Consider the following 55,344-nt stretch of genomic DNA (forward strand, 5'->3'; position numbering starts at 1 on the left):
CCTCCCCCTCCGTCAGCTGCGCCGACACCTCCCCCGCAAGCGGGGGAGGATCAGTTATTCATAGCCGTGGGCGGCCTCGTTGATGACCTGTGAGGGCATGTTCGAGAAGTCGACCGCGACCGGACCGGCCAGCTTGGCCTGAAGGGTGCGGATCACGTGGGTCATGCGGCGGCGGACTTCGCGCTCCGACTCGGAGCCCGAGTCCAGGCTGAGCGGGGCGAGGCAGAAGTCGATGATGCCGTCGGTCGATTTGATCGGTTCCATGGGTGGGTTCCTTGCTTATTCAGCGGCGACGAACTGGGCGGTTTCGGTCGAGTCCTTGAGCGCCGTGGTCGAGGACTGGCCGTTCGAGATGACGGTGGCGACCTGGTCGAAATAGCCGGTGCCGACCTCGCGCTGGTGACGGGTGGCGGTGTAGCCGGTGGCCTCGTTGGCGAACTCGCGCTGCTGCAGCTCGGAATAGGCCGCCATGCCGCGGTCGCGATAGCCCGAGGCCAGCTCGAACATGCCGTTGTTGAGGCTGTGGAAGCCAGCCAGGGTGACGAACTGGAACTTGTAGCCCATGGCGCCCAGCTCGCGCTGGAACTTCGCGATGGTGGCCTTGTCCAGCTTGGCCTCCCAGTTGAAGGAGGGCGAGCAGTTATAGGCCATCAGCTTGCCGGGGTGCTTCTTCTGGATGGCCTCGGCGAACTTCTTCGCATCGTCGAGATCGGGGTGGGAGGTCTCCCACCACAGCAGGTCGGCGATGTTGGCATAGGCGAGGCCGCGGGCGATGCAGTGGTCAAGGCCGGTGCCGGGCTTGAGGCGGAAGAAGCCCTCGGGCGTGCGGTCCTCGCGGTTGATGAAGGGATGGTCGCGCTCGTCGACATCCGAGGTGATCAGCTGGGCCGATTCGGCGTCGGTGCGGGCGACGGTGATGGTCGAGGTGCCCATGACGTCGGCGGCCAGACGGGCGGCGACCAGATTGCGCTCGTGCGCCTGGGTCGGGATCAGCACCTTGCCGCCGAGGTGGCCGCACTTCTTCTCGGAGGCCAGCTGGTCCTCGAAGTGGACGCCGGCGGCGCCCGCCTCGATGAAGGCCTTCATGATCTCGAAGCTGTTCAGCGGCCCGCCGAAGCCGGCCTCGGCGTCCGCGACGATCGGGGCGAACCAGTCGCGCTTGGCGCCGCCCTCGGCGTGCTCGATCTGGTCGGCGCGCTGCAGGGTGCGGTTGATGCGGCGGCACAGTTCCGGCGCGGCATTGGCGGGATAGAGGGACTGGTCCGGGTACATGGCGCCGGCGGTGTTGGCGTCGGCGGCGACCTGCCAGCCCGAGAGGTAGATGGCCTTGAGGCCCGCGCGGACCATCTGCATGGCCTGGTTGCCGGTCACGGCGCCCAGGGCATTGATGTAGGGCTCGCTGTGCAGCAGCTCCCACAGGCGGTCGGCGCCGCGCTGGGCCAGGGTCTGGGCCGGGGTCACCGAGCCGCGCAGGCGCAGGACGTCTTCCGGCGTATAGGGGCGTTCAATCCCGTCAAAGCGGCCCTTGGGCGACGGCACCAGATCGGCGAAAGTGGTCATGGGTAGTCCCTCGTCTTGGATGCAGGCGGCGCGCGGCCACCGGTTGCGAGGAAGGAAACACGCGACAGTCACGATTGATACACGCCGAGCGGTCGCATTCCTGACATTTCGTCACATCATGACACTTGCATCTCAGTCATAATATGACAAGCTGCAGCCATGGATCAGGCGCCGGATCGCAAGCTGTTTCTCGGGGGGCGCCTCAAGCGATTGCGGCGCGAGCTGGACCTGACGCAGACGGCCATGGCCGCCGACCTGGGCGTTTCCCCCAGCTATCTCAATCACATAGAGCGGAACCAGAGGCCGGTGACGGCGCAGCTGCTGCTGCGACTGGCCGAGACCTATGACGTCGACCTGCGCGCCCTGAATCAGGGAGGCGTCGGCGAGGCCGAGCTGGCCGAGGTGTTCGCCGACCCCCTGTTTGCCGGGATCAGCGTGCCCCGCCATGAGATGCTGCAGCTGGGCGAGGACCTGCCGGGGGCGGCCGAGGCCCTGATCCGGCTCTACCGGTCGCTGGCCGAACAGCGCAGCCGCAGCCGGATCGAGGCCGAGCACGGCGGGGTCGAAACGGGCACGCCGTCCGACTGGGTGCGGGACCACATCCAGTCGCGCAACAACCATTTCGCCGAGCTGGATACGCTGGGCGAGGCGCTTCATGCCGCCCTGTTCGACCCGGCGGGGGGGGTGCACGACAGCTTTGAGGCGGCGGCGCGCGCGCGGCTGGCCACGCGACACCATCTGACCGTCAAGGTGATGCCGGCCGAGGTGATGGTCGAATGGACGCGGCGGTTCGATCCGCACCGGCGGCGGTTGCTGCTGTCGGAGACGCTGGGGCCGTCGTCGCGGGCCTTTGCCGTCGCCTATCAGCTGGCCCTGAGCGAGCAGGGGGCCGAGCTGGAGGCCATGACCGGAGCCGCGCGACCGCCGGATGATGCGACCCGGCGGCTGTTGAAGGTGTCGCTGACCAACACCCTGGCGGCCGCGACCCTGATGCCTTACGGCCCGTTTCAGGCGACGGCCGAGGACACCGCCTATGACCTCGGGCGGCTGACGGCCCGGTTCGGCGTGTCGTTTGAACAGGCGGCGCACCGGCTGACCACCCTGTCGCGGCCCACGGCGCGGGGGGTGCCCTTCTTCCTGATGCGGGTCGATCAGGCGGGCAATATCTCCAAACGCTATGCCTCGGGGGCGTTTCCGTTCTCGCGCTTTGGCGGGGCGTGCCCGCGTTGGCGGCTGCATGCGGCCTTCCGCACGCCCGGGCGGATCGTCACCCAGATCATCGAGACGCCGGAGGGCGGGCGCTGGTTCACCCTGGCGCGCACGGTCGGGCGGCAGGGGGACGGAGCCGACGACGGCGGGCAGGATCTGGCCATCGGACTGGGGTGCGAGCTGAAGCATGCGCCGCGGCTGGTCTATAGCCGGGGCCTCGATCTGGCCGCGCCCGAGGTGACGCCGATCGGCCCGGCCTGCCGGCTGTGCCTGCGCCACCCCTGCGCCGAACGCGCCGCCCCGCCGCTGGACCGGCCGCTGGCGGTCGACGACTGGACCAAGTCGGTCAGCCCCTATCCGTTTGAGGCGGTGTGACTCTACATCCGCTTCCCCGACGGAGGTCGGGGTCCAGGAGGGTGGGCGAACCGTCTGCCTGTGGCTCTGGGCCCCGGCCTGCGCCGGGGAAGCGGAAGGGGTGTGGGGTATGGCTGACGGTCCAAGGTTCTTCACAGCGAGCACAGCGAAGAGAAGCCACGGAGGACACAGGGGGGGGCGTGCGGGGGGCGGCGGCCGCCCTTTTCATCTCCTCCCCATTGCATGGGGAGGTGGCGCGACGCGCAAGCGTCGTGACGGAGGGGGCGGCGGTGCGGGTGAAGGTTTCGGATTGTCATCCCGGAAATCGCGTCAGCGATTATCCGGGACGGTGCTCCTGTGGTTATGGGCATCCCGGAAGACGGAACGGCTGTCCGGGAGACGGGCGGATGGGGCGGGCCGTCTCCCGGACAATCGCACAAGCGATTTCCGGGAGGGATGGAGTGCAGGGACCGCCGTCCCGGATCGCCCCTGCGGGGCGTCCGGGATGACAAAGGGTGCGGGATCGCTACTCCGGTGCAGCCTCAAGCTTGTGCCGCAAGGCTTTGAGGCGGCCCTGCATCACCCAGACGCCGATGACCCAGTAGACCATCAGCAAGAAGGTGCCTGCGACCTTGTGGAAGGGCGCCGGCTTCACAATGGCGGCTGTCAGCCCAACGCCGCTTTCGCCGCCTCCAGCGCCTCGGCCATGGCGGTCTTGAGGCGGTCGGGGGCGAGGATGCGGACCTGATGGCCCCAGGTGAACAGGTGCCAAGCCAGTTCGCGCATGCCCGAGGCGGTAAAGCGCACCCGCACCGAGCCGTCGGGCAGGTCCTCGAGCGTCTGGGTGGGGTGCCAGCGCCAGGCGCGGGCCTCGTCCGCGCCCTCGGGGAGGACCAGAAGCTCCACCTGCTCGACCTCGTCCTGATAGATGCCGAACGAGCGGGAGGCGAAGGCCTGGAGGTCGAAGCCCTCGGGCGGGCGGGCGGTGCCCTCCTCGACCGTGATGGCGCTCATCCGGTCGAGGCGGAAGGTCTGGATGCGGCCGCTGTCGCGGTCGGCGGCAACCAGATAGTTGGCCCGGCCGAACATCAGGCCGCAGGGGGTGACGATGCGGCGGCGCGAGGGGGCGCCGGGGCGGCTGTAGACAAAGCCCAGCGGCCGCTCGGCCAGCACAGCGTGGCGGATGGGGGTCAGCTCGGCCTCGTCCGCCGTGGGGCGCGGGCCGGCCTGGACGGCGATGGTCTCGGCCCGGACGAGGGCCTCGAGATCCGGCGCCAGACGATTGAGGGTGGTCGAGCGCATGGCCGATTTGATCTTGCGCTCCAGCCCTTCCAGCGCGGCGGCCCGGCCCGGTTCGCCCGACAGCCTGAGGCCCGACGAGGCCTTGGCCAGTTCGACCAGTTCGCCGGCGGTGGGGGCCTGTTCAAAGGCGGACAGGCCGCCGCGAATGCGCCAGCGCTTGTGCGGGGGGTCGGAGACCTCCTCAACCGCCGGGAACATCATCAGGACCGCGTCGCGCATGCGTTCGGCCGTGCGGCGGCTGACGCCGAGGTCACGCGCCATGTCGTCGAGCGACAGACCTTCGGAACTGGCCGCCAGACGGCGGGCCAGGTCGAGGATCAGCGCTGCCTTGTCATGCCGCATGGAGGCTCCGGATGCCTACGACCGTTTCTGACGTATGTGTGCGCCATTCTAGCCTTGTCATCAAGCGCCGGAGCGATCCGGCCCCGCCAAACAAGGATCAGACCCATGTTCCAAGCTTCCCCCACCCCCCGCCCGACCCGCCTGGCCGGCCGCTATCTGACCGTGCCGTGCGACGCCGATGGCTGCAGCGATCTGGCCGTCATCTGGGACCGGCTGGAGGAGCAGGTGGTCGATGTGATCCACCTGTCGGCGACCGCGGGCTATACGGTTGAGGACCAGCTGTGGGACGAGGCCCGCTGGACCCCCGGCATCAGCGATCAGGACCGCTGGATCCCGGCCATGGCCGCCTGATCCCAAAAGATTACGGGAAGGCCCCAGTTCTATTTCTGTTCCAGATACTATATATGACCATAGGAAGGAGGAGCTTTATGGCAGCTTGGTCACCAGCAATCGCTAACGAGTTCATCCGACTGGCCACCGACGACGGTAAGGGCCTGACGCAGATGCAGCTTCAGAAACTCGTCTACATTGCCAACGGCTGGAGCTTGGCAATCCGAGGCGAACCGCTCACCGCTGATAGTCCTCAAGCTTGGACATATGGACCCGTATATCCCGAACTCCATAGGGCGTTGCGATCCTATGGACGGGACGAAGTTTCGCGGGAAATCAGGAACTCGGAGTTCATTCCCGGAATGTTCGAGGATGAACAGAACGTCCCGGCGAGAGCCGCTCTAAGTGGCGACGAAAGAGCAATTGTAACGCGCGTATACCGGGACTACGGGAAGTTTCATGCCTTTCAGCTATCTGCGCTTACCCATCGTGACGGAACGCCTTGGACTCAAGTTTACAACGGCGGGCTGGGCAAGTTTGACGACATTCCCTCAAATATGATCCGAGACCATTTTGTCGAACTCGCGAGAACCGGAAGAGCATCAGCTAACGCTTGAGGATATTGACGTAGGGGTAGCTGCTGTCGAGGACATTGATAGCCCGGACCCCCACGACCTCATGGAAAGAATGGCCGTCGAGAAGGCAGGCCTAGAGTTGAAACTCGCCCGCTCACGTATCAAAAACGTGGCGGCGGATCGACGAATGAGAAAGACATACGCTGGGCGGATCCTCCGATATCTGGAGGTGTATTCCATCGTTGTGGCCGTTCTGGTTGTCACTTCAGGCTTTGGGCTTTTTGGATTTGATCTTCCGATCGAAGTTCTGGCGTCTCTGGTTGGGAGTACCGCATTGGCGGCCATTGGCCTTGTAGGGTTCATTGCCCGCGGGTTGTTCAAGCCGCCTCCTGAAAGCTCGAACTAGGGATTGTCTGATCCCTTGCGATCCGGGGCCGGGGCCGCTAGCCCTCATCGGCTTACGGAGGACAGACCTGTATGACGACGGCCCACCAGGACGGCGCCCGCCTGATCAATGAGGCGGTCGAGGCTTTCAAGGCCCGCGACCGCGACACCACGGCTGACAAGCTGGCGCGGGCGATCAAGGCCGATCCGCCGATCGGGACGAAATGGGCCTCGGTCTCGCGCCTCGCGGCGACCATGGGCGAGGTGTCGATCGCGCTGGCCGCCGCACGCCGCAATATCGCCGCGGCGCCGACGCCGGAGTCGCGTCAGGCCTATGCCAATCTGCTGAGCCAGAACGGGCGGTCGGAAGAGGCCCTGCGCGAGGCCCAGGCGCTGGTGCGCGAGCGGCCCAATGATCCGGCGGCGCTGCACTTTCTGGCGACCTGTCAGGTGCAGTTCGGGGACAATGAGGCGGCGATTGCCAATCTGCGCCGCATTCTGGACCTGCCGACCGTGGCGCTGGGGGCGGAGAACGCCTGGGCGGTGCTGGCCGGCATCAAGAAGTTCACGGCCGACGATCCGGACATTCCGGCCATGGAGGCGCTGGCCGCCCGCATCGGTCACGCGCCGGAGCGGCGGCTGAACCGGGTGGTGCTGCTGTATGCGCTGGGCAAGGCCTATGACGACACCGGCCAGACGGACAAGGCGTTCGCCGCCTTTCACGAGGCCGGGCAGCTGCAGATGCCGGACAGCACCTTTAACGCCGACCAGTCAGACCTGTTCGTCGATCAGGTGGTGAGGGGCTATGACCGCGCCTTCATCGACAGCCTGCCGAAGAGCGACATCGACAGCGACCGGCCGATCTTTATCCTGGGCCTGCCGCGCTCGGGGACGACCCTGGTCGAGCAGATCCTGGTCAGCCACTCGGCGGTCCATGACGGGGCCGAGGTCAATCTGTTCCGCCACGCCGCCATGTCGGTGCAGGGCTATACGCCTGACGCCGTGCGCGCCGCCTTTGCCCAGCCGGGCGGAGAGACTTTGGCCACCCGGATCGGCCGGGCCTATCTGCACCTGATGGATGAACGCTTCGGCACCGAAGGGCGTGTGATCGACAAGACGCTGAACCAGACGCGGTTTCTGGGCCTGATCCATCAGTGCCTGCCGAATGCGAAATTCATCTGGCTGCGGCGTCATCCGGCGGGGATCGCCTGGTCGTGCTTCCGCACCCGGTTCGTCAAGGGCGCCGACTGGACCCGGTCGCTGACCGACATCGCCCGGCATTTCCGGGGCGAGGACCGGCTGCATGAACACTGGACCCGCGTCCTGCCGCCCGAGACCCTGCTGACCGTGCCCTATGAGCAGCTGGTCGATGATCCCGACACCTGGATGAGGCGAATTCTGGATCACGCGGGGCTGGACTGGGAGGATCAGGTCAAGGACTTCCACGCCACCGACCGGGCCGTGACCACCGCCAGCTTCGCCCAGGTGCGCCAGCCGCTCTATGCCTCCTCCAAGGCGGCGTGGAAGCGGTATGAGGCGCCGATGAAGCCCTTCTTCGACACCTATTACGGGCCGGGTATCAACTACGACACGCCGTAGCGTTCGCGCATGGTGGCGATCGACCAGTCGATCAGGGCGGTCAGCCTGTCGCGGTCCACATCGGCCAGCCGGTTGAGATAGAGGCACGACACGCTGGTCTTGTACTTGCCCAGTCCGTCCATCAGATCGGGCCGCTCGGCAAAACCCGGCATGATGTAGAGCGTCAGGTTCGCCTTGCGCGGCGAGAAGCCGATGATCGGCCAGTTGGCGGGCTTTTTGGTCGTGTTGACATAGGTATAGCGGTCATAGCCGACGATCGACGGGCCCCACATGACGGGGTCGCAGCCGGTGCGCGCGCGCAGCAGGGCGTCCAGCTCGATGCCGTCCGCCCGCCGGCCCGCATGGGGCACGGCATTGAGGAAATCCTCGACCGAGGCGTCGGTCGGCAGTGTTTTCAGCCCGGACATGGGTCAGCCTCAAGGGAAATGTTGCGAGCGGCAGGCCACCTATCGCCCCCAGTGGATCGTCTCACGCTCAGGGATACGGCTCAAGGATGCCCGCACCGCATCCCCTGAAAACAAGGACCGGACATAGGGTTGATCCTGCGGCTCGAACCGCAAAACAATCAGATCCACACAACGAGGGTCAGCTGAGTCTACCTGTCTCGGCAGATAACCAAGCTGCCTAATGAGGACCGGAAGTCGATGGCGTGACAATGCGGAGTGTCGGTAACCTGTCATCCCATCCTCAAGCACGACCAGGCTTCCATCGTTCAGGCGAATGCTCACTACGGAGTGATCAACGAGTTTATTGGGATCAAAGCTTCTATAGGGGCGGACCATCTCGCAGCTGACTTTCAGGCTGGTGATTTCCGATAGCGAAGTGGTTCGGAGTTCGGAGAAGATGCCCTGACGCCAGACCAGCCGGTCCGCGTAAAGCGCCACGCCATTTCGCGAAGCGGCTAAGCTGGTGCTGAGACTGATCAGCGCCACAACTGCCAGCCCTCCCCAGCTCCAGACCCAGCGGGGTCTGAAGTCTTCGGTAGCCAGAATGACCACCACAAGGCTCCAACCTAACAAGGCATAACCGACAACCTCCACCCACTGCGATGAATGCTGCCAACCAATAATTGGCGCCCCCACAAGCTCCGACTGGAACCGGGACCATGGCCCCCAGTTTTGGGCTGTACCTTGCACCATGCCCACAAATGCAACGACGCCCACGGCAGCCGCCCAGCGACGACCGCGCCAGACCGACCTGTTTGCAGGGTCAGCCCTCTTGGTCGTCAGCTCGGACATGGGTCAGGCCCTCCCCTGAGGCGCATCATCGTCGGCCATTTCGAATCCGGCAAACTCGAATCCGGGCGCCACGGTGCAGCCGACGAGGGACCAGTCGCCGAGACTTTCGGCGGCCTGCCATTTACCGGTCGGGACGATGATCTGGGGCTGCTGGCCCGCCTCAATATCCGGGCCCAGGATCAGGCGACCGATACCGTCGATGTCCAGCGCCAGCGGGGCCCCGACATAGTGGTGCCAGATCTCGGTCGCGTCGACGCGGTGCCATTTCGACCGCTCGCCCGCACACAGCAGGAAATAGATGGCCGTGCCCACCGAGCGCCCGTCGACCGTGCGCGGATCGCGAAAGGTCTCGCGGTAGTGGCCGCCCTCGGGGTGCGGCGCGAGGTCCAGCAGGGCGATGATGTCGGCGGGGGTCATGGGCGTGAGACTATCCCCCCGCTCATCCCGGCGGAAGCCGGGACCCAGAAAGAACAGCGGCCACACGGCTGGCCGTTCCTGCCTCGGCCAAAGAACTGGGTCCCGGCTTCCGCCGGGATGAGCGGAGATTTGGAGGTGTTACGCCGCTCGCGATGCCGCGACCCTCAGCAGACCTGCCACGCTGATGTCTTCGTCGAGGTCGGGCCAGTGGATGCCGAGGCCGGCGGCCGCCGGTTCCCAATGGGCGCGTTCGGCCAGTGAGGCTGCTTTCAGGCGCGGGAACCAGTCGAGGGGGGCGGCCAGTCGACGTCCGTCGTGGAGGCGCACGATCAGTTCGGCGTCGGTGACCTCGACGTCGGCAACCCGCTCATCAATTTTGACGGCCGAAATAGCCATTCCAAGCCTCCAGAAAGCCGTCACGCTCCTCCGCAACCTTGCGGGCAAGCTCGGCCATCTCCTTCGCAGAATAGCAGATATTGCGGGCTGCCGCGACTGGCGACAGCCAGAACTTGGCCGAGCAGCCTGCCTTGTCGATGTGGATGTGTGGCGGCTCGAACCCTTCATTCGAGAAGAAATAGAAGCGGTAGCCGTTCCAGCGGAGCACCGTCGGCATGGCTAAAGCCCCTTCACGATCCCTTCGACCATCTTCTTGGCGTCGGCGAAAAGCATCATGGTGTTGTCGCGGAAGAACAGCTCGTTCTCGACGCCGGCGTAGCCGCTGCCCATGCCGCGCTTGATGAACAGGACTGTGCCGGCCTTTTCGACGTCGAGGATGGGCATGCCGTAGATCGGCGACTGGGGGTCGGTCTTGGCAGCCGGGTTGGTGACATCGTTGGCGCCGATGACGAAGGCGACGTCGCAGGAGGCGAACTCGGCGTTGATGTCCTCCAGCTCGAACACCTCGTCGTAGGGGACGTTGGCCTCGGCCAGCAGCACGTTCATGTGGCCGGGCATCCGGCCGGCGACGGGGTGGATGGCGTATTTGACCTCGACCCCCTCCTCCTTGAGCTTGTCCGCCATTTCACGAAGGGCGTGCTGGGCCTGGGCCACGGCCATGCCATAGCCGGGGACGATGATGACCTTCGACGCGTTCTTCATGATGAAGGCGGCGTCCTCGGCCGAGCCCTGTTTGACGGGGCGGGTCTCGACCGCGCCGGCGCCCGCCGGGCCGCTGTCACCGCCAAAGCCGCCCAGGATCACCGAGATGAAGCTGCGGTTCATCCCCTTGCACATGATGTAGCTGAGGATGGCGCCGGAGCTGCCGACCAGGGCACCGGTGATGATCAGGGCGATGTTTTCGAGCGTGAAGCCCAGCGCCGCTGCGGCCCAGCCGGAATAGCTGTTGAGCATGGACACCACCACCGGCATGTCAGCCCCGCCGATGGGGATGATCAGGGTGGCGCCGAGGATCAGGGCGATCAGGAACACGCCCCAGAAGGCCCAGGTGGCCGTGCCGCCGGTGCCGATCAGAATGCCGATCAGGAACACCAGCCCCAGCGCCAGAGCGATGTTGATCAGGTGACGGGCGGGCAGCAGGATCGGCGCGCCCGACATATTGCCGTTCAGCTTGGCAAAGGCGATCACCGAACCGGTGAAGGTGATGGCGCCGATGGCGAGGCCGAGGCCCAGCTCGATGATCGACAGCATCTTGATGCCGCCCTCGGGCGTGGCGATGCCGAACGAGACCGGCGCATAGACGGCGCCGACCGCGACCAGACAGGCGGCCATGCCGACCAGGCTGTGGAAGGCGGCGACCAGTTGGGGCATCTGGGTCATCTGCACCCGCGCGGCGATCAGGGCCCCTGCCCCGCCACCGACGATCACCCCGCCCGCGATCAGGCCGAGCGTCAGAGGATCCAGCGCATCGGTGAGGCCCAGCGTCGCCAGGGTCACGGCGATGGCCAGCGCCATGCCGACCATGCCGAAGGTATTGCCCCGTCGGCTGGTCTCGGGACTGGAGAGGCCGCGCAAGGACAGGATGAACAGGACACCGGAGACCAGATAGGCCAGGGCGGCAAGCGATGCGGTCATTCGATTTCTTCCCCCAGGACGGTACGGGCACCCGCGATCAGCGGCGGTAGCGATCGGCGAACGATCTCGACCACGCGCTCCATGCGGACTTTTGCGTAGCCATGAACAAGCACATTCCTGAAGCCAGCCGCGTCCCGCAGTTCCAGGTCTGCGATCCCTTCCGGTTGGGTCTTCAGGATCTGGGCGGCGGCCTCACCGACGATCTGGACCGTCCGCAAGACTGCATGCTCGCGAAGGCGGTCCGCGAGAATGGTCCCGGCGTCACGGTCGCCGACAATATCGACGGCCTCGCTGCCGTAGGCGACGATATCCTCCAGCAGGAAACGGATCGCCGGGTTCATCACAGCGGTACGAGGTCCCGGGACATCCAGGCCCATCGCTCCGGAATCATCATCGCGCGGTCCACCAGATCGACCTTGCGGCCGACCGCGTCCTGCAAGTCCTGCTGAAGCCCGCCTAGGCGCCAGTAGTCCAGTTGCCCCACGACGTCGAAGACCACATCGACATCGCTGTCGTCGGTGGCCTCGCCGCGGGCGACCGAACCGACAACACCGACGAACTCGGCCCCCACCGCATGGGCTGCGGCCTGATAGTCGCGCAGGACCGCGAGCACATGATCGAGCAGGGGCGCGCCCTCGAAGGCACGGACGGTATCCTCCCTGCCCCGGCCGGTCATCGCCCCATCCCCTGGGTGCGGGCGAGGCGCCACAGAGCGGCGGCGATGAACAGGGGGCTGAGGATCAGAAAGGCCCAGTCGAACGGGTCCAGCGGGCGACCGTCGATGACGACTCGCGTCAGGATGGCCGAAAACACCAGCACCACGCCGCAGTCGTTCAGACGCACCCGGCGGATCGGATCGCGTTCCTTGACGAACATCCAGATCCACATGCCCGCGCCTAGCCCGGTGGCGATCCAGGCGCCGGCTTCGGCAATTTGGGTGGGGTCGGGACTCAACGCTCCGGCTCCATGGGAGGGAGGAGGCGGCGATGTTTCAAGGCCCACAAGGCCCAGTAGCCCATACTGACGAGTAGCCCCGCATTCAGAAGCACGCGCCACCAAGGGCCGCCTTGAGCGACCTCAACCGTCTGATAGGCACAAAGAAACAAGACTGTGGGATAGAATAGCGAAGCCACGCCGACTTCGATGCGGCGAGACAGGCGGGGCGGGATCATCCGCGCGAACATTTGCAGGAATACCGCGACAGCCAACCCACAGACCACGAGGACGATAGCCCAGCCCCGAATCCACAACGGAACCAGCGGACCCGTGACCGTCGAGGGGACAACTTCGAGCAGCGGTTCGACGGCGCCGGTCATGCCTTGGCGGCCTCCGCCTTGGGCTTTTCCTTTTTGCGGTACATGGCCAGCATGCGGCGGGTGACCATGAAACCGCCGAAGATGTTGACGCTGGCCAGGGTCACGGCGGCGACGCCCGCACCCTTGGCGATCCAGCCGTTCATGCCCGAGGCCTCGGAAACAGCCGCCGCCGCGATCAGGCCGCCGACGATGATGACGCTGGAGATGGCGTTGGTGACGGCCATCAGGGGCGTGTGCAGGGCTGGCGTGACGCTCCAGACCACATAATAGCCGACGAAGATGGCCAGCACGAAGATGGCCAGACGAAAGACGGTGGGGTCGACGTGTTCCATCACGGTTTCCTCTCAAGGCGTTGGAGCCGACGATCCAGCGAAGCGAGCATGAGCATCAAGGCTCCCAAACCGGAGACGAAGACGCCCGGCGTCAAAGCGACAAGCAGGGTCGAGACAATCAGCTGAGCATCAACGCTTTCGGCCCAACGGACTGTTTGATCAAAGCCGAGCCAGATCCGCCACACGGCGTAAACGGCTCCGAGGACGACTGCAGACCAACCGAGGATCAAAAGCGTGAGACGCAACATCATCCCCGCACCCCCTCATGGACGATGGCCCCGGCGTGGGTGACGGCGGCGGCCTTGAGGATTTCGTCGTCGAGGTCGACGGCGAGGGTGCCGTCCTTGAGCATCAGGGCGACGAAGGCGACGAGGTTTCGGGCATAGAGGCTGGAGGCGTCCGACGCGATACGGCCGGGCATATTGGTCCAGCCGACCAGGGTGACGCCGTTTGCGGTGGTGGCGAGCTCGCCCGCCTTGATGCCCTCGACATTGCCGCCGTTATCGACGGCCAGGTCGACGATCACCGAGCCCGGCTTCATCGAGGAGACGTGGGCGGCGGTGACCAGACGCGGGGCCGGGCGGCCGGGGATCAGGGCGGTGGTGATGACCACATCCTGTTTGACGATATGGCTGGCGGTCAGGGCCGCCTGCTTGGCCTGATACTCGTCGGACATCGCCTTGGCATAGCCGCCGGCGGTCTCGGCGGCCTTGAACTCCTCGTCCTCGACGGCGACGAATTTGGCGCCGAGCGACTCGACCTGTTCCTTGGCGGCGGGGCGGACGTCGGTGGCGGTGACGACGGCGCCGAGGCGACGGGCGGTGGCGATGGCCTGCAGCCCCGCGACGCCCGCGCCCATGACGAACACCTTGGCCGCCGCCACCGTGCCCGCCGCCGTCATCATCATGGGAAAGCCCCGGCCATAGGCGGCCGCGGCCTCGATCACCGCGCGGTAGCCGGCGAGGTTGGCCTGGGACGACAGGGCGTCCATGACCTGGGCCCGGGAAATGCGGGGCACGAATTCCATGGCAAAGGAGGTGACGCCCGCGCCGGACAGGGCCTGGACGGTGTCCTTGTCGCGCCAGGCGTCGAGCAGGGCGACGACCACGGTGCCGGGCCGCAGCGCGCTGATCTCGGAGGCCGTGGGGCCTCGCACCTTCATCAGGATGTCGGCGCCGGTGAGCGCGGTCTTGAGGTCGCGGGCGACGGTCGCGCCCGCCTCGGCATAGGCGGTGTCGGGGATGGAGGAGCCCAGACCGGTGCCGGTCTCGACCACGACGGTCGCACCCATACCGGTCAGCTTTCTGACCATGTCGGGTGTCAGGGCAGTGCGCGTCTCGCCATCTCGGCGTTCGCGGGTCACGGCGATAGTGACGGCCAAGCGAATCCCTCCGTGGGGTGGACAGTTCATCGACAGCCTAGGCTGTCAGGTCCCCCACGGTAAAGCGCTGGTTTTGTGCGAGAGGGCCGCGAAAACGGCGCCCTGTCGAGTGTCTCGGGGTCAGTGTATCGGGGTCAGTGCTTCGCGGGCTTTGACTTGAGCGCGAAGTAGCCGATCACCGCCAGGGCCAGAGCGGCGACCAAACCGAAGACGATGCTGCCACCCGGCTGCAGCCACAGCACGAAGAAGGTGATGCCCACCGCGATCTGCAGCGAGCCCCATTTGGCCAGGCTCATGAACAGGGAATAGGTCGCCTGCTGCTCGTGAACCGGCTGGGTGCCCTTTTGGTAGTCACCGTGGGTGGTTTCGGTCTCGGGGGTGGCCATGCGGATCATCCGGTCGGAAGGTCTGGTGTGCGGCCCTTATACCGACAGGGCCGTCGGGCTCAAGCGCCGTCGATGATATCCTGAAGCACGCGGGCCAGTCTCTGCTCAAGAGAGCGACATTCTGCCTCGCTCAGGTCGAGGCCGCCGGTGATCTCCTTGGAGACCGTCATGCCCATCATCAGGGCCGCCGCCATGCGGGCGCTGACCGCGCCGTGGTCGCCCCCGATCCAGGTGGTGAGCGGGTTCATGAACTGCTCGCAGGACTGTTGCTGGACCACCTCCATGGCGCGGGCCGAAGACATGGAGCGCAGGATGATCTGCAGGCCCTGCATCTTCTTGGGGCTTTTGGTGCCGTAGACGATCTCGTGGGCGATTCGGGTCGCGAAGGTCTCGCGGTCCCCGTCGAGCAGGGTCGATCCCTCATGGCAGTGATCCAGCGCCGCGCGGAACAGACCCTCCTTGGAGCCGAAATAGCGAACGATCAGGGCCGGGTCGACGCCCGCGTCCCCGGCGATGTCACGCATGCCGACATCATCATAACTCTCGCGCGCAAAACGATCTTGCGCGGCCTCGAGGATCGAGGCGCGGGTGGCGGCAGCATTGCGTGGGCGTGGTCCGCAGACGGGAAAGGCCAATCGGATCTCCGGTTAATGTCCCCACGGCCTATATGGCTTTGTCATCAGCTGTTGACAAGCGAAACGGACATCACCATTAAGTCACCCGTCGTTGACACCGCGCTTCCTCCCCGTTCGCGCCGTGCCGCTTTCCAACCTGTTTGAGCCGGCGCGCCCGGCCGCCGGAGACTGCGCAGATGCGCCATTTCAAGATCATGGCCGTGGCCGTGCTGATCACGAGCCTGCTGTATGGATGCACGGACCGGAGCGAAGCGCAGGGCCCGCCGCCGGCGCCCGAGGTTTCGGTCGCGACGCCGCTGGTCGATCAGGTCGTCGACTGGGACGAGTTCACCGGCCGCTTCGAAGCGCCGCAGAGCGTGGACGTCCGCGCCCGGGTCGGCGGCTATATCCAGGCGGTCCACTTCCGCGACGGGCAGTTTGTCAGGAAGGGCCAGCTGCTGTTCACCCTGGATGCGCGCCCGGCGCTGGCGGCGCTGGCCTCGGCCCGCGCCCAGGCCGCGCAGGCCGAAGCGCAGGTCGCTCTGGCGCGCAGTGAGCTGGCCCGCGCCGAATCTCTGCTGGAAATCCAGGCCGTGTCCCAGGCCGAGGTCGATCAGAAACGCGCCGCCGTCCAGACCGCCGAGGCCGCTGTCGCCTCGGCCCGGGCTGCCGTGCGCGGTCGCGAACTGGACGTCGAGTTCACCCGCGTGACCGCCCCCATTTCCGGACGCGTGTCGGATCGCCGCGTTGATGCCGGCAATCTGGTCGGCGGCGGATCGTCGGCCGCCGATGTGCTGACCACCATCGTCGCCTCCAGCCCCATCCACTTTGTCTTCGAGGCCTCGGAAGCGGTCATGCTGCGCTATCAGCGCGATGCCCGTGACGGCACTTCAGCCCCGATCCGCATCCGCCTGCAGGACGAGACCGGCTTCCGCTGGAGCGGCACGGTCGACTTTTCGGACAATGTCGTGGACCCCGCCTCGGGCACCATCCGCCTGCGCGCCGTGGTGCAGAACGGCGACGGCTTCCTGAAGCCCGGCCTGTTCGGTCAGGCGCGGGTCGCCGGGGCCGCCCCCTATCAGGCGCTGCTGGTGCCCGATGCTGCCGTCGCCACCGATCAGGCGCGCCGCGTCGTCTATGTGGTCGATGCCGAAAACATGGTCGTGGCCCGTCCGGTCGAGCTGGGCCCGCTGTCCGACGGCCTGCGCGTGATCCGCTCGGGGATCGAGCCCACCGACCGGGTGATCGTCAACGGTCAGCTGCGGGCCCGTCCGGGTCAGCCGGTGACGCCGAAGACGGTCGAGATCGCCCGCACCCCGACCGATACCCAGGCGCCCGTGACCCGCGCCCCGCCTGCCGCCACCGCCACCCCGGCGGGCGCCCTGTCGCAACGCCGCTAAGCGGGAAAGTCCGGCCCAGCCATGAATATCTCTCGCTTCTTTATCGACCGGCCGATCTTTGCGACCGTGATCGCGGTCTTCATCACCCTGGTCGGGGCCTTCGCCTATCCGCTGCTGCCGCTGTCGCAGTATCCGGAGATCGCGCCGCCGACGATCACCATCAACACCGCCTATCCGGGCGCCTCGGCCGAGACGGTGGCCGAGACCGTCGCCGCGCCGATCGAGCAGGAGGTCAATGGCGTCGAGGGGATGCTCTACATCTCGTCATCCTCGACCTCGGACGGGACGGTGGCGGTCACCGTCACCTTCAACCCCGGCACGGATCTGGATGCCGCCCAGGTGCTGGTGCAGAACCGGGTGGCCCTGGCCGAACCCCGCCTGCCCGAACAGGTGCGCCAGATCGGCGTGACGGTGAACAAGCAGGAGAGCGGCTTCCTGATGATCCTGGGGCTGACATCCCCGGACCAGTCGCTGAACAATGACTATGTCGGCAACTATGCCAACTCGACGCTGCGTGACCGGCTGCTGCGCCTTGAGGGCGTGGGCGCGGTCCAGATCTTTGGCGGTGGCAACTATTCGATGCGGGTCTGGATCGACCCGGCCAAGGCGGCCCAGCGCGGTCTGACCGGGCCGGACATCGTCGCCGCCCTGCGCGCCCAGAACGTCCAGGCCGCCGCCGGTGCCATCGGCCAGCCGCCGTTCGACACCAATGCCGCGGCCTTCCAACTGCCGGTGCAGGTCGAGGGCCGCCTGACCGACCCGAACGAGTTCTCGAACATCGTCATCAAGACCGACGCCGAGGGGCGGGTGACCCGCGTCCGCGACGTCGCGCGTGTCGAACTGGGGGCGCAGGATTACGGCATCCGGGGCTTCTTTGACGGCGAGCGCGGTGTCGGCATGGCCATTATCCAGCAGCCGGGCGCCAATGCGCTGGGCACGGCGGATCGGGTCATGGCCGAGGTCGAGGCCATCCGGGCCGAGCTGCCGCCCGGTATGGACATCTCCATTCCTTATAATCCGACGGAGTTCGTCGCCGCCTCGGTCGAGTCGGTGCAGCACACCCTGATCGAGGCCATCTTGCTCGTGGTGCTGGTGGTGGTGGTGTTCCTGCAGACCTGGCGGGCGGCGATCATCCCGATCGTGGCCATTCCGGTGGCGCTGGTGGCGACCTTCGCCGTGCAGCTGATGCTGGGCTATTCGATCAACTCGCTGAGCCTGTTCGCCCTCGTGCTGGCGGTCGGGATCGTGGTCGATGACGCCATCGTCGTGGTCGAAAATGTCGAGCGCTATATCCGCGAGGGTCTGGCGCCGAAGGAGGCGGCCTATCGCTCCATGCAGGAGGTGTCGGGCGCCCTGATCTCGATCGGACTGGTGCTGGTCTCGGTGTTCGTCCCGACCATGTTCGTGCCCGGCATCCCCGGCATCTTCTATCGCGAGTTTGCCATCGTCATCACCACGGCCTCGGTGGTGTCGCTGCTGGTGTCGTTGACCCTGTCGCCGGCCATGGCCGCCATGCTGCTGAAGCCGCACAAGGCGCACGACGATCACGCGCGCAAGCCCGGTGTGCTGGGCACCGGCCTGCACTACCTCGGCTTTGCCGGGCGCAAGTTCAACGAGGGCTTTGACTGGCTGTCCGACCGCTACGGGCGGCTGACCGCGCGGCTGATCCGCAAGCTGGTGCTGGTGTTCAGCGTCTATGCGCTGCTGTTGGTGGGCACGGGCTTCACCCTGTTCAACACGCCCTCCGGCTTCATTCCGGAGCAGGATCAGGGCTTCCTGATCGGGGTTGTGCAACTGCCGCCCGGAGCCTCGCTGGACCGGACGCAGGAGGTCATGGCCCGCGCCTCACAGATCATCCGTGACACCGAGGGCGTGGACGGCGTCGTGTCATTCGCGGGTCTGGACGGGTCGAGCTTCTCGTTCGGCTCCAATGCCGCGACCATCTTTGTCCGCCTCGACTCGTTCGATGAGCGCAAGACGGCGGAGCAGGCCGCAGCCGCGCTGGCCGGAGCCATCACCGGCGCGACCATGGGCATTCAGGACGCCAACATCTTTGTCATCGCTCCGCCCGCTGTGCAGGGCCTCGGCAACGGCAATGGCTTTCAGATGATGGTGCAGGACACCTCCGGCGCGGGCTATGTGCCGCTGGAAGGCGCGACCTTTGCCATGATGGGGGCCGCGGCCCAGGCGCCCGAGGCCGTCAATCAGGTGTTCTCGACCTATAACACCGGCTCGCCCCGGATCGCTGCGGATATCGACCGCGACCGGGCGCTGATGATGGGCGTCCAGCCCGGCGATGTGTTCAACACCCTGGGGGTCTATCTGGGCTCGGCCTATGTCAACGACTTCAACTATCTGGGCCGCACCTTCCGGGTGACGGCGCAGGCAGAACCCTCGGCCCGGGACGACATCGCCGATATCGCCGCGCTGGAGACCCGCTCGGCCTCGGGCGCCATGGTGCCGATCGGCTCGGTCGCCACCCTGCGCGAGGAAGCCGGTCCGTCGCGGATCGTGCGCTACAACCTGTTCCCGGCCGCCGAGCTACAGGGACAGGCGGCGGCGGGCGTGTCCTCGGGCGAGGCCATCGCGCAGATGGAGGCGCTGGCGGAAGCCACCCTGCCCCCCGGTTTTTCGTATGAATGGACCGGTCTGGCGCTGCAGGAGAAGCAATCCTCAGGCGGGGCGACGCTGGTGTTCGTCATGGCGGTGGTGTTCGTCTTCCTGGTGCTGGCCGCCCAGTATGAGGCCTTCACCCTGCCGCTGGCGGTCGTGCTGATCGTGCCGATGTGCATTCTGGCCGCCATGGTCGGGGTCAATCTGGCCGGGCTGGACAACAACATCCTCGTGCAGGTGGGGCTGGTGGTTCTGATCGCCCTAGCGGCCAAGAACGCCATCCTGATCGTCGAGTTCGCCAAACAGGCCGAGGACGAAGGGCTGAACCGCTGGGACGCCGCCGTGCGCGCCTCCCGGACCCGCCTGCGTCCGATCCTGATGACCTCGTTCGCCTTCATCTTCGGTGTGCTGCCGCTGATGCTGGCGACCGGACCCGGGGCCGAGATGCGCCAGTCGCTGGGGACGGCAGTGGTGTCGGGGATGATCGGGGTGACCTTCTTCGGCCTGATCTTCACCCCGGCCTTCTATGTCTTCATGCGGTGGGTGGCGTCGAAACTGCCGGGTGGAAAGAAGAAGGCTGCACCTGAGACCCGCAATCCGACCCCGGCTACGGCCCCCAATTCGGGCCAGGGAGAAATCGTATGATCCGCCTGTCTTCCCTGCTGAAGGGGCGCGTCGCCGCCTCGGCTCTGGCGCTGGGGCTGACGGTCTCGGCCTGTGCCACCGCGCCGGTCGGCACCCCGCAGGTCCTGCCTGAAGCGACCGCCGGCGGCTTTGTCGCCGACACCGGTCAGGGCACGGTCAGCGCCCCGGCGCGCGACGACTGGTGGCGTCTGTACGACGACCCGATGCTGGATACGCTGGTGCTGCAGGCCCTGGGCAACAACAATGAGTTGGAGGCCGCGGTCGCAAATCTGCGCGTGGTGCGGGCCTCGCTGGGCGAGGCGCGGGCCGCACGCCTGCCCTCGACCACACTGACCGGTGCCGGCAGCTATGGCCGGCCGGCCGCGACCACGGTTCCGGGTTCAGGCGGCGTGCCGCTGGACGAGTCCGAGACCTATGACGTCGGGCTGGACGTGGCCTATGAGATCGACCTGTTCGGGCGGGTCGGCTCGACCATCGCCGCCGCGCGCGCCGATGCCGGGGCCGCCGAGGCCGCGCTGGATGTGGTGCGCGTCAGCGTCGCCGCTGAAACCGCGCGGGCCTATACCGAGGTCTGCTCCGCCAATGTGCAGATCGCGGTGGCCGAGCAGACGATTGACCTGCAGTCGCGGACGCTGGAGCTGACCGAGCGGTTGCTGGGCGCGGGATCCGGCACCGGTCTGGACGTCGCCCGAGCGCGCTCGGCCGTGGCGTCCAGTCAGGCGGCGCTGCCCCCGCTGCGGGCCCAGAAGGACGCGGCCCTGTTCCGTCTGGCGACCCTGACGGGGGTGACCCCGCGCGAGGTTTCGCAGGCGGTCGTGGACTGTGCCGCCCCGCCCCGCCTGACCCAGCCTATTCCGGTGGGCGATGGTGCGGCCCTGCTGGCCCGTCGACCGGATGTGCGCCAGGCCGAGCGGGATCTGGCCGCCGCCAATGCCCGCGTCGATGTGGCGACCGCCAGCCTCTATCCCAGCATCCAGCTGGGCGGCTCGGTCGGGGCGACGGCCCTGGATCTGGGCGAACTGGGCGACGACGGCGCGCTGCGCTTCAGCGTCGGGCCCCTGATCAGCTGGTCCTTCCCCAATGTCGCCGTAGCCCGGTCGCGGATCGAGGCGGCGGGCGGTCTGGCCGAAGCGGCGCTGGCGCGCTTTGACCAGACGGTGCTGGTGGCCCTGCAGGAAACCGAGACGGCGCTGTCGGCCTATGGCCATTCGCTGGACCGGAGGCAGGCGCTGACGGTGTCGCGCGATGCCGCGGCCGATGCCGCGCGGCTGGCCCGGGCGCGGTTCGACGCCGGGGCCGACAGCTTCCTGACCGTGTTGGATGCCGAGCGCACCCTGGCCCAGACCGATGCGGCATTGGCGCAGGCCGAGGCCCAGGTCGCGGACCTGCAGATCCAGCTGTTCAAGGCGCTGGCCGGCGGCTGGGCCCCCGAAGACCTGCCGAACTGACAAAAGAAGAGGCCGCCGGGATGACCCGGCGGCCTTGAAAGTCGCGTCCAGGAGCGGACGTTCAGGTAGGGATCGGCCCTTCGTCAGAAGGTGTAGCGGGCCCCGATGAAGAACTGTCGTCCCGTGTGGTGATAGACCGAGGTCGACTGGCGATCGTCGTCGCCCACCCACTGGTGGTTTTCCTCGTCGGTCAGGTTGATGCCCTCGAAGCTGACGGTGACATCGTCGGTCAGCTTGAACGACGACGAGAAGTCGATGTTCAGCGTCTCCATCTTGCCTTCCAGGGCGTTGCCGTTACGGCCCGGGACGTTCTGTAGATACTCGTCGCGGTACGAGGCCGAGACCCGGGCCGAGAAGCGGTCATCCTCATAGTAGAGGGTGCCGTTGTAGGCCGTGGGCGAGAGCTGCGCGAGGTCGTTCGTCACGAAGGTCGAGCACAGGGCATTGGTGCAGTAGTCAATCTCGGACTCGACGTTCGTGTAGTTCAGCTGGATGCCGAGGTTCGAGAACGGACCCGGCAGGAAGGTGAACGGGGTCTGGAAGCTGACCTCGAAGCCCTTCAGCGGTCCGCCATCCGTGTTCACCGCGCTGGTCAGGGCGAAGATGGTGGTCGGCGAACAACTGCCCGAACAGAAGCTGGGATCAAAGGCCGACGGATTGAGCGCCGTCAGCTGGGCATAGGTCAGATCCTGACGGATCACCTGGATGTAGGTGTCGATGTCCTTGTAGAAGTAGGCGAAGGAAATCAGGCTTTCCGGCGCGAAATACCATTCGAGGGCAAAGTCGTAGGTCGAGGCCCGGAACGGCTCCAGCTCCACATTGCCGATGGTGGCGGTGTAGTTCGGTCCGGTCGAGTTCAGCGACGTGGTCGGCACCAGATAGTTGGCTCCGGACATGGAGTTGTTGATCTGGGGACGGGCCATGACCCTGGCGGCGCCGAAGCGGACCAGGACATTGTCGATCGGCTCATACGTCAGATTCAGCGACGGCAGACTGTCTTCATAGTCGTGGGTGTCGAACACCAGGGTGCCGCCACCGGTCGAGCTGTAGCCCTCGGCATAGAGGCTGGTCCAAACGTGGCGGAGGCCAACATTGCCGCGGAACGGACGACCGAAGACGTCGGCGTCAAAGTCCGCCTGGGCGTAGAGGGCGAAGTCCTCTTCCTCGAGGAAGCGGTTGCCGCCCCGGGCGTTGCCGACCGTGATGCTGCCGAGCGTGAAATTCCCGCCGGGAACGCCTGTGTCGCAGTTGCAGTAGATGTTGAACAGGTCGGCTATGGCATTCAGATCCGGGATGACCCAGGTCGAGTCATTGCCGCTGGGGCCAAAGCCGCCGCCGAATCCGGTCAGCAGGGTGGTGATGTCCGCCATGGTGACACCCGGCGGCAGGGCCGGCACGACCGTTTCATCGGTGCGACGGAACTCATAGGACTCAGACGAGAAGGTCTTCCAGTTGACGCCGGTCCGGAAGGTCACGAACGGGGTGACGTCAAACTCCAGGTCCGCCTGGAGGGACTCGAAGATGGTATCGACGCCCTGGGGCCGGATGCGGATTTCCGAACGCGGGACACTGGTGCCGATTGCACGCCAGTCCCAGGCCGCCGGATCGGCGACATTGAAGCCGTAGTCGATCAGCGGGGTGTTGGGATTACCCCGGAAATCGAACGAATAGCCCTGGGTGTTCTGACGGTCGATGGTGACCGTGGTCTGGAAGGGGTTCTCGTAGTTCGACTCGGCGCGACCGGCGAAGAAGCGGCCCCGGACCGTGTCGGAGAAGTCGTGATCGACCGTGAAGCCGACCTGCAGGAACTGGGTCTCCAACTGGTCGAACCGGGCCTCGCTGCGGATGTCGACATTGTCGAACAGGCCATACACCAGGGTATTATTCTCAACCACGGCATCGCGAACGATGATCTGGGTCTGGCCACCGGCACCGGCATTGCGGCTGAAGGACAGCGACTCGAGGAAATGCTCTTCGCGGGTCGCGTCCAGCTGTGAGTACAGCACATCCACGCTGATGGTCGTGGAGTCTGCGGGGCGCCATTGCAGCGATCCGGTCAGGCCCAGACGTTCCTGATGGTGGGTCAGGCGGCCATAGCGTGGCAGACGCGGAATGAAGACATTGGGCTGGTTGGCCGTTTCATAGGCGGTGACATTGCCCGGCGTATTGGTCGGACGCGCGATCCCGGTGGCGCAGTTGGCCGCACTTGAACCGTTGCTTCCGCTGTTACCCGGATTCTGGGGCGAATAGCCGAACGGCGAACAGAAGCCGCCCGAGCTGCCGGAGCCGACGGCGGGGGCCCAGCGCACCGAGCTGAAGCCCTCCTCGAAGGAGTCTTTTTCACTGTAGGCGACCGACAGCAGGGCGCCGAACTGGTCACGGTCCCCGAAGGTGTTGCTGACCAGGAAGGCCGCGCGCGGGTTCCAGTTTTCGGACAGGTCATTGTATCCGGCCTGCACCGAGAAGGCCATTCGCGGGCCCCGGAAGTCGAACGGGCGAGCGGTCTGCAGGTCGATGGTGGCGCCCAGCGAGCCCTCTTCGGTCTCGGCGGCGGCGGTCTTGCGGACCTTGATCGAGTTGAACAGCTCGGAGGCAAAGACGTTGAAGTCGAAGCCACGACCGCGGTTCGCGCCGCCCGATGAGTCGGTGCCGCCGGTGGTGGCCTGGGCCTCCATGCCGTTGATGCGGGTGCGGGTGAAGTCGGAGCTGAGGCCGCGCACGGTCAGCTGTCGGCCCTCGCCGGCGTCGCGGTCGATCGAGACGCCCGGGATGCGCTGGATGGCCTCGGCCAGGTTGGTGTCGGGGAAGTCGGCGATGTCTTCGGCTAGGATGACATCGACGATGCCGGCTTCGTTGCGCTTGACGTCGAGGGCGGCGGCCAGGCTGCCGCGATAGCCGGTGACGATGATCTCATCGACCTCGGTCTCGGGTTCGCCCGCGTCCTGTGCGGCGACACCACCGACACCGAGACACAGCGCAAGCGCCATGCCCGATCCTCCGGCGAACAGATAGTGGCGCAGGGACGCGCCTGTTTTTTGAACGTGCATCATATGCCTCCTCCCAAGGACATACAGGACGCCGGAGGTTGGCCCCGGTCGATCTTTTATTGAGGCTCAATCCTGAACCTTGTTTTGACACCGGTGTCATGTCTAGATGCGAAAGTGAATGACACCGGTATCAATGACGAGCGTAACCCGATGAACATCGAAATGGCAAGCCCCAAGTCACAGACCCTGCTCGCCGCCCCGATGGCGCGACCGGCGGCGCTCGGACTGGCGGTGGTTTTCGGTCTTATGGGAGCAATCAGCCCCACGGGACGGGCTTTTGCCCAGGACGCCCCGTCGCAGGTGCTGGCCTTTCCAGGGGCCGAGGGCGCGGGCCGGTACGCGGTCGGCGGACGCGGCGGGCGTGTGCTGAGGGTCACACATACGGGCGATTCCGGCCCGGGCAGTCTGCGGGCGGCGGTCGAGACCGACGGCCCCCGGACCATTGTGTTCGACACGGGAGGCATCATCCGGCTGGAGAGTCCGCTGGTTATTCGTCGGGGGCGCGTGACTCTGGCCGGGCAGACCGCGCCGGGCGGGGGAATCACCCTGATCGGCCAGCCGCTGATCATCTCGGCCGACGAAGTGATCGTGCGCCATATCCGCTCGCGACTGGGGGCGGAGCAGGCGATGGAGGCCGATTCCATTTCGGTCACGCGCGGGCGGCGGATCATTCTGGACCATGTGTCGGCTTCATGGTCTGTGGACGAGACCCTGTCGGTCGGTAGCCGGTATGACCCGCCCGAGCGCGGCATCTATGACGTGACGGTGCAGAACTCGGTGATCGCCGAATCGCTGAACGCCTCGGCCCACGCCAAGGGGGATCATGGCTATGGCTCGCTGGTGCGGGGCGGGTATGGGGCGCAGATCAGCTTCATCGGCAATCTGTGGGCCAGCCACCGGGCGCGCATGCCGCGGCCCGGCAACTACAATCCACCGGAGCTCGATGCCGAGGGGCCGTATTTCGAGTTCCGGGGCAATGTCTTCTATAACTGGGGTGGCGCCCAGGCGGGCTATAATGCCGATACCAACAGCGTCTCGACCTACGCCTTTGTCGGGAACACCTATCTGCCAGGGCCGGATTCGACCGGGCGCTGGGCGTTCGAGGACTCCGATCCGCTGGCCGTGGCCTGGTTCGAGGGCAACCGCATGGATGGCGCCCTGCCCGACGATCCTTGGAGCCTGGTGAAGGACGACGGCGGGCCGGGCACACGCCTGACCGCGCGACCGGACTGGGCCGGGCCTCCGCCGGAAGACGCCGAGGCCCGGCAGGATCAGGTGCTGTCGACGGCCGGCGCCTCGGTCCCCCGAGATGCTGTCGATGCCCGGATCGTGGCGGGCGTGAGGGACCGGTCGGGGCGGATCATCGACAGCCCGGAGGCGGTCGGAGGCGTGGGCCAGATCGATGCAGGCGTGCCCTGGGTCGACAGCGACGGCGACGGCCTGCCCGACGACTGGGAAGCCGCGCACGGATCAGACCCTGCGGACCCCACCGACGGCGCGACCGACCCGGACGGCGATGGCCATACCCTGCTGGAAGACTGGCTGAACGCCCGGGCTGCGGGAGCCGACGGCTGCTAGCGCGCCATCCAGCCGCCATCGACGGTCAGGATGGTGCCGTGCACATAGGCCGAGGCATCTGACGCCAGAAATACGGCCGCCCCCGCGAGGTCGGACGGATCGCCCCAGCGCCCGGCCGGGATGCGGGCCAGGATGTCGCGGTTGCGGCCCTCATCGGCGCGCAGGGCCTCGGTGTTGTTGGTGGCGAAATAGCCGGGCGCGATGCCGTTGACATTGATGCCCTTGGCCGCCCATTCGCAGGCCAGCAGCCGGGTCAGACCCGCCAGACCGCTCTTGGACGCGGTATAGGACGGCACGCGAATGCCGCCCTGAAAGCTCAGCATCGAACAGATGTTGAGGATCTTGCCGCCCCGTCCGGCCCCGACCCAGGTGCGGGCCACGGCCTGGGAGAGGAAGAAGGCCGTCTTCAGATTGGTGTCGATGACCGCGTCCCAGTCTTCCTCCGAAAAGTCGAGGCTGTCGGCGCGACGGATGATGCCGGCATTGTTGACCAGAATGTCGATGTCGCCGACCGCGTCGCGGGCCTTGGCCACGACATCGGCGATCGGCGCTGTGGTCGACAGGTCCGCCGGGATGGCGTGCAGGGCCCGACCCAGCGCCGCGACCTTTTCGGCTGTCTCGGTCGGGGCCGAACGGCCCACGGCGACGATGTCGGCCCCGGCGGCGGCCAGGCCCAGGGCGATCGCCTGGCCCAGACCGGTATTCGCGCCGGTGACGAGGGCGGTGCGCCCGGAGAGATCAAACGACGGGGTCATGCAGGCAGGCCTTCGGATGGGTTGTCACAGGCGGATTGAACGCCTCAGATTGAACATATAGGTAACCGGTGTCATAACCCGATGCAAATGAGGTAAGGGCGATGCCGCCCTATCGTCGTCGTCCCCGACTATGAATGCCGGACATCGGGATACCCCCTTCGCCCTGTCCGCCCCTGACCTTGAGGAATACCATGAAAATCGCCCTGATCATCGAGAACAGCCAGGCCGCCAAGAGCCAGATTGTGCACACGGCCCTGACCGCCGTGGCCGAACCGCTGGGCCATGAGGTGTTCCACTATGGCATGTATACACCCGAGGATAAGGCCTCGCTGACCTATGTCATGAACGGCCTGCTGACCGGCATCCTGCTGAACTCGGGCGCGGCGGATTTCGTGGTCACGGGGTGTGGCACGGGCACGGGCTCGATGCTGGCCGCCAACGCCATGCCCGGCGTGTTCTGCGGCCTGATCATCGACCCGACGGATGCCTTCCTGTTCGGCCAGATCAACGACGGCAATGCCATCGCCATGCCCTATGCCAAGGGCTTTGGCTGGGCGGCCGAGCTGAACCTGCAGGACGTCTATCGCAAGCTGTTCGAAGGCGAGCGCGGCCTGGGCTATCCCAAGGAGCGGGCCCAGATCATGGCCACCAACCGCGGCATCCTGAAGGACCTCAAGGCCGTCACCTGCCACGACATGCTGACAGTACTGAAGACCGTGGATCAGGGCCTGCTGAAGGCCGCCGTCGCCGGCGAGAAGTTCCAGGACCTGTTCTTCGCCAACGCTACGGACGAGGGCATCCGCGCGTATATCCGGGGCGTGGTCGACGCGGCCTGAGGGCTCAATCCTCGACCGTTACCTCGCGCTCTTCCTTCCTTGCCAGCTTCCGGGCGCGTCTGCGGGCGCGCCAGAAAGTGATGGGCATCACCAGCGTCCGCAGGATCGAGAACATGAAGGCGAGGCCATAGATGCGGATGCCGACCAGAAAGGCGTCGCCGCTGGGCGTGGCCGGGTCCAGCGGCTGGTCGATGATGGCCCGGGTGACAGGCGCAAGGTTGTCCGGCCCGAGGAAGAACAGGAAATAGCCGATCGAGCCGGCAATGCCCTCGCGGATGAAGATGGTGATGGCCTCCATCGTGCCGAGCGGGCCGACCAGGGTCTCCTGCACCGCCAGCGGGGCCCAGGCATAGCTGGCGCCCAGCAGGGCGAATATGATCAGGAACATGACCAGCCGCGCGGCATAGGCCCCGGACAGGAGAGCGATCGTCTGGCCGGGCCGCAGCCGCTGGATCAGCGAGGCGCGCTTGATGTCCTCGTCTTCCACGGCCGGGATCAGGTCGGGGAAGGTGGTCGACAGGATCGAGAGGAATTTCCCGATCAGGTCGGCCAGCACGACGGCCAGCACCAGCAGGAACAGCAGCGAGGCCGCCGATGGCTCGGCCAGGGCGAGGCTGACGGTGCTGGAGACGCCCAGCACGGCCACGGCGGCCAGAAGGATGATCGAGAGGATCGATCCCTCGATGATCCGGCGCAGCAGTTTGAACAATCCCAGCATGGTGGTCCCCTTCCCAAGGCCGGGCGGACCCTAACACAGGCCCTGTGGCCCGACGGTCTCACCACAGCCGTCGCCTTGGCCTATGGCGCGACGGGCAGGTGCTCGGCGAGGAAAGCCTCCATGGCCTGCATCACGGCAATCTCCTCGCGGCGCTCCCAGTCTGCGTGGCCGGCCTCTTCGAGGATGAGCAGTTCGACGTCGGCACCGGCGCGGCGAAGGGCACGGTCCATGTCGCGTGACTGGGCCACCGGAACGACATCGTCGCGCTCGCCATGGATCAGCAGCACCGGCGTAGTCCATCCCTCGACCAGACGAACCGGCGAAACAGCCTCCAATGCTGCGCGGTCCTCGCGGGGGTCGCCGATGGAGCGCACCCAGTATTCGTAGCGGTCGGTGTCGTCGCCGGCCTCGCGGCGCTCCCAATTCATCAGGTCGACCAGATCCGACGGCCCCGCGATCGCGATGGTGCAGCGATAGAGGTCGGGACGTGTCGCCGGTCCCATCAGGGCGGCATAGCCGCCATAGCTGGCGCCAACGATGCAGATGCGGTCGGGGTCAGCCAGACCCTGATCGATCAGGTGCTGGACGGCGGCGGTGACGTCGTCCTGCATCAGACCGCCCCACTGGCGATAGCCGGCCTCGGCGAAGTTGCGTCCCTGCCCGCTGGAGCCGCGGAAATTCGGCTGCAACACCTGATAACCCCGACTGGCAAAGAACTGCGCCCAGGTATCCCATTTCAGGTGGTCGCTGGTCTCGGGCCCGCCGTGGGGCATGACGATCAGCGGTGGCCGATCACCGTCTTTGGTGCCCGGCGGCTGGGTGAGATAGGCCGTCAGGGCCAGCCCGTCGGTCGCAGCATAGTCGATCCGGCGCATCTGGCCCAGGCGGGCCTCCGGCAGCCCCGGGAACAGAGAGCCGACCAACTCCATCTTCAGGGCCGTGAGGTCAAAGAGGTAATACTGACCGGCGTTCGAGGGAGAGCTGGCCCAGATCAGCCATTTATCGCCCGCTTCGGACTGGGACACCACCGACGCGCTGAAGCCCGCCCCGAAGAAGCGACGGATGCCGGCCATCACGCGCTCCTGATCCGGGTCGATGAAATCGCACCGGTAGACATCGGCCCAGTAGCACCCCGCCGCCAGACCGGAGCCGTCGCTGTTCAGGACGATGTTGGCGACGTCATAGGTGCCGTGCCGCCAGATCGCCGGGCCCATGGTCCGGGTGGCGAAATCGAACACATGGACGCCGTAGGTGTCCTCGAGTGCGCCCTCCTCGGGTCGGACCGCGACATAGACCTGCGAGGGCTGGTCCGTCGGACCGAGAAACCGGAAGCGTGGAAAATCGCGGATCTCGTCGCGGTGCAGGCGGAAGGTCTCGGTCCAGCCGCCGTCGGCGTCGCGGGCCTGCATGACCAGCACCCGACCCCGGATGCCCCTGTAGACAAGCCGCCCGACGACATCGCCCTGCTGGTCGGTCAGATAGCTGATAACGCGGGGATCGCCTTCGATGACCAGTTCGGACTCGCCCGACCGGACGTCGACGCGCGCGACATTGAGGTCGCCCGAGGCATCCATGTGGGTGATCAGAATATGGCCGGGCTGGTCGGGCAGGATATCGAGCAGGTCGCCCGGTCTGCCGGCGCGGGCCAGCGGACCTTCCAGACGCCGGATATCGCCGCCGTCGCGAGGAATGGCGAGCAGGGACCGGCCATAGTTGGCGGTGCGGATCGCGCCGTCAGCTTCACCCCGGTAGCGGGTCACCTCAAGCCGGGTCGCGCCCATGATCAGAAGGTCGTCGCCCTTCCATTCCACCCATTCGATATAGACCCCGCCAAAGCGCTCGCGGGCCTGGGAGCCAAACAGGGCGCTGGTCTCGCCGGTGACGAGATCGCGGACAGCCAGATTGGCCGTGCTGTCGTCCTGGGCGACGTAAGCGAGGTAGCGTCCCGACGGCGAGAGGCTGACGTGAGCCAGAGCCGGGCGGCGCGCGAATTCTTCGACGGGCAGGATCTGGGCGGTCGAGGGGGTGACGGAAGCCAGCACCGCCAACGCGGCGAGCATGACGGCAAAGCCTGCGCCGATGCGCGTCAACTGCTGTCCCATGGTTCGCTCCCAGGCCCGCCCACGCTCTCAAGGCGCGAGGACACTAACAACCGGCGGTCGGAAGTGGAACCTCTCAGCTGCCCTGCAGCGGGGCGGTCGAATCGCGCACGACCAGCGAGGGGCGGACCTCGGGCTGGGTCAGGGTGGCGGCGTCGAGGCCGCGGATCGAGGCGGTCAGCTTTTCGGCAGCCATGCGGCCCATGTCGCGGATCGGCAGGCGGACGGTGGTCAGGTTCGGCCATACACGCGAGGCCATGGGCAGGTCGTCAAACCCGCAGATCGACAGATCAAACGGCACATCGAGGCCCGCGTCGCGCGCGGCCTTCATCACGCCGATGGCCATTTCGTCATTGCCGGCGAAGATGGCGGTCGGCCGGTCGGCCATGGCCAGCAGGTCGCGTGCGGCCTCGACCCCGGACTCGAACGTATAGGCCCCGACGCGGACATAGGCCGGGTCCAGCGTCAGCCCGTGCTCGGCCAGACCCTCGGCAAAGCCCCTGCCCCGCTCGTGCGAGGAGCGGAAACTATCGGGGCCCGAGATGAAGGCGATGCGGCGATGGCCCAGCCCGGCGAGGTGGCGGGCGGCCTCGGCCGCGCCCGAGCTGTCGTTGGTGACGACCATGTGGCGAGGCTCGTCCAGCGACACCGAGGCGATGCGCACATAGGGGCATTCAGCCTCTTTCAGGATGGCGATGACGCGCTCGTCCTCGGACACCGACGGCGGCATGACCACGCCGAACAGCTTTTGCCGGACGATGAAGCCCCGCACATCGGACAGGAAGGTGTCGCTGGCGCGGTTGCAAGGATGGACCACCAGCTCGAGCCCCGAGCCGCGCACCGCGTCCAGCACGCCTTGCTGCATGTTGACCACATAGTTGGGGCTCGGGTTGTCGTAGATCATGCCGACCAGGAAGGACCGGCGAAAGGCCAGCCCCCGCGCCTGGGGATCGGGGGCAAAGCCGGAGTCGGCGATGACCTTCTGCACCTTTTCGCGCGTCTCGGCCCGCAGAAGCGGTGAGTTGTTGATGACGCGCGACACCGTCTTCTTGGAGACCCCGGCAAGCCGCGCGACGTCATTGATGGTCACGGGCTTGCCGCCTGTCCGCCTGTTATCCGCCACGCCTGAAGTCCTGCTGAGCTTGTGAACCCTTGATAGGCTATTTCGGCACGGCCTGCATACTGGCGGTTCTGCGGGGGCGTCTCAGGTTCCGCGACGGTTGGCCGGGCGGTCCAGCACATCGTCACGCTTCGGCGTCATGTCGTGCAGGTTCCAGTCGTCGGGGTTGAAGGCCTTGCGCGTGGGTTCGCCGACAGCCGGATAGCCGCCGACCTCGCGCTCATGGTCGATGATCTCGCCCCGGCCCTCGGCCACCTCGGCGATCAGCAGGACATCGCGCATGTCACGGTCCCACGGACGAGCACCCGCCGTGGACAGCACGGAGCGCTGGACGTCGACGGCCGGGATGGGCGTCAGGCCTTCCCACCAGACGGGCGGACGGGGCATTTCGATGATCCGCGCCGGGCTGGTGGTATAGCGGCCGAACATACGGATCGGCTCGCCGACCTGATCGACGGCGATATTGTCGAGGCCATAGTATTCCACGTCGCCCGCGCCGCCGATCATCATGAAGGCCAGATGGTCGGTCGGGGTCGACGGGCCGGCGCGCAGCACATTGCCGACCACCGACATCTTGCCGACCTCGAACGGGACGGTGCCCCATTCCTCGGGGGCGAGGTTGTAGTGGATGGCGCGCGGGCCGGGATTGTAGATCAGATTGTTGACGATGACGCCGTGCACACCGCCCTTGAACAGGGGGCTGCGCTCATAGTTGTGGGCATAGAGATTGCCGATGATCAGCAGGCCGGTGACATTGTCGTGGATCAGCGAGCCCTTGGAGTGCTCACCCTTGGAGTGGGTCGAATAGGCCAGGCTCTCGCCGACGATATTGTTGGAGAAGGTGATGTTGTGGCTGGTGCCGCGACGCCATTCGTCGGGCGTTGAGCCGGTAAAACGGGGGCCAGAGGCCGACAGGTTCTCGTCGGTGGCCCAGGTCAGGCTGCAGTGATCGATGATGACATTGTAGGCGCTGACGGTGGCGATGCCGTCCTCGTCCCAGCCGCTCATCCAGCCCTGATCGGCCGAGCCGGGGCGGATGCGGATATGCTGGATGATGACATCGTGTCCGCCGACGTCCATGCCGCCCCGGATCAGGGTGATGCCCGGTGAAGGCGCGGTCTGGCCGGCGATGGTGATGTAGGGGTTGCGCAGGCGCAGGGTCTTCATCTCGAGGTCGATGACCCCGCCGACTTCGAACACCACGATGCGCGGACCCTCGGCCTCGATCGCGGCGCGGAGCGAGCCGGGGCCTTCGCTGTTCAGGTTGGTGACGCGGATGATCTCCCCGCCCCGTCCGCCGGGGGTGGCCGAGGCCCATCCCAGGGCGCCGGGGAAGGCCAGCGGGCCGGACTGGGCCAGCGTGGGCGCGGCACTGGCGAGGCTGAGCGTGAGGGCGGCGAACAGGCCCAAACAGGTGGAGATCAGAGTGTGTCGACGGTTCATCGGCTTCCTTCCCGGTTCGGGCGCCATCTTGCCACGAGCCTCGGCTCGCTGTGACGCCCTTTGTCTCGATTCAAATTGACACCGGTTTCCTTCCTGCGCAATGTCAAAAGAAAAACGGAGGACGCGTGCGCCTGTCCCTAACGATTTCAACAGCTTGTATGCGTCCCTCACCCGAGTCGACGTCATGACGGCCCATGCTTTGCCTCACGCGGCGGTCCTGTCCGAGGACGGCCGGGCCATTGCGCGCGCCTTTGTCGAGGCGCGGCGCGCGGGCCGGGCCCTGCCGACCTATCCGGGCACTGTGCCGGGCACTCTGGATGAGGCCTATGCCATTCAGGATGCGGCCATCGCGCTGGTCCCGGACGCGATCGCCGGTTGGAAGCTGGGCCGGATTCCGCCGCCGCTGGATGCGCAGTTCGGCGCCGGGCGACTGGCCGGACCGATCTTTGCCGCCAGCGTCCGTCCTGCCGAGGGCCTTACCGACTTCCCGCTGATCGACGGCGGCTTTGGCGCGGTCGAGGCGGAATATCTGCTGCTGATGGCCGAGACGCCGCCGCTGAGAGAGGGCTGGACCGTGGCCGAGGCGACCCGGCTGGTCAGCCAGATCCGCGTCGGCGTCGAAATCGCCGGCAGCCCCTTTCCCGGCATCAATGATCATGGGCCGGCGGTCACGGCCTCGGACTTTGGCAACAATGCCGGGCTGATCCTGGGCGCCGAGGTCGTGCGCGACTGGGCGGGCGATCCCCGAGCGCTGGACGATCTGACGTGCGCCATGCGCATCGACGGCGAGACGGTCGGCACCGGAGGCGCGACCTCCATTCCCGGGGGGCCGTTCGACTCCCTGGCGTTCCTGCTGAACGTACTGGCCGGGCGCGGGCTGCGGCCACAGGCGGGCCAGTGGATCTCGACCGGCGCGGCCACGGGGGTACATCGCATCGCCATCGGCCAGACCGCCGAAGCTGATTTCGGTCCGCATGGCATAATCAAATGCCGGGCCATCCGCGCCGAGAGAGGAACCCCATGACGCCGACACGCAGACGTCTTCTGGGCACGGGCCTGATCGGGGCCGGCGCCGCCGCCCTGTCGGCCTGTGGCACCGGAGCCGGAACGGGAACCGGCGGGCCGCGCCTGCTGCATGCCGCCGATGTGCACCCGGCCGACTATCCGACCGTCCACGCCGTCAACTGGATGGGCGAGGAACTGGGCCGGCTGACCGACGGGCGGCTGGGCATCCGGTCCTTCCCCTCCGGCCAGCTGGGCAATGAGGACGACTCCATTGGCCTCGCGCGCTTTCAGGCCATCGACATCTGTCGCGTGGCCGCCGCCGCGCTGAACAATGCCTTTCCCGAAACCAGCCTGCTGTGCCTGCCCTATGTGTTTCGCTCGGTCGAGCATATGCGGGCCGTGGTCGACGGCGAGATCGGTACGCGGCTGCTGAATGTGTTCGAGGGGCGCGGGCTGGTCGGGCTGGCCTATTACGACGCCGCGCCGCGCAGCGTCTATAATGTGCGCCGTCCGGTGTATGAGCCCGCCGACATGAAGGGGCTGAAGATCCGCGCGCCCCAGTCGGACATCTTCCTCGACACGGTCCGGGCCATGGGCGCCAATCCGACGCCGCTGACGTTTGGCGCGGTGTTCTCGTCGCTTCAGACCCATCTGATCGACGGGGCCGAGAACAACTGGCCCAGCTATCAGTCCAGCCGCCAGTTTGAGGTGGCCCGCTACTGGAGTGACACCCGGCACCTGTATTCGCCCGACGCCCTGCTGATTTCCAAGGCGTCGATGGATGCCCTGACGCCCGCCGACCGCGACCTGGTGCGCGACGTGGCGCGGCGCTCGGTGCCGCTGATGCGGGCCGAGTGGGACAAGCGCGAGGCTGACGCCCGGGCCGCGGTGATCGCCGCGGGCACTCAGGTGAATGAGGTCGATCTGGCCGCCTTTGCCCGCGCGGTCGAACCGGTGAATTCCAAATACACAGCGGGGGCAGGTCTGAAGCCCCTCTACGAACAGATCACAGCGGCCGCCTGAACGGCCCGAACACGACCGCCTCCGGGGAGGAACCGATGACATCATCTGAAGCGCCACGTCGGGGGTTGCTGGACCATCTGTCCCGGATCGTGCTGGGACTGGCGGGCGCGGCCCTGCTGGCCATGGCCCTGGTGCAGGCCTGGCAGGTGTTCGCCCGCTATGTGCTGAACGACTCGCCCGGCTGGACCGAGCCGGTGGCACTGATCCTGATGAGCGTGGCCGTCATGTTCGGGGCCGCCGTGGGCGTGCGCTTTGAGACCCATTTCGCCTTTCAGACCCTTGCCCACTCCATGCCCGGACCGATCCGGTCGGGGCTGGCGTCCCTGTCGCGGCTGATCGCGGCGGCGACCGGCCTTGGGCTGGCCACCATGGGCGGCTATCTGATGCTGGATGACTGGACGGTGCCGCTGGCCGGTGCCCCCCTGCCCTCCGGCCTGAAATTCCTGGGTCTGGCCGTCGGCGGCGTGCTGATCCTGATCTTTGCCCTGGAGCGGCTGTTTACCGGCGCGCCCAAGCCCGTGCGGGAGGACTGAGCATGGAATTCATCATCCTGTTCGGGGTTCTGGCCCTGTTGCTGATCCTGGGGGTGCCGGTCGCCTTCTGTCTGATGGGGGCGACGCTGGCGACGGTGCTGTATCTGGCGCTGCCGCCGATCGTGGTGTTCCAGCAAATGGGGTCGGACATGGCGTCCGTCGCCCTGCTGGCCATTCCGCTGTTCATCTTCACCGGCGAGCTGATGATGAAGGGCGGGTTGTCCGACCGGATGATCGCGCTGGCGTCATCGCTGGTCGGCCATGTGCGCGGCGGTCTGGGCCAGGTGACCGTGGTCGGCTCGACCCTGTTCGGTGGCGTGTCCGGCTCGGCCATCGCCGATGTCTCGGCCATCGGCGGCACCATGATCCCGCAGATGCAGAAGCGCGGCTATGAGAGTGACTATGCCGTCAACGTCACCATTTCGGCGGCGCTGGTGGCGCTGCTGGTGCCACCCTCGCACAATATGATCCTGTATTCGGCCTCGGCCGGGGGCGGAGTGTCGATCTCGGACCTGTTCGCGGGCGGTATCGTCCCGGCCCTGCTGCTGGCCGCCGTCCTGATGGTCACCGCCTATTGGGTGGCCCGCAAGCGCGGCTATCCCGCCGACATCTTCCCCGGCTTTGGCACCGTCCTGACCCGTCTGATCGCCGCCATTCCCGGCCTGCTGCTGGTCGTCATCATCTTTGGCGGGATCCGGGCCGGCATCTTTACCGCCGTCGAGTCCGCTTCGATCGCCGTCGTCTATGCCATCATCGTCACCGGCATCGTCTATCGCCACATGCGCTGGGCGGCGTTCAAGGAGGCCTGCATCGGCGCGGCGCGGACCTCGGGCGCGGTGCTGTTCATCATCGGCTGTGCCGGGGCGTTCGGCTGGCTGATGGCCTATCTGCAGGTGCCCGGCATGATGATCGAGGTGCTGAACGGCCTGACCGACAATCCGGTCCTGATCATGCTGATGATCATCGCCTGCCTGCTGTTCCTGGGCACCTTCATGGACATGGCGCCGCTGATCATCATCGTCACGCCGATCTTCCTGCCCGTGGCCAAGGCGTTCGGCGTCGATCCGGTGCAGTTCGGGGTGATCCTGCTGCTCAGCTGCGGCATCGGCCTGATCACGCCCCCGGTGGGATCGGTGCTGTTCGTGGGTAGTGCCATTGCGAAGATTCCGATGACCCAGTCGCTGCGCTCGATCTGGCCCTTCTACTTCGCCTGTGTGATAGTGCTGATGCTGGTGACCTTCATCCCGGCGCTGTCGCTGTGGCTGCCCTCGCTGATGAAATGACCCTGCTGCCCCGTCTGAAGGCGAAGGACAGCTGCCGTTGGGATGCGGTGGCGCTGGGCGAGGTCATGCTGCGGCTGGATCCCGGCGAGGGGCGCATCCGCACCGCCCGCCAGTTCCAGGTGTGGGAAGGCGGCGGCGAATACAATGTGGCGCGTGGTCTGGCGAAGACCTTTGGCCTGCGAAGCGCCGTGGTCACCGCCCTGCCCCGCAACGACATCGGCGCCCTGGTGCATGAGCTGATCCTGCAGGGCGGGGTGTCGGACGCCCACATCCTGTGGCGCGAGGCCGATCCGGTCGGGCGCGAGAACCGGGTGGGGCTGAACTTCACCGAGCGCGGGTTCGGGCCGCGTGGGGCCCTGGGCGTGTCGGACCGGGCGCATTCGGCGACCTCGGCCATGCGACGCGACGAGATCGACTGGGACCATCTGTTCGGCAGCGAGGGTGTGCGCTGGCTGCACACCGGCGGCATCTTTTCGGCCCTGTCCGAATCGACGGCGGAGACGGCGCTGGCAGCGGTGACGGCGGCGCGGCGCCACGGCACCATCGTCAGCTATGACCTCAACTATCGCGCCAGCCTGTGGGCGGCACACCCTGATCCTGAGGCCGCCCGCCGGGTCAACCGCGCCATCGCCGAACAGGTCGATGTGCTGATCGGCGACGAATACAGCCTGGCCGCCTGTCTGGGCATCGAGACGCCCGAGGTGCGCACCGACGCCTGTGACCCCGCCCCGTTCGCGGCGGCAGCTGAGCGACTGAGGGGTCAGCTGCCGAACCTGCGCCTGCTGGCCTCACCGCTGCGCGATCCGGTGAGCGCCTCGATGAACCGCTGGGGCGCCTGCGCCTGGGCGGACGGCGCGCTGACGGTCCATGCACCGGTCGAGGTGGCAATTCTGGATCGGGTGGGCGGCGGGGACGGCTTTGTCTCCGGGCTGGCTTTCGGGCTGATGGAGGGGCGTCCGCTGGAGGCGTCGCTGGCGCTGGGCGTCGCCCACGGGGCCCTGGCCATGACCACGCCGGGCGACAATGCCATGACCAGCCTTGATGAGGTTGAGGCGCTCGCCCGCGGCGACGGCGCCGCCGCCCGCCGCTGATCGACCCGGGATTTTCCGGCGACGCTGGAAACCGGCGACCGCATGCTGTTGGATGCCGCCTCAAGATGAGGTGAGTCATGAGCGACACGGCGATCTATCCCGTCCCTGAGGAATGGGCCCGCACGGCCCATGTGAACCGGGCGCGCTATGAGAATGCGTGCAAGGCGGCCGAGACCGATCCGGAGGGGTTCTGGCGCGGCGTGGCCGAACGGCTGGAGTGGACGGCCTTTCCGACCCGGATCAAGGACGTCAGCTTCAACAAGGACGACTTCCGCATCCGCTGGTTCGAGGACGGGATTCTCAACGTCTCGGTCAACTGCATCGACCGGCACCTGCCCGAGCGGCGCGACGATGTCGCCATCATCTGGGAGGGGGATGATCCGGCCGAGAGCGCGGCCATCACCTATGGCGAACTGCACGCCGCGGTGTGCCGATTTGCAAACGTCCTGAAGAAGCACGGCGTCAATCGCGGCGACCGGGTGACCCTGTACATGCCGATGATCCCCGAGGCCGCCTATGCCATGCTGGCCTGCGCGCGGATCGGGGCGGTCCATTCGGTTGTGTTCGGCGGTTTCTCGCCCGACAGCCTGGCCGGCCGGATCGAGGACTGCGGCTCGGACTTTGTCATCACCGCTGATGAGGGGCTGCGTGGCGGCAAGACCATTCCGCTGAAGGCCAATGTCGATGCGGCGCTCGAGAAGGTCAGCGTACGGAGCGTGCTGGTCGTGCGGCGCACAGGGGCGGATGTGGCCTGGGTGGACGGTCGCGACATCGACTATGGCCCCGAGGCCGCCTCGGTCGAGGCGGACTGTCCGGCCGAGCCGATGGGCGCCGAGGATCCGCTGTTCATCCTCTATACCTCGGGCTCGACCGGCAAGCCCAAGGGCGTGCTGCACACCACGGGGGGCTATCTGGTCTGGGCCGCCTGGACGCACGAACTGACGTTCGACTATCGCCCGGGTCAGGTCTTCTGGTGCACGGCCGATGTCGGCTGGGTCACCGGCCACAGCTATCTGGTCTATGGACCGCTGGCCAATGCCGCGACCACGGTGATGTTCGAGGGCGTGCCAAACTATCCCGATCACAGCCGCTTCTGGCAGGTGGTCGACAAGCATCGGGTGGAGATCTTCTATACGGCGCCGACGGCTCTGCGGGCCCTGATGCGCGAAGGCGACGGGCCGGTTAAGGCCACCTCTCGGTCGTCCCTGCGACTGCTGGGCACGGTGGGGGAGCCGATCAATCCCGAGGCCTGGCGCTGGTACCATGAGGTGGTCGGCGACGGCCGCTGCCCGATCGTCGACACCTGGTGGCAGACGGAGACCGGCGGGCATCTGATCACGCCGCTGCCGGGGGCGACCGACCTCAAGCCCGGCTCGGCCACCCTGCCCCTGCCCGGCATCCGGCTGCAGATCGTCGATGCCGAGGGCCATGAGCTGACCGGGCCGACCGAGGGCAATCTGTGCATCACAGACAGCTGGCCGGGCCAGATGCGAACCCTGTACGGCGACGACCAGCGGTTCTTCGACACCTATTTCTCGACCTATCCTGGGCGCTATTTCACCGGGGACGGCTGCCGTCGCGATGCCGACGGCTACTACTGGATCACCGGCCGGGTCGATGATGTCATCAATGTCTCGGGCCACCGGATGGGCACGGCCGAGGTCGAGAGCGCCCTGGTGCTGCACCCCTCGGTCGCCGAGGCCGCCGTCGTCGGCTATCCCCACGACATCAAGGGCCAGGGCATCTATGCCTATGTGACGCTGAACGCCGGCGTCGACGCGCATGACGATCTGAGGGCCGAGCTGGTCCAACATGTGCGGGGTGAAATCGGGCCGATCGCGGCGCCGGATGTGATCCATTGGGCGCCGGGCCTGCCCAAGACGCGCTCGGGCAAGATCATGCGGCGCATCCTGCGCAAGATTGCCGAGAATGAGCTGGGCGCGCTGGGCGATACCTCGACCCTGGCCGACCCCGGGGTGGTCGACGATCTGGTCAAGGGGCGGCCCGCTTGAGCGAAGGTCAGCTCTATCCCGTCATCCTGTGCGGCGGGGCGGGGACGCGGCTGTGGCCGGCGTCGCGCCCGGACCGGCCCAAGCCGTTTCTGGACCTGACCGGGCCGCTGTCGCTGTTCCAGCTGGCGGTGCGGCGGGTGATGCCGCTGGTCGAGGACGGCGGCCGGTTGCTGGTCGTGGGGGCCGAGACCCATGCAGGGCTGATCAAGGAACAACTGGCGGCGCTGAGGGCCGAGGCCACCGTCCTGCTGGAACCGGAGGGCCGGGATTCGGCCGCGGCGGTGGCGTCGACCGCGGCCTGGGTCGAGGCGCGTGATCCGGAGGGCCGGGTGATGATCCTGGCCTCGGACCACCACATCCCGGACGAAGCGGGCTATCGCCACGCCCTGATCACGGCGGCGGACGCAGCGCGGGATAGCGGGCGGATCGTGACGCTGGGCGTGGCCCCGACGCAGCCGTCGTCGGCCTACGGATATATCCGGCCCGGGCACGCCGGGCTGGCGCCGGTTCAGGCCTTCATCGAAAAGCCCGATCCGCACCGGGCGGCGGGGCTGATCCTTGAAGGTTGCCTGTGGAACAGCGGCGCCTTTATCGCCACGGCCAGGACCCTGCGCGAGGAACTGGAGCGGCATGCGCCCGAGATCTGGGCGGCGGTCGCCGGGGCGGTGCCGTCAGAGGGCGGCGTGCTGAGCGACGGCTTTCGTGCCGCGCCCCGCCTGTCGTTCGACTATGCGGTGATGGAGAAGACGGACCGGGCCTCGGTCCTGCCCCTGACGCTCGCCTGGTCGGATCTGGGCGCGTGGGATGCGGTGGCGACCGTCAGAGAGGGGGAAGGGACGTCGCATCTGAGCCTGGACAGCGCTGGCTGTCTGGTGCGGGCACCCGACGGCGTGACGGTCGCGACGCTTGGGGTCTCCGGCCTGGCCGTGATCGTCGAACGGGATGCGGTGCTGGTCTGCGACCTGTCGCGGGCCCAGGATGTAAAGAGGCTGCTGACCCGTGAGTGAGTCCGCCTATGGACGCCCCCTCCTGTGGCTCGCGCGGCTGGCGGCCGGGCTGGCAACGGTGGCCACGCTGTGGCTGGCGTTCGAGCCGCCGGGCAACGGCCCCGGGCTGATCCCGTGGGACAAGGCCGGGCATTTTCTCAGCTTCTATGTGCTGACGATCCTCTATGTCCTTGCGGCCCCGCACGCGCCGCGGTGGGCCATCGTCGCCCTGCTGGTCGTGGCGGGCGGACTGATCGAGATCGTGCAGGGCCAGGTCGGGCGCAATGCCGAATGGGCGGACTGGCTGGCCGACATCGCCGGCATCGCCTGCGCCGCCCTGCCCGTCTGGCTGGAGGCCCTGCGGCAGCGGCTGAAAGCTTAGGCCGACGCCCGGCCCAGCACGGTGCGGATCGCCTCTGCGGTCTTTGCTACCTCATCGTCCGTGAGCGTCGGGTGGGTCAGGAAGGCGATGCTGGTCTCGCCCAGCTGCCGCGCAACGGGCAGGCGCTGGGGCGGTCGCCAGCCGGTGCCGTCGAACGCGGCCTCCAGATAGACCTCGGACGCCGAGCCGTGGAAGCAGGGCACGCCGAGTGCATTGATCTCCTCGATGATGCGGTCGCGCGTCCAGCCCTCGGCCAGATGGTCCGGCTGCACGAAGGCGTAGAACCGGTACCAGGCATGGGTGATGTGTTCGGGCGGCAGGGGCACCCGCACGACCGGAAACGGCGCGCAGGCCTCGGCCAGCCTGAGGGCGATCTCCGTACGGCGCGCGGTCCAGCCGGCCATGCGCTCCAGCTGGATCAGGCCGATGGCGGCCTGCATCTCGATCATGCGCCAGTTGGTGCCGAAGGTGTCGTGGACCAGTCGCGGGCCGGGCGGGTGCGAGCGCTCATAGACGCCCTGCCAGCTCTTGCCGTGATCCTTGTACGACCACATGAAGTCCCAAAGCGCAGGATCGTCCGTGGTCACCATGCCGCCCTCGCCGCCGGTGGTCATGATCTTGTCCTGACAGAAGGACCAGGCGCCGATATGGCCGATCGAGCCGATGCTGCGACCCCGATAGCGGGCGCCGTGGGCCTGGGCGCAGTCTTCGATGACCTTCAGGTCGTGCGCCTGCGCCAGCGCCATGATCGGATCCATGTCGCACGGCATGCCGCCGAGATGGACGCAGATGACGGCCCGGGTCCGGTCGGTCATCACGGCCCGGATGGTGTCAGCGGTGATGGTCTGGTTGTCGGGATCGACGTCGGCAAAGACCGGGATGGCCCCCGCCGTGACGATGCAGGAGGCGGAGGCGAGGAAGGTGCGCGGGGTGGTGATCACCTCATCGCCCGGCCCGATGCCCAGCGCCTTCAGCGCCACATCCAGCGCGACCGTGCCATTGGCCAGGGCGATGGCGTGCTTCGTGCCGGCCCATTCGGCGAAGCGTTTTTCAAAGGTGCGGCAGCGGTCACCGGTCCAGTAGTTGACGCGGTTCGACGCCACCACATCGGCGACGGCCTGGACCTCCTCGGGGCTAAAGCTGGGCCAGGGCGAAAAGGGGGTGTTCAGCATCAGGACTACCGCTTCATTTCCCGGGCCGGGTTTCCGACCACTGTCAGGCCGTGGGTCACATCGCGCACGATCACGGCCCCGGCACCGACGCGGACGTCGCTGCCGATGGAGATGCCCTCACGGACCGAGGCACCGAGCCCGATCCAGCTGGCTTCGCCGACCGAGACCCCGCCGCCCAGATGGACACCCGGCGACACATGGACGCCATCGGCCAGCCGGTCGTCATGGTCGATGCCGCAGCCGGTGTTGAGGATACAGGCTTGGCCGACCACGGCGCCCGGATTGACCACGGCACCGGCAAAGACCACCGAGCCCTCGCCGATCACGGCATGGCGGCTGACGGTTGCGGCCGGATGAATAAGGGTCGCGACACGGCCGCCCGCAGCCGCCAACGCCTGCTGACGCTCCAGCCGGATGCGGTTGATGCCGATGCCGACGACGAAGGCCTCAAAGTCCGTAACCGAGGCCAGCAGGTCCGCGCCGGTCCCGGCCAGCTCCCATGGGCCAGACTTTTCCGCCCAAGGATTGTCGTCGAAGAAGACGATGTGCGACCAGCCCAGACGCTCGGCGCAATCTGCGATGACACGCCCATGTCCGCCGGCACCCAGAATGGCCAGTCCCCTGCTCATCCCTGAAACTTCTCCATGGTCGCCGAGCCCGGCGCCGATATACCGTCGCGCTGGACTATACGCCGAAGTGTGAGGGCAATGATCTTCACATCCAGCCACAGACTGTGTCGGTCGACATACCAGACGTCGAGGGCGAATTTCTGGTCCCAGCCCACGGCATTGCGGCCATTGATCTGGGCCCAGCCGGTGATGCCCGGGCGGACCTCATGCCGGCGCGCCTGTTCGGGCGTGTAGAGCGGCAGATACTCCATCAGCAGGGGGCGAGGGCCGACCAGGCTCATTTGACCCTTCAGCACATTCCATAGCTCGGGCAGTTCGTCGAGGCTGGTGGCGCGCAGCCAGCGACCGAAGTCCGTCAGGCGCTCGGCGTCCAGCAGGGGCTGACCGTCCGGACCCGTCGCATCCCGCATGGTGCGGAATTTGATCATCTCGAACGGCCGACCGTGCAGGCCGGGGCGCATCTGGCGAAACAGGGCCGGACTGCCCATGCGCCGTCGGACCATCAGCCACAGTACAAACAGCAGCGGCGACAGTACGACCAGCCCCAGGGCCGAGGCCAGGACATCAATCAGACGCTTGAGCTGTGCCGGGCGCACCGGCCTGTCCATTGCGCCTGTCATTACAAATTATACCTCTGCCGGAACCAGCCGACGAAGGCGGGCACGCCGACGCTGATCGGGGTTTCGGGCTTGTAGCCGGTCAGGCGTTCCAGCAGGTCGGGCGAGGCGGTGGTGTCGGGCACATCGCCGTCCTGCATGGGCAGGAACTGCTTGTCGGCCTGTTTGCCCAGCGCCTTTTCCAGCTCGGCGATATAGTCCATCAGCGGGCTGGGCTTGCCACCGCCGATGTTGACCAGCCGGAACGGGGCCGCATGGGACAGGGTGTCGCCCTCGACCGGCGGGGCGGTGCCGGGCACCACATCGACCAGCCGCACGATCGCCTCGACCAGATCCTCGACAAAGGTGAAGTCGCGCGACATCTGGCCTTCGCCGTAAACCTCGATCGGCTTGCCCTCCAGCATCAGCTTGGCGAATTTGAACAACGCCATGTCGGGGCGGCCCCAGGGGCCATAGACAGTGAAGAAGCGGAAGAAGGTCGTCGGCGTGCCGAACAGGTGGGCATAGGAATGGCCCATCAGCTCGGTCGCGCTCTTGGTCGCGGCGTACAGGGTCATGGGGTGGACCGCCTTGTCCGTCTCGCGGAACGGCATTTCGGTATTGGCGCCATAGGCCGAACTGGTCGAGGCGGCCAGCAGGTGCTTGACCGGATAGCGGCGCGCGGCCTCCAGCACATTGAAGGTGCCCACCAGGTTGGAGGCCACATAGACCTCGGGGTGGTCGATGCTGTAGCGGACGCCCGCCTGGGCGGCCAGGTGGACCACAATCTCGGGTTCGGCCTTCTCCCAGACCGCGTTCAGGGCCTCGGCATCCTCCAGCGCCACGCGCTCGACGCGGAAGCCCTCATAGCCTTCGAGGATGGCGTTGCGCCCATCCTTCAGGGTGATGTCGTAATAGTCCGAAAAATTGTCGACGCCCACGACCTGATGGCCATCCTCGAGCAGGCGACGCGCCAGATGGAAGCCGATAAAGCCGGCGGTGCCCGTGATCAGAAATCGCATGAAGTCGTCCTCTTGGGCCCGGGCCCGGTCGGGTGGGCGAACGTCGGCCCGTGCTTACCAAAGGCCCCCGCCCGGGGCCAGTGCCGCAGGCAGCTAAAGCGGGGGTGTCGTCAGTCCGCCACGGCCGAGAGAATCTGGGCGTTGACGCGATGCACGTCATAGCGGGCACGCACGCGCTCCAATGACGCCTGACCCATGGCCGCCGCCTGTTCCGGATTCAGGATCAGCTGCTCCATGGCCGCCTCGAGCGCTGCGGCGTCCTGTGGCGGAACCTTGAGGCCATTCACCCCCTCGGCCACCGTCTCGCGACAGCCGGGCGCGTCGGTGGTGATGACCGGGCGGCCCATGGCCATGGCCTCCAGCACCGAGCGGGGCGTGCCCTCGCGGTAGGACGGCAGCACATAGATGCGCGCGGCCGCCAGCGCCGGTCGCACATCATCCAGCCGGCCCGGAAACTCGATGCCCCCGGCGATCCAGGCCTGCAGTTCAGCCTCGTCGACCGTGTCCGGGCCGGGGTCGCGCCAGCCGACCAGCTGGAAGCGGGCGTGCGGGTAGCGGGCCTTGAGCGCCAGGGCCGCCGTCGCATATTCGCGCACGCCCTTGGCCCCCAGAAGCCGCCCGATCATCAGAAATACCGGCGCGTCCGGCAGGGGTGCCGGGCTGTAGTGGTCCAGATCGACGCCCGAGCCGTCGACCACGCTGATGTGGCCGCGATCCCGCAACAGGCCCCGGCCCAGGAACAGATCGCGGTCATCGGGATTCTGGAACAGCACCCGGTCGGCCCGGCCCAGCGCCAGCCGATAGAGGCTTGCGGCCATGACGCCCGCGAGCATCCGCTTCGGCCCCCCGCCCGTCCCGTCGGTGAAGGCATAACCCAGGCCGGTGATCAGGGCGACCGACCGCCCCACCCCCGCCGTCCGCGCGGCCAGCAGACCCCAGATCACCGGCTTGATGGTATAGGCCAGCAGCACATCCGGCTGTTCACGCCGGAACAAGGCGATGAGGCTGTTTCGATAGGCAAGGTCGGCGAGCGGATTCATGCCCGTGCGCGCCATCGGCACATCGACCGGCCGGGCCCCCAGGGCCGCGACACCCGTACGGGTCGCGGCATCGAAGTCCGGCGCCGCCGTCGTCACCCGCCAGCCGCGCCGCACCATCTCGGCAATCAGCGGCCCCCGGAAATTGACCAGCGACGGGGCGTGCGAGGCGAGCAGCAGGATGTGGGTCATGACCGAGCGGCGATCAATCCGCCCGGACGGCGACAACCCGAACCTGGGAATAGTGACGGTGCATCTGGCCCCGGATACGCGACAGCAGATCGAACAGCCAGCGATGGCGGAAATAGAGGCTCCGGAACCTGCGCCAGCCCATCGGCCATTTGTGCACAAACGCCCTCGACTCGCGCACCTCGAATCCCGCCTCGGTCACCAGATTGCCGAGCGTCATCGGATTCCAGGTATAGATGTGGTTGTTGACGTCACCGGGCTTCCAGTCATTCGACAGGCCCTCGCACGGCACGACCAGAACCAGCTTGCCGCCGACCTTCAGCTTCCTGCGTAACGTTTTGAGATTGTCCAGCGGACGCAGGGTATGCTCCAGCGCATGGTTCGACACAATCACGTCAAACGCTCCGTCGGACGCGTCTTCTACCGAAGTATAGACGGTCACGCCATTCTTGCGGGCGACCGGTATGGCGGCCGGGTTGATCTCGATCCCTGACCGCGAGCCACAGGTCAGACCCTTCAGTAAAAATCCGCTGCCGCAGCCAAAGTCGAGCACATCGTCGGTCGGCCGGATCTCGGACTGAAACTTTGTCCGGTTGGCCCACCCCCCGAAGGTACCGATCTCGACCTGTCGCGCGAAATACCGCTCATCATAATGGTCACTGACCATTTCAGAATTTGACATGATTTCCCCTGAGCCCAGATGATGCCGCTTAGACGATCCTGAGCGAACAGGCCAGCAGATCTGGTGGGCACAACTCCAGTGAGCACAGAGGGTTCCCGCGCCATCGCACCGCTGTCACCCCAAAGGCCCGAGTCGCTACCGCAACCCCAGCCTCTCGAACACATAGCGCACGCCGTCGCGGGTCAGGTGGCCCCGGTCCTGATACAGGATCACATCGCCCGCCCGGGTCCGGCAGAATCGGCACCCGGCCCAGCGGGAGGGTGAGGGGGTGCCGATATGGGTGAGATCATCGCTCAGCTCTTACGTCACCTTGTGCGAAGTTTCCTGCTCTAAGTCGGCATCACCCGAGCGACCTTGACCAGCGCACCCCTGACTCAGCCCTTGCGATCGCGGAGGCTTTTCACCACGGTACCAACCACGGGAAGGGTCCGGAGCTGGCGTTTGAGAGCCGTCATGCCCTCGTTGTCGCTGCGGGGCTTCAGGGCTTTCACCGGATCCTCGACGATGGCCTGTGCCTGATAACGGATCTGGGTGACTGTCGGCAGGTTTTCGCTCTCCAGCGTCTTGCCGTGTGCCGCCGTCACCAGCATGGATCGCTGTTCGAGCGGATTGACCTCGATCGTCTCGACCTCAAGACCCGCCTGTTTGGGCGACCACTGCTCCCACGCATAGTGTTCGCCCCAGGCACCGTCCGCCTGGTCGCGAGGATCCTTCCAGTCGTCCCAATAGAGGATGACGCCCGGACGCAGGATCGGACCGATGAACTCCAGAACTTCCACGGTCGAGCTGTGGATATCGACGTCGATGTTGACGTATGCGAGCGGGCCGCACGAGGCGGCCACTTCCGGGGTCAGACTGTCCGAATAAAAACCATCCACCAGCCGGAAACGGGGATCACCCTCCTTGATCCCCAACGCATCAAGCTTGGACTTTACCTCGGCCTTTGGCGCTGCGTATTTTCCGACTGCGTGCCGGTCCGCCGTCCAGACACCGTCTGTCTCCGGGGGAAGCCCCTCCCAGGAATCGAAGCCAATCAGCGTACTGTTCGGGTATCGGCGGATAATGTGTTCGGCCTGGTAGGCGTAGGTGCCTCCGCGGAACACGCCGAACTCCAAACAAGCTCCACCGTTCGGGAATATGAACTGCGACAGGTGAAACGAACGCTGGAAGAGATTCATGAGAGGCCTTGCGATCAGTAACCGGCCATGACTGGCTGGGCACTGATTAGCGACTTCTGTGCCGTTTGAGAACGCCGATACAAATACTTTTTGTACATCTGCCTTAGTTGTCCCGAGGACGGAGCAGTGGGCGCCGATGGGCCAGCGCTGTTGAGCTGAAAGAGAATTGTCGGCTTCCCCGCCGTAGCCTTGTCATTTATAGCTACACGCCCGTTGGGGGAGGGAGATGCCATGTTTCGGCTCACACGCGACTATCTGGATTCGAAGCTGACGGGCGAGGCCCTGACCTATCGGACCAATGCCCCGTTCCCGAACGCCTGCATTGACGACTTCCTGCCGCCCGAGGTGCTGGCCCAGGTGCTGGCCGCCCTGCCCGATCCTGAAGTCCATGCCCCTCAGGACAAGACCGGAAATTTCGGCAAGTCGGCAGCGCACAAGATGGACGCCGAAAACTATCCCGACGTTCTGCACAATCTGGTGCAGGAGATGAACGGGCGAGTCGTCCTCGACTGGCTGACCCGCCTGACCGGGATCAATGCCCTGCTGGGCGATCCCTACATGCACTGCGGCGGCATTCACCAGACCCGCAAGTCAGGCTTTCTGCATGTTCACGCCGACTACACCTTCCTGCCGGACATCCGCCTCGACCGACGGCTGAACGTCCTGCTGTATCTGAATCCCGGCTGGAAGGACGAATGGGGCGGCCATCTGGGCCTTTGGAACCCCGATGGTTCCAAACTGGAACGCAAGATCGCGCCGATCGCCAACCGGCTCTGCATATTCAACACCGACGACAACAGCCTGCACGGCCACCCCGAGCCACTAGCAGCCCCAGACGGTGTGACCCGCAACTCGCTGGCCATGTATTACTATACGGCAGGTCGACCGAAGGACGGCTCGGTCAAGGGCCGCAACCTGTCGACCAAATATCTGGTTCCGAAATCGGGCGAGTTCAAAGAGGGCGAGCCACTGGTCATAGAAAGCGGTGAAGGCTTCAAACACCGCATCAAGAACTGGCGCAGGCTTCAGGCCTTGAAGAAAACCATCACCTGATCAGGGCTTCTCGCAACCCCAGCCCCTCAACCACATGGCGCGCGCCCTCGTGGGTCAGGTGGCCCTGATCCACATAAAGGATGGCGTCGCCTTGACGGGTGCGGCACACTGCGGCTCCGCACAGGACAGAGGCCGGAACAAGCACGTCAACCTCGGCCTGCTCACCGATGGCCACAAGCAGGTCAGGGATGCCTTGCCCCTCAAACACGGCCACGGATAGGGGGATGTCGCATCCCGAGCGGCCCATGATCAGCTTGCCCTCAAGGGCTCGCTCATTGCACCGGCCTGCGTCAAACGGGGAGCGCGGCATAGTCGGCGATCTGGGACCGGGTGAGGAAGACGAAGGCCAGCGCCGTGGTGACGGCCAGTGTGGTCAGGCAGGCAGCAGCCGCTTGGCCCGGCGAATGTAGAAGGCCTTGAAGCTGAAGGTTGCGTTACCCCCCCCACAACCTCAAGTCCGCGAAGGATGATGCCGGTGATCAGGAAGCCGGACACGACAAAGAACACATCGACGCCGAGGAAGCCCGAGCCGAACGCGCCCGGAAAGGCGTGGAACAGCACGACCGCCAGCACGGCCACGCCGCGCATGACCTGAATATCGAAACGGCTCTTGTCTCCCCCCATCGCGATATCCCCCTACAGTCGCGCGTCGGTCTCTTCGGCGGCGAACAGGTATTTCAGGTCGTAGAGGACGTGGTCGGGCTTGCCGAGCTTGCGGAAGGCGGCGGCGCCCTGTTTGCGGAAATCCTCATGGGCGACGGCCAGGATGATGCCGTCATAGGTGCTGGGTTGCGGCGCGCCGATGACGTCGAAACCGTATTCGTGGCGGACCTCGTCCGGGCTGACCCAGGGGTCGAAGACGTCGACCTCAAGCCCCCAGTCGATCAGCGACTGGCGCACATCGACGACGCGGGTGTTGCGCATGTCGGGGCAGTTTTCCTTGAACGTCAGGCCCAGGATCAGCACCCGCGCCCCCTTGGCGTGGATCTGGCGGTCGATCAGCGCCTTGACCATCTGGTCGGCCACATACTGGCCCATGCCGTCATTGACCCGGCGGCCTGACAGGATGATCTGGGGGTGGTGACCCACCGCCTCGGCCTTGTGCGTCAGATAATAGGGGTCGACGCCGATGCAGTGGCCGCCGACCAGACCGGGCCGGAAGTTCAGGAAATTCCACTTGGTGCCCGCCGCCTTCAGCACCGCCTCGGTGTCGATGCCCATGCGGTTGAAGATGATGGCCAGCTCATTGATCAGGGCGACGTTCAGGTCGCGCTGGGTGTTCTCGATCACCTTGGCGGCCTCGGCCACGCGGATGCTGGAGGCCTTGTGCGTGCCGGCGGTGATGATGGTCGAATAGAGGGCATCGACATAGTCGGCGACCGCGGGCGTCGAGCCGGAGGTCACCTTCATGATGTCGGGCAGGCGGTGCTGCTTGTCGCCCGGATTGATCCGTTCGGGGCTGTAGCCGGCGTAAAAGTCGGTGTTGAACGTCAGGCCCGAGGTAGCCTCGAGCACCGGCACACAGTCTTCCTCGGTCGCCCCCGGATAGACCGTCGATTCATAGATGACGATGTCGCCGCGCTTCAGCACCCGGCCGATGGTCTCGGACGCCTTTTTCAGCAGGGTGATGTCCGGCTGTTTGCTCTCGGTGATCGGGGTCGGCACCGTGACGATATAGACGTTGCAGTCCGCCATGGCAGCGGCGTCCGACGCATAGGTCAGATGGGTGGCCTGGCCCAGTTCGTCGGGCTCGACCTCCAGCGTGCTGTCGCGGCCGGACTTCAGCTCGTCGATGCGGGCGGCATTGATGTCAAAGCCCACGACCGGAAAGCGTTTGCCGAATTCCACCGCCAGCGGCAGGCCGACATAGCCCAGGCCGATGATGGCGATGCGTGTGGTGTCGAGCGTGATCATGGGAGGTCCGGGCCGGAGAGGAAACTATTTGCGCCAGACGACGCGGTTCACGAAGTCGGTGTAGCTGACGATGATGCGGACGACCTTTTCCGAGACATTGTCGACGTCATAGTCGCGCACGACATGCAGCAGGCGCTGGTTGCCCCGCGGCTGGCTTTCCAGAATGGCCAGCCCCTGGAAGACTCGCTCGGGGTTCATGCCGACCATCATCACGGCCCCCTCCTCCATGCCCTCGGGACGCTCGTGCGTCTCGCGGATGTTGAGGGCGGGGAAGTTGAGGATCGAGGACTCCTCGGTGATCGTGCCGCTGTCCGACAGGACCGCGCGGGCCTTCATCTGCAGATGCACATAGTCGAGGAAACCGAACGGCTTCATCTGCATGACCCGGTCGTCCAGCTTGGCACCCGAGGCCGCGATCTTGTTGCGGGTGCGCGGGTGGGTGGACAGCACCACCGGCTTGTCGAACCGCTCGGCCAGGCCGTTCAGGATCTCGATCAGGCCGTTGAATTGCACATCAGACTCGATGTTCTCCTCGCGGTGGGCGCTGACCAGGAAATAGTCGTGTGCCGTCAGGCCGAGCGTCGGCAGCGGGTCGGCGGCGTCGATGCCGGGGCGATAGTGGCTGAGCACCTCATGCATCGGGCTGCCGGTGCGGATCACGCGCTGCGGATCCAGCCCCTCGGCCAGCAGATATTCGCGGGCGATCTCGCTGTAGGTCAGGTTGATGTCCGACACATGGTCGACGATGCGGCGGTTGATTTCCTCGGGCACGCGCATGTCGAAACAGCGGTTGCCGGCCTCCATGTGGAAGGTCGGGACCTTGAGCCGCTTGGCCGCGATCACGGCCAGACAGCTGTTGGTGTCGCCCAGCACCAGCATGGCGTCGGGGGCGGTCTCGGCCAGGATACGGCTGGAGGCGGCGATGACATTGCCGATGGTCTCGGCCGCCGTGGCGCCCGCCGCTTCGAGGAAGTGGTCGGGTTTGCGGATGCCCAGCTGCTCCAGGAAGATCCCGTTCAGCTCGTAATCATAGTTCTGGCCCGTGTGCACGATCACATGGTCGCAGTGACGGTCCAGCGCCGCCATGACTCGCGACAGCCGGATCAGTTCGGGCCGGGTCCCGACGATGGTGACGACTTTTAGCTTTTTCATCCGGTCAGTCCGTTGGCGATGGTGTCGGGGCGGGCGCGGTCGAAGATCTCATTGGCCCACAGCATGACGATCATTTCCTCGTCCCCGACATTGGTGATGTCATGGGCCCAGCCGGGTATGGTCTCGACGACCATGGGCTGGCCTCCCTCGGTCTCGACGGCATAGGTCTCGCCGGTTTCCATGTGGCGGAAGCGGAAGCGCGCATGGCCCTTCAGCACCAGGAATTTCTCGGTCTTGGTGTGGTGATAGTGGCCGCCGCGCGTGATGCCGGGGTGGGCGGTGAAGTAGGAGAACTGGCCCGACTGTTCGGTCTTGAGCATTTCGACGAATACGCCGCGCGGGTCGCCGTGCTGGACCAGCGGATAGGCGAAATCCTCGACCGGCAGGGCGCTGACATAGGTGGCATAAAGCGCGCGGGTCAGGCCGACACCGACCGCCCCCGCCGTGTGGGTTTCCCGGATCGATCGGAAGGCGTGGATCTGGTCGGCGACCTCGCCCACCGTGGTGCGATAGACCACCGGCACCTCAGCAAAACCGTCAACGGCCTCGGGCGCCTTCAACCAGCCGAGGAAGGCCTCGATCACATCGTCGACATAGACCAGCGTCAGGGGCGCCGACGGATCATTGACCGTGATCGGAAGATCGCGGGCGATGTTGTGGCAGAAGGTGGCAATAGCCGAGTTGTAGTTGGGCCGCGCCCATTTCCCGAAGACGTTCGGCAGGCGATAGATCGCCACCGGTGCGCCGGTGGCCTGACCATACGCCCGCAGATGATCCTCGGCCGCCCGCTTGGACGCGCCATAGGGATTGTCGGCTTCGGCCTGGGTCGAGGAGGAATAGATGACCGGCAGGGCCCGGTTGCCCAAGGCCTCGACCAGCGCCGCCGTCTGATCGGCATTGCCGGTCGTGAACTCGGCCGGATCCTGCGGTCGGTTGACGCCCGCCAGATGGATCACCGCATCGGCCCCGGCCAGATCGGCGCGCAGCTGATCCGGCGTGGTCTCGCGCGTCACGGCGACCGTCTCCATGCCCTCGACCTCGGACAGGCGCAGGCGCAGATTGCGTCCGATGAAGCCGTTTGCGCCGGTGACCACGACCTTCATCTCAGACACCCGCCTCGATCGGCCCGCCATCCAGCACGGTGCGCATGAAGTCCAGCTGCAGCAGCAGCGCCTTCATGCCCTCGACGTCCAGTCGCGTGGTGTTCTCGGAGGTATAGTCCTCGGCGTTCGACAGGCTGGCCTCGCCCTCCTCGACATAGGCGCCGTAGTTGAGATCGCGCATGTCGGCCGAGACTCGGTAGTACTCGCCGATCTCCTCGGCGTGGACCATTTCCTCGCGCGACAGCAGGGTCTCGTGCTTCTTCTCGCCGTGGCGCGTTCCCATCACATGGATCGGGTGGTCCGGCTTGCCCATCAGTTCGACCAGCGCACGGGCCAGCACCGTCAGCGTCGCCGCCGGGGCCTTCTGCACCAGGATGTCGCCGTTCTGGCCCTTCTCATAGCCGAACAGCACCAGATCGACCGCGTGATCCAGCGTCATCATGAAGCGGGTCATCTCGGGATCGGTGACAGTGATCGGCTGACCCGCCGCGATCTGGCGCACGAACAGTGGGATGACCGACCCGCGCGAGGCCATGACATTGCCATAGCGGGTGGCGCACAGCGTCATCCTGTCGGGGTCCAGCGTGCGCGAACGGGCGACCAGCACCTTTTCCATCATCGCCTTGGAGATGCCCATGGCATTGACGGGGTGACAGGCCTTGTCGGTCGACAGGCCGATCATGCGGCGCACCCCGGCGTCGGCCGCCGCGTCGATCACATTGGCCGTGCCGATGACATTGGTCTTGACCGCTTCCATCGGGAAGAACTCACACGACGGCACCTGCTTCAGGGCGGCCGCGTGGAACACATAGTCTACGCCGACCATGGCGGTGCGCAGACTGTCCTTGTCGCGCACATCTCCGAGGAAGAATTTCAGCTTCTCCTGGCCGTACAGCTTGCGCATGTCGTCCTGCTTCTTCTCGTCGCGACTGAAGATGCGGATCTCGCGCACATTGGTCTCGAGGAAGCGACGCAGCACGGCATTCCCGAAGGAGCCGGTGCCGCCAGTGATCATCAGGCAAACGTCATCAAGCACGGGGTCAGCTCTCCTCAGTTCTGCGTGGCGGGCGCGGCGGCTTCGCCGGTGGCCCAGGCCATATAGGTGTCCAGCCCGTCCTCAATGCCGACGGTCGGGGCATAGCCAAAGGCCGCCTTCGCCGCCGAGATGTCGGCCAGACTGTGGGCCACGTCGCCCGCCCGGGTGCCGACGTGTTCGATGGCCACGTCACCGGGCACATAGGCGACCACGCGGCGGGCCAGATCGCCGATCTCGATCTGGGTGCCGCTGGCGATGTTGTAGGCGCCCGAGGTGCCGACGTTCCTCGCTGCCGCCAGATTGGCCTGGACCACATCGGCCACATTGACGAAGTCGCGCGTCTGGTGGCCGTCGCCAAAGATTTGGATGGGCCGGCCGCCCAGGGCGTTGAAGGCAAAGATCGGAATGACATTGCCATAGGCGTCGAACCGCTGGTTCGGGCCATAGACATTGAAATAGCGCAGGCAGATCGCCTCCATCCCATAGACATGGGCATAGGCCAGCGCCTGTTTCTCCGAGAACAGCTTGGACACGCCGTAAGGTGTCAGCGGCTCCAGCGGATGATCCTCGGCGATCGGCAGGGTCTTGAGCTCGCCATAGATGCCGGCCGAGGACGACACCACGACCTTGCGGACGCCCGCCGCCCGCGCCGCTTCCAGCACCCGCACGGTGCCGAGTGCATTGATCTCGGCATCCTCGACCGGATTGTCGATCGACCGCTTGTTGCCGACCGAGGCGGCCAGGTGAAAAACCACCTCACAGCCTTCAGCCGCGCGCATCATCAGATCGGCGTCGCGGACGTCGCCCTCGATCAGTTCGACACCGTCCAGCGATTTCAGATTGCTGCGATAGCCCGAGCTGAGGTCATCGACCACGCGCACCTGGTCGCCGTCCCGCAACAGGGCCGCGCAGATATTCGAACCGATGAAGCCTGCGCCTCCGGTAACGAGTGCCTTCATATCCCTGTCCTCTTTGTGGGGGCGTCCTTAGCACAGGTCACCGCCTCGACCAGACGCTGCAACCCGTCAGTGTGCCGCCGATAGTCGAATCCCGTCTCAGCCGTGTGACGGGCGGTCTTTCGCAGGGCCGATTTCTGCTTTGTGGTCATGGCCAGGGCGCGTTCCAGCACCCGGGCCACGGTTTCCGGTGAGGCGTCGTCGCACACCAGACCGTTCTGGCCATCGACCAGATGAT

General features: G+C 66.3%; 58 protein-coding genes (1 of these 58 only partly in view). 19 read left to right on the forward strand and 39 right to left on the reverse strand.

What is annotated here, in order from left to right; all coding sequences use genetic code 11:
* Positions 1 to 54: 54 nt before the first annotated feature.
* Positions 55 to 264, reverse strand: coding sequence for a hypothetical protein (locus tag B4K74_RS01730; protein WP_286691486.1), 210 nt, complete (start codon positions 262 to 264; stop codon positions 55 to 57).
* A 15-nt stretch (positions 265 to 279) separates the two neighbouring features.
* Positions 280 to 1,560: an isocitrate lyase gene (aceA, locus tag B4K74_RS01735; RefSeq protein ID WP_286691487.1), complete on the reverse strand. Its 1,281-nt coding sequence runs from the start codon at positions 1,558 to 1,560 to the stop codon at positions 280 to 282.
* Positions 1,561 to 1,719: 159 nt separating this feature from the next.
* Here aceA and B4K74_RS01740 point away from each other — a divergent pair, with 159 nt between their 5' ends.
* Entirely contained in the window at positions 1,720 to 3,144 is a 1,425-nt protein-coding gene (locus tag B4K74_RS01740; RefSeq protein ID WP_286691488.1) for a helix-turn-helix domain-containing protein, read from the forward strand.
* Positions 3,145 to 3,649: 505 nt separating this feature from the next.
* Here the strand turns inward: B4K74_RS01740 and B4K74_RS01745 are convergent.
* Complete coding sequence (locus B4K74_RS01745; RefSeq protein WP_260155209.1) at positions 3,650 to 3,778, reverse strand: hypothetical protein; 129 nt, start codon at positions 3,776 to 3,778, stop codon at positions 3,650 to 3,652.
* 11 nt (positions 3,779 to 3,789) lie between these two features.
* Positions 3,790 to 4,767, reverse strand: a complete 978-nt coding sequence (locus B4K74_RS01750; protein WP_286691489.1) for a helix-turn-helix transcriptional regulator — start codon at positions 4,765 to 4,767, stop codon at positions 3,790 to 3,792.
* Positions 4,768 to 4,872: 105 nt separating this feature from the next.
* Here B4K74_RS01750 and B4K74_RS01755 point away from each other — a divergent pair, with 105 nt between their 5' ends.
* From B4K74_RS01755 to B4K74_RS01765, 4 genes are all read left to right on the forward strand, one after another.
* The gene (locus B4K74_RS01755; protein ID WP_286691490.1) at positions 4,873 to 5,118 is read left to right on the forward strand and encodes a hypothetical protein; all 246 of its coding nucleotides are present in this window, start codon (positions 4,873 to 4,875) and stop codon (positions 5,116 to 5,118) included.
* Between the two features lie 152 nt (positions 5,119 to 5,270).
* Positions 5,271 to 5,714, forward strand: coding sequence for a Panacea domain-containing protein (locus B4K74_RS13475; RefSeq protein WP_414630921.1), 444 nt, complete (start codon positions 5,271 to 5,273; stop codon positions 5,712 to 5,714).
* Positions 5,671 to 6,078, forward strand: coding sequence for a hypothetical protein (locus B4K74_RS01760; protein WP_286691491.1), 408 nt, complete (start codon positions 5,671 to 5,673; stop codon positions 6,076 to 6,078). Before B4K74_RS13475 ends, B4K74_RS01760 begins: the two co-directional genes overlap by 44 nt.
* A 71-nt stretch (positions 6,079 to 6,149) precedes the next feature.
* Entirely contained in the window at positions 6,150 to 7,655 is a 1,506-nt protein-coding gene (locus tag B4K74_RS01765; protein ID WP_286691492.1) for a tetratricopeptide repeat-containing sulfotransferase family protein, read from the forward strand.
* Here the strand turns inward: B4K74_RS01765 and B4K74_RS01770 are convergent.
* The 15 genes from B4K74_RS01770 to B4K74_RS01840 all read right to left on the reverse strand — a co-directional run bounded on the left by B4K74_RS01770 (position 7,640) and on the right by B4K74_RS01840 (position 15,391).
* Positions 7,640 to 8,062, reverse strand: coding sequence for a DUF1801 domain-containing protein (locus B4K74_RS01770; RefSeq protein WP_286691493.1), 423 nt, complete (start codon positions 8,060 to 8,062; stop codon positions 7,640 to 7,642). The genes B4K74_RS01765 and B4K74_RS01770 overlap by 16 nt on opposite strands.
* Before the next feature lie 39 nt (positions 8,063 to 8,101).
* The gene (locus B4K74_RS01775; RefSeq protein ID WP_286691494.1) at positions 8,102 to 8,893 is read right to left on the reverse strand and encodes a hypothetical protein; all 792 of its coding nucleotides are present in this window, start codon (positions 8,891 to 8,893) and stop codon (positions 8,102 to 8,104) included.
* Positions 8,894 to 8,896: 3 nt separating this feature from the next.
* Positions 8,897 to 9,310, reverse strand: a complete 414-nt coding sequence (locus B4K74_RS01780; protein ID WP_286691495.1) for a cupin domain-containing protein — start codon at positions 9,308 to 9,310, stop codon at positions 8,897 to 8,899.
* A 138-nt stretch (positions 9,311 to 9,448) separates the two neighbouring features.
* A complete protein-coding gene (locus tag B4K74_RS01785; protein WP_286691496.1) occupies positions 9,449 to 9,706 on the reverse strand; it encodes a DUF2442 domain-containing protein in 258 nt (85 codons plus the stop codon).
* Positions 9,681 to 9,923, reverse strand: a complete 243-nt coding sequence (locus B4K74_RS01790; RefSeq protein ID WP_286691497.1) for a DUF4160 domain-containing protein — start codon at positions 9,921 to 9,923, stop codon at positions 9,681 to 9,683. Before B4K74_RS01790 ends, B4K74_RS01785 begins: the two co-directional genes overlap by 26 nt.
* Positions 9,924 to 9,925: 2 nt before the next feature.
* The gene (locus tag B4K74_RS01795; RefSeq protein ID WP_286691498.1) at positions 9,926 to 11,341 is read right to left on the reverse strand and encodes an NAD(P)(+) transhydrogenase (Re/Si-specific) subunit beta; all 1,416 of its coding nucleotides are present in this window, start codon (positions 11,339 to 11,341) and stop codon (positions 9,926 to 9,928) included.
* Positions 11,338 to 11,682, reverse strand: coding sequence for a DUF86 domain-containing protein (locus tag B4K74_RS01800; protein WP_286691499.1), 345 nt, complete (start codon positions 11,680 to 11,682; stop codon positions 11,338 to 11,340). Before B4K74_RS01800 ends, B4K74_RS01795 begins: the two co-directional genes overlap by 4 nt.
* Positions 11,682 to 12,017, reverse strand: coding sequence for a nucleotidyltransferase domain-containing protein (locus B4K74_RS01805; RefSeq protein ID WP_286691500.1), 336 nt, complete (start codon positions 12,015 to 12,017; stop codon positions 11,682 to 11,684). The genes B4K74_RS01800 and B4K74_RS01805 overlap by 1 nt, the downstream gene beginning before the upstream one ends.
* A complete protein-coding gene (locus B4K74_RS01810; protein ID WP_286691501.1) occupies positions 12,014 to 12,295 on the reverse strand; it encodes a hypothetical protein in 282 nt (93 codons plus the stop codon). The genes B4K74_RS01805 and B4K74_RS01810 overlap by 4 nt, the downstream gene beginning before the upstream one ends.
* On the reverse strand, positions 12,292 to 12,657 hold the full coding sequence (locus B4K74_RS01815) for a hypothetical protein (RefSeq protein ID WP_286691502.1): 366 nt from the start codon (positions 12,655 to 12,657) through the stop codon (positions 12,292 to 12,294). The genes B4K74_RS01810 and B4K74_RS01815 overlap by 4 nt, the downstream gene beginning before the upstream one ends.
* Positions 12,654 to 12,989 (reverse strand): NAD(P) transhydrogenase subunit alpha, encoded by a 336-nt coding sequence (locus B4K74_RS01820; RefSeq protein WP_286691503.1) that lies wholly within the window; start codon positions 12,987 to 12,989, stop codon positions 12,654 to 12,656. The genes B4K74_RS01815 and B4K74_RS01820 overlap by 4 nt, the downstream gene beginning before the upstream one ends.
* Positions 12,989 to 13,240 (reverse strand): hypothetical protein, encoded by a 252-nt coding sequence (locus B4K74_RS01825; protein WP_286691504.1) that lies wholly within the window; start codon positions 13,238 to 13,240, stop codon positions 12,989 to 12,991. The genes B4K74_RS01820 and B4K74_RS01825 overlap by 1 nt, the downstream gene beginning before the upstream one ends.
* Positions 13,237 to 14,370 carry a Re/Si-specific NAD(P)(+) transhydrogenase subunit alpha gene (locus tag B4K74_RS01830; protein WP_286691505.1) on the reverse strand — a complete coding sequence of 378 codons (1,134 nt, stop codon included), beginning with the start codon at positions 14,368 to 14,370 and terminating at the stop codon, positions 13,237 to 13,239. Before B4K74_RS01830 ends, B4K74_RS01825 begins: the two co-directional genes overlap by 4 nt.
* A gap of 134 nt (positions 14,371 to 14,504) precedes the next feature.
* Entirely contained in the window at positions 14,505 to 14,756 is a 252-nt protein-coding gene (locus B4K74_RS01835; protein WP_286691506.1) for an aa3-type cytochrome c oxidase subunit IV, read from the reverse strand.
* 59 nt (positions 14,757 to 14,815) lie between these two features.
* A complete protein-coding gene (locus B4K74_RS01840) occupies positions 14,816 to 15,391 on the reverse strand; it encodes a TetR/AcrR family transcriptional regulator (RefSeq protein WP_286691507.1) in 576 nt (191 codons plus the stop codon).
* Between the two features lie 176 nt (positions 15,392 to 15,567).
* Here B4K74_RS01840 and B4K74_RS01845 point away from each other — a divergent pair, with 176 nt between their 5' ends.
* From B4K74_RS01845 to B4K74_RS01855, 3 genes are read left to right on the forward strand one after another with little or no spacing between them, the layout of a single operon-like run.
* Positions 15,568 to 16,770, forward strand: a complete 1,203-nt coding sequence (locus B4K74_RS01845; RefSeq protein WP_286691508.1) for an efflux RND transporter periplasmic adaptor subunit — start codon at positions 15,568 to 15,570, stop codon at positions 16,768 to 16,770.
* 21 nt (positions 16,771 to 16,791) lie between these two features.
* Positions 16,792 to 20,028: an efflux RND transporter permease subunit gene (locus B4K74_RS01850; RefSeq protein WP_286691509.1), complete on the forward strand. Its 3,237-nt coding sequence runs from the start codon at positions 16,792 to 16,794 to the stop codon at positions 20,026 to 20,028.
* Positions 20,025 to 21,476, forward strand: coding sequence for an efflux transporter outer membrane subunit (locus B4K74_RS01855; protein WP_286691510.1), 1,452 nt, complete (start codon positions 20,025 to 20,027; stop codon positions 21,474 to 21,476). The genes B4K74_RS01850 and B4K74_RS01855 overlap by 4 nt, the downstream gene beginning before the upstream one ends.
* A gap of 83 nt (positions 21,477 to 21,559) precedes the next feature.
* Here B4K74_RS01855 and B4K74_RS01860 read toward each other — a convergent pair whose 3' ends face one another.
* The gene (locus B4K74_RS01860) at positions 21,560 to 24,523 is read right to left on the reverse strand and encodes a TonB-dependent receptor (protein ID WP_286691511.1); all 2,964 of its coding nucleotides are present in this window, start codon (positions 24,521 to 24,523) and stop codon (positions 21,560 to 21,562) included.
* Between the two features lie 114 nt (positions 24,524 to 24,637).
* On the opposite strand from B4K74_RS01860, the gene B4K74_RS01865 reads away from it, so the two are divergent.
* Entirely contained in the window at positions 24,638 to 26,101 is a 1,464-nt protein-coding gene (locus tag B4K74_RS01865) for a thrombospondin type 3 repeat-containing protein (RefSeq protein WP_286691512.1), read from the forward strand.
* Here B4K74_RS01865 and kduD read toward each other — a convergent pair.
* Positions 26,098 to 26,856: a 2-dehydro-3-deoxy-D-gluconate 5-dehydrogenase KduD gene (gene kduD, locus B4K74_RS01870; protein ID WP_286691513.1), complete on the reverse strand. Its 759-nt coding sequence runs from the start codon at positions 26,854 to 26,856 to the stop codon at positions 26,098 to 26,100. The two genes, B4K74_RS01865 and kduD, sit on opposite strands and share 4 nt — an antisense overlap.
* Before the next feature lie 191 nt (positions 26,857 to 27,047).
* Between kduD and B4K74_RS01875 the strand changes: the two genes are divergently transcribed.
* On the forward strand, positions 27,048 to 27,692 hold the full coding sequence (locus B4K74_RS01875) for an RpiB/LacA/LacB family sugar-phosphate isomerase (RefSeq protein WP_286691514.1): 645 nt from the start codon (positions 27,048 to 27,050) through the stop codon (positions 27,690 to 27,692).
* A 4-nt stretch (positions 27,693 to 27,696) separates the two neighbouring features.
* Here B4K74_RS01875 and B4K74_RS01880 read toward each other — a convergent pair whose 3' ends face one another.
* From B4K74_RS01880 to B4K74_RS01895, 4 genes are all read right to left on the reverse strand, one after another.
* Positions 27,697 to 28,410, reverse strand: coding sequence for a hypothetical protein (locus B4K74_RS01880; RefSeq protein WP_286691515.1), 714 nt, complete (start codon positions 28,408 to 28,410; stop codon positions 27,697 to 27,699).
* Positions 28,411 to 28,490: 80 nt separating this feature from the next.
* A complete protein-coding gene (locus B4K74_RS01885; RefSeq protein ID WP_286691516.1) occupies positions 28,491 to 30,512 on the reverse strand; it encodes an alpha/beta hydrolase family protein in 2,022 nt (673 codons plus the stop codon).
* Between the two features lie 73 nt (positions 30,513 to 30,585).
* Positions 30,586 to 31,632 (reverse strand): LacI family DNA-binding transcriptional regulator, encoded by a 1,047-nt coding sequence (locus tag B4K74_RS01890; RefSeq protein WP_286691517.1) that lies wholly within the window; start codon positions 31,630 to 31,632, stop codon positions 30,586 to 30,588.
* Positions 31,633 to 31,713: 81 nt separating this feature from the next.
* Positions 31,714 to 33,072 (reverse strand): pectate lyase family protein, encoded by a 1,359-nt coding sequence (locus B4K74_RS01895; protein WP_286691518.1) that lies wholly within the window; start codon positions 33,070 to 33,072, stop codon positions 31,714 to 31,716.
* A 184-nt stretch (positions 33,073 to 33,256) separates the two neighbouring features.
* Between B4K74_RS01895 and B4K74_RS01900 the strand changes: the two genes are divergently transcribed.
* The 8 genes from B4K74_RS01900 to B4K74_RS01935 all read left to right on the forward strand — a co-directional run bounded on the left by B4K74_RS01900 (position 33,257) and on the right by B4K74_RS01935 (position 41,387).
* Positions 33,257 to 34,096 carry a 2-keto-4-pentenoate hydratase gene (locus B4K74_RS01900; protein ID WP_286691519.1) on the forward strand — a complete coding sequence of 280 codons (840 nt, stop codon included), beginning with the start codon at positions 33,257 to 33,259 and terminating at the stop codon, positions 34,094 to 34,096.
* Entirely contained in the window at positions 34,093 to 35,100 is a 1,008-nt protein-coding gene (locus B4K74_RS01905) for a TRAP transporter substrate-binding protein (RefSeq protein ID WP_286691520.1), read from the forward strand. The genes B4K74_RS01900 and B4K74_RS01905 overlap by 4 nt, the downstream gene beginning before the upstream one ends.
* A gap of 35 nt (positions 35,101 to 35,135) precedes the next feature.
* Complete coding sequence (locus tag B4K74_RS01910; protein ID WP_286691521.1) at positions 35,136 to 35,633, forward strand: TRAP transporter small permease; 498 nt, start codon at positions 35,136 to 35,138, stop codon at positions 35,631 to 35,633.
* A gap of 2 nt (positions 35,634 to 35,635) precedes the next feature.
* Complete coding sequence (locus B4K74_RS01915) at positions 35,636 to 36,916, forward strand: TRAP transporter large permease (RefSeq protein ID WP_286691522.1); 1,281 nt, start codon at positions 35,636 to 35,638, stop codon at positions 36,914 to 36,916.
* The gene (locus B4K74_RS01920; protein ID WP_286691523.1) at positions 36,913 to 38,007 is read left to right on the forward strand and encodes a sugar kinase; all 1,095 of its coding nucleotides are present in this window, start codon (positions 36,913 to 36,915) and stop codon (positions 38,005 to 38,007) included. The genes B4K74_RS01915 and B4K74_RS01920 overlap by 4 nt, the downstream gene beginning before the upstream one ends.
* Before the next feature lie 77 nt (positions 38,008 to 38,084).
* Positions 38,085 to 40,019 (forward strand): acetate--CoA ligase, encoded by a 1,935-nt coding sequence (acs, locus tag B4K74_RS01925; protein ID WP_286691524.1) that lies wholly within the window; start codon positions 38,085 to 38,087, stop codon positions 40,017 to 40,019.
* A complete protein-coding gene (locus B4K74_RS01930) occupies positions 40,016 to 41,026 on the forward strand; it encodes a mannose-1-phosphate guanylyltransferase (RefSeq protein WP_286691525.1) in 1,011 nt (336 codons plus the stop codon). Before acs ends, B4K74_RS01930 begins: the two co-directional genes overlap by 4 nt.
* A complete protein-coding gene (locus B4K74_RS01935; RefSeq protein ID WP_286691526.1) occupies positions 41,019 to 41,387 on the forward strand; it encodes a VanZ family protein in 369 nt (122 codons plus the stop codon). The genes B4K74_RS01930 and B4K74_RS01935 overlap by 8 nt, the downstream gene beginning before the upstream one ends.
* Here B4K74_RS01935 and B4K74_RS01940 read toward each other — a convergent pair.
* From B4K74_RS01940 to B4K74_RS01970, 7 genes are all read right to left on the reverse strand, one after another.
* Positions 41,384 to 42,559, reverse strand: a complete 1,176-nt coding sequence (locus B4K74_RS01940; RefSeq protein ID WP_286691527.1) for a DegT/DnrJ/EryC1/StrS family aminotransferase — start codon at positions 42,557 to 42,559, stop codon at positions 41,384 to 41,386. The genes B4K74_RS01935 and B4K74_RS01940 overlap by 4 nt on opposite strands.
* Before the next feature lie 5 nt (positions 42,560 to 42,564).
* Complete coding sequence (locus B4K74_RS01945; protein WP_286691528.1) at positions 42,565 to 43,188, reverse strand: acetyltransferase; 624 nt, start codon at positions 43,186 to 43,188, stop codon at positions 42,565 to 42,567.
* Positions 43,185 to 43,796: a sugar transferase gene (locus tag B4K74_RS01950; RefSeq protein WP_286691529.1), complete on the reverse strand. Its 612-nt coding sequence runs from the start codon at positions 43,794 to 43,796 to the stop codon at positions 43,185 to 43,187. The genes B4K74_RS01945 and B4K74_RS01950 overlap by 4 nt, the downstream gene beginning before the upstream one ends.
* An 11-nt stretch (positions 43,797 to 43,807) precedes the next feature.
* On the reverse strand, positions 43,808 to 44,806 hold the full coding sequence (locus tag B4K74_RS01955; protein ID WP_286691530.1) for an NAD-dependent epimerase/dehydratase family protein: 999 nt from the start codon (positions 44,804 to 44,806) through the stop codon (positions 43,808 to 43,810).
* A gap of 110 nt (positions 44,807 to 44,916) precedes the next feature.
* Entirely contained in the window at positions 44,917 to 46,035 is a 1,119-nt protein-coding gene (locus B4K74_RS01960; protein ID WP_286691531.1) for a glycosyltransferase family 4 protein, read from the reverse strand.
* A 13-nt stretch (positions 46,036 to 46,048) separates the two neighbouring features.
* Positions 46,049 to 46,714, reverse strand: coding sequence for a class I SAM-dependent methyltransferase (locus B4K74_RS01965; RefSeq protein WP_286691532.1), 666 nt, complete (start codon positions 46,712 to 46,714; stop codon positions 46,049 to 46,051).
* Positions 46,715 to 47,088: 374 nt separating this feature from the next.
* Complete coding sequence (locus B4K74_RS01970) at positions 47,089 to 47,892, reverse strand: TylF/MycF/NovP-related O-methyltransferase (RefSeq protein ID WP_286691533.1); 804 nt, start codon at positions 47,890 to 47,892, stop codon at positions 47,089 to 47,091.
* Between the two features lie 231 nt (positions 47,893 to 48,123).
* On the opposite strand from B4K74_RS01970, the gene B4K74_RS01975 reads away from it, so the two are divergent.
* Entirely contained in the window at positions 48,124 to 48,945 is an 822-nt protein-coding gene (locus B4K74_RS01975) for a 2OG-Fe(II) oxygenase (RefSeq protein WP_286691534.1), read from the forward strand.
* On the opposite strand, the gene B4K74_RS01980 is transcribed toward B4K74_RS01975, so the two are convergent.
* The 7 genes from B4K74_RS01980 to B4K74_RS02010 all read right to left on the reverse strand — a co-directional run.
* Positions 48,938 to 49,255: an SGNH hydrolase domain-containing protein gene (locus B4K74_RS01980; RefSeq protein ID WP_286691535.1), complete on the reverse strand. Its 318-nt coding sequence runs from the start codon at positions 49,253 to 49,255 to the stop codon at positions 48,938 to 48,940. The two genes, B4K74_RS01975 and B4K74_RS01980, sit on opposite strands and share 8 nt — an antisense overlap.
* 326 nt (positions 49,256 to 49,581) lie before the next feature.
* Complete coding sequence (gene tviB / locus B4K74_RS01985; RefSeq protein WP_286691536.1) at positions 49,582 to 50,859, reverse strand: Vi polysaccharide biosynthesis UDP-N-acetylglucosamine C-6 dehydrogenase TviB; 1,278 nt, start codon at positions 50,857 to 50,859, stop codon at positions 49,582 to 49,584.
* A gap of 24 nt (positions 50,860 to 50,883) precedes the next feature.
* Positions 50,884 to 52,011 (reverse strand): non-hydrolyzing UDP-N-acetylglucosamine 2-epimerase, encoded by a 1,128-nt coding sequence (gene wecB, locus B4K74_RS01990; protein WP_286691537.1) that lies wholly within the window; start codon positions 52,009 to 52,011, stop codon positions 50,884 to 50,886.
* Positions 52,008 to 53,114: a UDP-2-acetamido-2,6-beta-L-arabino-hexul-4-ose reductase gene (wbjC, locus tag B4K74_RS01995; protein WP_286691638.1), complete on the reverse strand. Its 1,107-nt coding sequence runs from the start codon at positions 53,112 to 53,114 to the stop codon at positions 52,008 to 52,010. Before wbjC ends, wecB begins: the two co-directional genes overlap by 4 nt.
* Before the next feature lies 1 nt (position 53,115).
* Positions 53,116 to 54,150: a polysaccharide biosynthesis protein gene (locus B4K74_RS02000; protein ID WP_286691538.1), complete on the reverse strand. Its 1,035-nt coding sequence runs from the start codon at positions 54,148 to 54,150 to the stop codon at positions 53,116 to 53,118.
* Between the two features lie 14 nt (positions 54,151 to 54,164).
* The gene (locus tag B4K74_RS02005) at positions 54,165 to 55,109 is read right to left on the reverse strand and encodes an NAD-dependent epimerase/dehydratase family protein (protein ID WP_286691539.1); all 945 of its coding nucleotides are present in this window, start codon (positions 55,107 to 55,109) and stop codon (positions 54,165 to 54,167) included.
* A protein-coding gene (locus tag B4K74_RS02010) for a glycosyltransferase (RefSeq protein WP_286691540.1) crosses the window boundary here: on the reverse strand, positions 55,106 to 55,344 show its end. The gene runs 979 nt beyond the window's last position; 239 of the gene's 1,218 nt are visible here — the last part of the coding sequence; the start codon falls outside the window, past its right edge; its stop codon occupies positions 55,106 to 55,108. The genes B4K74_RS02005 and B4K74_RS02010 overlap by 4 nt, the downstream gene beginning before the upstream one ends.

This window comes from Brevundimonas sp. UBA2503 (assembly GCF_002341485.1).
GTDB lineage: Bacteria > Pseudomonadota > Alphaproteobacteria > Caulobacterales > Caulobacteraceae > Brevundimonas > Brevundimonas halotolerans.

Excerpts from the sequence above, each read along its gene's own strand:
- B4K74_RS01825 (WP_286691504.1), bottom strand. The coding sequence starts at position 13,240 with ATGATGTTGCGTCTCACGCTTTTGATCCTCGGTTGGTCTGCAGTCGTC.
- acs (WP_286691524.1), top strand. The coding sequence starts at position 38,085 with ATGAGCGACACGGCGATCTATCCCGTCCCTGAGGAATGGGCCCGCACG.
- B4K74_RS01795 (WP_286691498.1), bottom strand. The coding sequence starts at position 11,341 with ATGACCGCATCGCTTGCCGCCCTGGCCTATCTGGTCTCCGGTGTCCTG.
- B4K74_RS01885 (WP_286691516.1), bottom strand. The coding sequence starts at position 30,512 with ATGGGACAGCAGTTGACGCGCATCGGCGCAGGCTTTGCCGTCATGCTC.
- B4K74_RS01945 (WP_286691528.1), bottom strand. The coding sequence starts at position 43,188 with ATGAGCAGGGGACTGGCCATTCTGGGTGCCGGCGGACATGGGCGTGTC.
- B4K74_RS01980 (WP_286691535.1), bottom strand. The coding sequence starts at position 49,255 with ATGCCGCGCTCCCCGTTTGACGCAGGCCGGTGCAATGAGCGAGCCCTT.
- B4K74_RS01965 (WP_286691532.1), bottom strand. The coding sequence starts at position 46,714 with ATGTCAAATTCTGAAATGGTCAGTGACCATTATGATGAGCGGTATTTC.
- B4K74_RS01950 (WP_286691529.1), bottom strand. The coding sequence starts at position 43,796 with ATGGACAGGCCGGTGCGCCCGGCACAGCTCAAGCGTCTGATTGATGTC.
- B4K74_RS01845 (WP_286691508.1), top strand. The coding sequence starts at position 15,568 with ATGCGCCATTTCAAGATCATGGCCGTGGCCGTGCTGATCACGAGCCTG.
- tviB (WP_286691536.1), bottom strand. The coding sequence starts at position 50,859 with ATGATCACGCTCGACACCACACGCATCGCCATCATCGGCCTGGGCTAT.
- B4K74_RS01770 (WP_286691493.1), bottom strand. The coding sequence starts at position 8,062 with ATGTCCGGGCTGAAAACACTGCCGACCGACGCCTCGGTCGAGGATTTC.
- wecB (WP_286691537.1), bottom strand. The coding sequence starts at position 52,011 with ATGAAAAAGCTAAAAGTCGTCACCATCGTCGGGACCCGGCCCGAACTG.
- B4K74_RS01855 (WP_286691510.1), top strand. The coding sequence starts at position 20,025 with ATGATCCGCCTGTCTTCCCTGCTGAAGGGGCGCGTCGCCGCCTCGGCT.
- B4K74_RS01790 (WP_286691497.1), bottom strand. The coding sequence starts at position 9,923 with ATGCCGACGGTGCTCCGCTGGAACGGCTACCGCTTCTATTTCTTCTCG.
- B4K74_RS01780 (WP_286691495.1), bottom strand. The coding sequence starts at position 9,310 with ATGACCCCCGCCGACATCATCGCCCTGCTGGACCTCGCGCCGCACCCC.
- B4K74_RS01775 (WP_286691494.1), bottom strand. The coding sequence starts at position 8,893 with ATGTCCGAGCTGACGACCAAGAGGGCTGACCCTGCAAACAGGTCGGTC.
- B4K74_RS01805 (WP_286691500.1), bottom strand. The coding sequence starts at position 12,017 with ATGACCGGCCGGGGCAGGGAGGATACCGTCCGTGCCTTCGAGGGCGCG.
- B4K74_RS01975 (WP_286691534.1), top strand. The coding sequence starts at position 48,124 with ATGTTTCGGCTCACACGCGACTATCTGGATTCGAAGCTGACGGGCGAG.
- B4K74_RS01820 (WP_286691503.1), bottom strand. The coding sequence starts at position 12,989 with ATGGAACACGTCGACCCCACCGTCTTTCGTCTGGCCATCTTCGTGCTG.
- B4K74_RS01850 (WP_286691509.1), top strand. The coding sequence starts at position 16,792 with ATGAATATCTCTCGCTTCTTTATCGACCGGCCGATCTTTGCGACCGTG.
- B4K74_RS13475 (WP_414630921.1), top strand. The coding sequence starts at position 5,271 with ATGCAGCTTCAGAAACTCGTCTACATTGCCAACGGCTGGAGCTTGGCA.
- B4K74_RS01755 (WP_286691490.1), top strand. The coding sequence starts at position 4,873 with ATGTTCCAAGCTTCCCCCACCCCCCGCCCGACCCGCCTGGCCGGCCGC.
- B4K74_RS01940 (WP_286691527.1), bottom strand. The coding sequence starts at position 42,559 with ATGCTGAACACCCCCTTTTCGCCCTGGCCCAGCTTTAGCCCCGAGGAG.
- B4K74_RS01905 (WP_286691520.1), top strand. The coding sequence starts at position 34,093 with ATGACGCCGACACGCAGACGTCTTCTGGGCACGGGCCTGATCGGGGCC.
- wbjC (WP_286691638.1), bottom strand. The coding sequence starts at position 53,114 with ATGAAGGTCGTGGTCACCGGCGCAAACGGCTTCATCGGACGCAATCTG.
- aceA (WP_286691487.1), bottom strand. The coding sequence starts at position 1,560 with ATGACCACTTTCGCCGATCTGGTGCCGTCGCCCAAGGGCCGCTTTGAC.
- B4K74_RS01815 (WP_286691502.1), bottom strand. The coding sequence starts at position 12,657 with ATGACCGGCGCCGTCGAACCGCTGCTCGAAGTTGTCCCCTCGACGGTC.
- B4K74_RS01800 (WP_286691499.1), bottom strand. The coding sequence starts at position 11,682 with ATGAACCCGGCGATCCGTTTCCTGCTGGAGGATATCGTCGCCTACGGC.
- kduD (WP_286691513.1), bottom strand. The coding sequence starts at position 26,856 with ATGACCCCGTCGTTTGATCTCTCCGGGCGCACCGCCCTCGTCACCGGC.
- B4K74_RS01895 (WP_286691518.1), bottom strand. The coding sequence starts at position 33,072 with ATGAACCGTCGACACACTCTGATCTCCACCTGTTTGGGCCTGTTCGCC.
- B4K74_RS01875 (WP_286691514.1), top strand. The coding sequence starts at position 27,048 with ATGAAAATCGCCCTGATCATCGAGAACAGCCAGGCCGCCAAGAGCCAG.
- B4K74_RS01880 (WP_286691515.1), bottom strand. The coding sequence starts at position 28,410 with ATGCTGGGATTGTTCAAACTGCTGCGCCGGATCATCGAGGGATCGATC.
- B4K74_RS01740 (WP_286691488.1), top strand. The coding sequence starts at position 1,720 with ATGGATCAGGCGCCGGATCGCAAGCTGTTTCTCGGGGGGCGCCTCAAG.
- B4K74_RS01920 (WP_286691523.1), top strand. The coding sequence starts at position 36,913 with ATGACCCTGCTGCCCCGTCTGAAGGCGAAGGACAGCTGCCGTTGGGAT.
- B4K74_RS01915 (WP_286691522.1), top strand. The coding sequence starts at position 35,636 with ATGGAATTCATCATCCTGTTCGGGGTTCTGGCCCTGTTGCTGATCCTG.
- B4K74_RS01785 (WP_286691496.1), bottom strand. The coding sequence starts at position 9,706 with ATGGCTATTTCGGCCGTCAAAATTGATGAGCGGGTTGCCGACGTCGAG.
- B4K74_RS01900 (WP_286691519.1), top strand. The coding sequence starts at position 33,257 with ATGACGGCCCATGCTTTGCCTCACGCGGCGGTCCTGTCCGAGGACGGC.
- B4K74_RS01730 (WP_286691486.1), bottom strand. The coding sequence starts at position 264 with ATGGAACCGATCAAATCGACCGACGGCATCATCGACTTCTGCCTCGCC.
- B4K74_RS01910 (WP_286691521.1), top strand. The coding sequence starts at position 35,136 with ATGACATCATCTGAAGCGCCACGTCGGGGGTTGCTGGACCATCTGTCC.
- B4K74_RS02005 (WP_286691539.1), bottom strand. The coding sequence starts at position 55,109 with ATGAAGGCACTCGTTACCGGAGGCGCAGGCTTCATCGGTTCGAATATC.
- B4K74_RS01970 (WP_286691533.1), bottom strand. The coding sequence starts at position 47,892 with ATGAATCTCTTCCAGCGTTCGTTTCACCTGTCGCAGTTCATATTCCCG.
- B4K74_RS01860 (WP_286691511.1), bottom strand. The coding sequence starts at position 24,523 with ATGCACGTTCAAAAAACAGGCGCGTCCCTGCGCCACTATCTGTTCGCC.
- B4K74_RS01955 (WP_286691530.1), bottom strand. The coding sequence starts at position 44,806 with ATGCGATTTCTGATCACGGGCACCGCCGGCTTTATCGGCTTCCATCTG.
- B4K74_RS01765 (WP_286691492.1), top strand. The coding sequence starts at position 6,150 with ATGACGACGGCCCACCAGGACGGCGCCCGCCTGATCAATGAGGCGGTC.
- B4K74_RS01960 (WP_286691531.1), bottom strand. The coding sequence starts at position 46,035 with ATGACCCACATCCTGCTGCTCGCCTCGCACGCCCCGTCGCTGGTCAAT.
- B4K74_RS01835 (WP_286691506.1), bottom strand. The coding sequence starts at position 14,756 with ATGGCCACCCCCGAGACCGAAACCACCCACGGTGACTACCAAAAGGGC.
- B4K74_RS01750 (WP_286691489.1), bottom strand. The coding sequence starts at position 4,767 with ATGCGGCATGACAAGGCAGCGCTGATCCTCGACCTGGCCCGCCGTCTG.